This window comes from Euzebya sp., assembly GCF_964222135.1.
Taxonomy (GTDB): domain Bacteria; phylum Actinomycetota; class Nitriliruptoria; order Euzebyales; family Euzebyaceae; genus Euzebya.
Genome location: NZ_CAXQBR010000050.1, coordinates 1 through 42,957, shown reverse-complemented (window position 1 = coordinate 42,957; position 42,957 = coordinate 1). Strand labels below are relative to the sequence as shown.

The 42,957-nt window shown below is 69.8% G+C and carries 43 protein-coding genes and 1 pseudogene; 30 read left to right on the top strand and 14 right to left on the bottom strand.

What is annotated here, in order from left to right; translation table 11 throughout:
• Nucleotides 1–91: 91 nt before the first annotated feature.
• From ACEQ2X_RS11575 to ACEQ2X_RS11565, 3 genes are all read right to left on the bottom strand, one after another.
• Nucleotides 92–577, bottom strand: coding sequence for a cytochrome c biogenesis CcdA family protein (locus ACEQ2X_RS11575; protein ID WP_370325968.1), 486 nt, complete (start codon nucleotides 575–577; stop codon nucleotides 92–94).
• Nucleotides 578–799: 222 nt separating this feature from the next.
• Nucleotides 800–1,054 carry a copper chaperone PCu(A)C gene (locus ACEQ2X_RS11570; RefSeq protein ID WP_370325969.1) on the bottom strand — a complete coding sequence of 85 codons (255 nt, stop codon included), beginning with the start codon at nucleotides 1,052–1,054 and terminating at the stop codon, nucleotides 800–802.
• 6 nt (nucleotides 1,055–1,060) lie between these two features.
• The gene (locus ACEQ2X_RS11565) at nucleotides 1,061–1,261 is read right to left on the bottom strand and encodes a hypothetical protein (RefSeq protein WP_370325967.1); all 201 of its coding nucleotides are present in this window, start codon (nucleotides 1,259–1,261) and stop codon (nucleotides 1,061–1,063) included.
• A gap of 387 nt (nucleotides 1,262–1,648) precedes the next feature.
• Here ACEQ2X_RS11565 and ACEQ2X_RS11560 point away from each other — a divergent pair, with 387 nt between their 5' ends.
• From ACEQ2X_RS11560 to ACEQ2X_RS11505, 12 genes are all read left to right on the top strand, one after another.
• Nucleotides 1,649–2,281 carry a DUF3105 domain-containing protein gene (locus tag ACEQ2X_RS11560; protein WP_370325966.1) on the top strand — a complete coding sequence of 211 codons (633 nt, stop codon included), beginning with the start codon at nucleotides 1,649–1,651 and terminating at the stop codon, nucleotides 2,279–2,281.
• Nucleotides 2,282–2,343: 62 nt separating this feature from the next.
• Nucleotides 2,344–2,895, top strand: coding sequence for a DUF305 domain-containing protein (locus ACEQ2X_RS11555; RefSeq protein ID WP_370325965.1), 552 nt, complete (start codon nucleotides 2,344–2,346; stop codon nucleotides 2,893–2,895).
• Nucleotides 2,896–3,061: 166 nt separating this feature from the next.
• On the top strand, nucleotides 3,062–4,411 hold the full coding sequence (locus ACEQ2X_RS11550) for a murein hydrolase activator EnvC (protein WP_370325964.1): 1,350 nt from the start codon (nucleotides 3,062–3,064) through the stop codon (nucleotides 4,409–4,411).
• A gap of 47 nt (nucleotides 4,412–4,458) precedes the next feature.
• Nucleotides 4,459–5,550, top strand: a complete 1,092-nt coding sequence (locus tag ACEQ2X_RS11545; protein ID WP_372530562.1) for a hypothetical protein — start codon at nucleotides 4,459–4,461, stop codon at nucleotides 5,548–5,550.
• Nucleotides 5,551–5,642: 92 nt separating this feature from the next.
• A complete protein-coding gene (locus ACEQ2X_RS11540) occupies nucleotides 5,643–6,164 on the top strand; it encodes a hypothetical protein (protein WP_370325962.1) in 522 nt (173 codons plus the stop codon).
• 259 nt (nucleotides 6,165–6,423) lie between these two features.
• On the top strand, nucleotides 6,424–7,806 hold the full coding sequence (locus tag ACEQ2X_RS11535) for a cell wall-binding repeat-containing protein (protein ID WP_370325961.1): 1,383 nt from the start codon (nucleotides 6,424–6,426) through the stop codon (nucleotides 7,804–7,806).
• A 12-nt stretch (nucleotides 7,807–7,818) separates the two neighbouring features.
• The gene (locus ACEQ2X_RS11530) at nucleotides 7,819–9,663 is read left to right on the top strand and encodes a copper resistance CopC/CopD family protein (protein ID WP_370325960.1); all 1,845 of its coding nucleotides are present in this window, start codon (nucleotides 7,819–7,821) and stop codon (nucleotides 9,661–9,663) included.
• Between the two features lie 8 nt (nucleotides 9,664–9,671).
• Nucleotides 9,672–10,586, top strand: coding sequence for a cation diffusion facilitator family transporter (locus ACEQ2X_RS11525; protein WP_370325959.1), 915 nt, complete (start codon nucleotides 9,672–9,674; stop codon nucleotides 10,584–10,586).
• Nucleotides 10,583–11,533 carry a hypothetical protein gene (locus tag ACEQ2X_RS11520; RefSeq protein ID WP_370325958.1) on the top strand — a complete coding sequence of 317 codons (951 nt, stop codon included), beginning with the start codon at nucleotides 10,583–10,585 and terminating at the stop codon, nucleotides 11,531–11,533. Before ACEQ2X_RS11525 ends, ACEQ2X_RS11520 begins: the two co-directional genes overlap by 4 nt.
• Before the next feature lie 119 nt (nucleotides 11,534–11,652).
• Nucleotides 11,653–12,099, top strand: a complete 447-nt coding sequence (locus ACEQ2X_RS11515; protein ID WP_370325957.1) for a DUF3105 domain-containing protein — start codon at nucleotides 11,653–11,655, stop codon at nucleotides 12,097–12,099.
• A gap of 286 nt (nucleotides 12,100–12,385) precedes the next feature.
• Nucleotides 12,386–13,471, top strand: coding sequence for a murein hydrolase activator EnvC (locus tag ACEQ2X_RS11510; protein WP_372530561.1), 1,086 nt, complete (start codon nucleotides 12,386–12,388; stop codon nucleotides 13,469–13,471).
• Nucleotides 13,472–13,659: 188 nt separating this feature from the next.
• Nucleotides 13,660–14,232, top strand: coding sequence for a ZIP family metal transporter (locus ACEQ2X_RS11505; protein ID WP_370325955.1), 573 nt, complete (start codon nucleotides 13,660–13,662; stop codon nucleotides 14,230–14,232).
• Between the two features lie 48 nt (nucleotides 14,233–14,280).
• Here ACEQ2X_RS11505 and ACEQ2X_RS11500 read toward each other — a convergent pair whose 3' ends face one another.
• The 9 genes from ACEQ2X_RS11500 to ACEQ2X_RS11460 form a co-directional block, all read right to left on the bottom strand.
• On the bottom strand, nucleotides 14,281–15,063 hold the full coding sequence (locus tag ACEQ2X_RS11500) for a class I SAM-dependent methyltransferase (protein WP_370325954.1): 783 nt from the start codon (nucleotides 15,061–15,063) through the stop codon (nucleotides 14,281–14,283).
• Between the two features lie 488 nt (nucleotides 15,064–15,551).
• Nucleotides 15,552–16,082: a TlpA family protein disulfide reductase gene (locus ACEQ2X_RS11495; protein ID WP_370325953.1), complete on the bottom strand. Its 531-nt coding sequence runs from the start codon at nucleotides 16,080–16,082 to the stop codon at nucleotides 15,552–15,554.
• Nucleotides 16,083–16,140: 58 nt separating this feature from the next.
• On the bottom strand, nucleotides 16,141–16,944 hold the full coding sequence (locus ACEQ2X_RS11490) for a tetratricopeptide repeat protein (RefSeq protein ID WP_370325952.1): 804 nt from the start codon (nucleotides 16,942–16,944) through the stop codon (nucleotides 16,141–16,143).
• Nucleotides 16,941–17,405 carry a cytochrome c-type biogenesis protein CcmH gene (locus ACEQ2X_RS11485; protein ID WP_370325951.1) on the bottom strand — a complete coding sequence of 155 codons (465 nt, stop codon included), beginning with the start codon at nucleotides 17,403–17,405 and terminating at the stop codon, nucleotides 16,941–16,943. Before ACEQ2X_RS11485 ends, ACEQ2X_RS11490 begins: the two co-directional genes overlap by 4 nt.
• A complete protein-coding gene (locus ACEQ2X_RS11480; RefSeq protein WP_370325950.1) occupies nucleotides 17,398–19,266 on the bottom strand; it encodes a heme lyase CcmF/NrfE family subunit in 1,869 nt (622 codons plus the stop codon). Before ACEQ2X_RS11480 ends, ACEQ2X_RS11485 begins: the two co-directional genes overlap by 8 nt.
• A gap of 98 nt (nucleotides 19,267–19,364) precedes the next feature.
• Nucleotides 19,365–19,772, bottom strand: coding sequence for a cytochrome c maturation protein CcmE (locus ACEQ2X_RS11475; protein ID WP_370325949.1), 408 nt, complete (start codon nucleotides 19,770–19,772; stop codon nucleotides 19,365–19,367).
• Between the two features lie 111 nt (nucleotides 19,773–19,883).
• Nucleotides 19,884–20,666 carry a cytochrome c biogenesis protein CcsA gene (ccsA, locus tag ACEQ2X_RS11470; protein WP_370325948.1) on the bottom strand — a complete coding sequence of 261 codons (783 nt, stop codon included), beginning with the start codon at nucleotides 20,664–20,666 and terminating at the stop codon, nucleotides 19,884–19,886.
• A complete protein-coding gene (locus ACEQ2X_RS11465) occupies nucleotides 20,663–21,361 on the bottom strand; it encodes a heme exporter protein CcmB (RefSeq protein WP_370325947.1) in 699 nt (232 codons plus the stop codon). The genes ccsA and ACEQ2X_RS11465 overlap by 4 nt, the downstream gene beginning before the upstream one ends.
• A complete protein-coding gene (locus tag ACEQ2X_RS11460; RefSeq protein ID WP_370325946.1) occupies nucleotides 21,358–21,969 on the bottom strand; it encodes an ATP-binding cassette domain-containing protein in 612 nt (203 codons plus the stop codon). The genes ACEQ2X_RS11465 and ACEQ2X_RS11460 overlap by 4 nt, the downstream gene beginning before the upstream one ends.
• 152 nt (nucleotides 21,970–22,121) lie before the next feature.
• Here ACEQ2X_RS11460 and ACEQ2X_RS11455 point away from each other — a divergent pair, with 152 nt between their 5' ends.
• The 6 genes from ACEQ2X_RS11455 to ACEQ2X_RS11430 all read left to right on the top strand — a co-directional run bounded on the left by ACEQ2X_RS11455 (nucleotide 22,122) and on the right by ACEQ2X_RS11430 (nucleotide 26,226).
• Entirely contained in the window at nucleotides 22,122–22,934 is an 813-nt protein-coding gene (locus ACEQ2X_RS11455; protein ID WP_370325945.1) for a cytochrome c biogenesis CcdA family protein, read from the top strand.
• Nucleotides 22,935–22,989: 55 nt separating this feature from the next.
• Nucleotides 22,990–23,556, top strand: a complete 567-nt coding sequence (locus tag ACEQ2X_RS11450) for a DUF2269 family protein (RefSeq protein WP_370325944.1) — start codon at nucleotides 22,990–22,992, stop codon at nucleotides 23,554–23,556.
• Nucleotides 23,438–24,112: a cytochrome c-type biogenesis protein CcmH gene (locus ACEQ2X_RS11445; protein WP_370325943.1), complete on the top strand. Its 675-nt coding sequence runs from the start codon at nucleotides 23,438–23,440 to the stop codon at nucleotides 24,110–24,112. The genes ACEQ2X_RS11450 and ACEQ2X_RS11445 overlap by 119 nt, the downstream gene beginning before the upstream one ends.
• A gap of 179 nt (nucleotides 24,113–24,291) precedes the next feature.
• Nucleotides 24,292–24,462 (top strand): hypothetical protein, encoded by a 171-nt coding sequence (locus ACEQ2X_RS11440; protein ID WP_370325942.1) that lies wholly within the window; start codon nucleotides 24,292–24,294, stop codon nucleotides 24,460–24,462.
• A complete protein-coding gene (locus tag ACEQ2X_RS11435; protein ID WP_370325941.1) occupies nucleotides 24,459–24,857 on the top strand; it encodes a hypothetical protein in 399 nt (132 codons plus the stop codon). The genes ACEQ2X_RS11440 and ACEQ2X_RS11435 overlap by 4 nt, the downstream gene beginning before the upstream one ends.
• A gap of 856 nt (nucleotides 24,858–25,713) precedes the next feature.
• Complete coding sequence (locus tag ACEQ2X_RS11430) at nucleotides 25,714–26,226, top strand: hypothetical protein (RefSeq protein ID WP_372530560.1); 513 nt, start codon at nucleotides 25,714–25,716, stop codon at nucleotides 26,224–26,226.
• Between the two features lie 535 nt (nucleotides 26,227–26,761).
• Here ACEQ2X_RS11430 and ACEQ2X_RS11425 read toward each other — a convergent pair.
• Nucleotides 26,762–27,376: a cation diffusion facilitator family transporter gene (locus ACEQ2X_RS11425; RefSeq protein ID WP_370325939.1), complete on the bottom strand. Its 615-nt coding sequence runs from the start codon at nucleotides 27,374–27,376 to the stop codon at nucleotides 26,762–26,764.
• Nucleotides 27,377–27,548: 172 nt separating this feature from the next.
• On the opposite strand from ACEQ2X_RS11425, the gene ACEQ2X_RS11420 reads away from it, so the two are divergent.
• From ACEQ2X_RS11420 to ACEQ2X_RS11390, 7 genes and pseudogenes are all read left to right on the top strand, one after another.
• On the top strand, nucleotides 27,549–27,899 hold the full coding sequence (locus ACEQ2X_RS11420; protein WP_370325938.1) for an ArsR/SmtB family transcription factor: 351 nt from the start codon (nucleotides 27,549–27,551) through the stop codon (nucleotides 27,897–27,899).
• Entirely contained in the window at nucleotides 27,896–29,812 is a 1,917-nt protein-coding gene (locus ACEQ2X_RS11415; RefSeq protein ID WP_370325937.1) for a heavy metal translocating P-type ATPase, read from the top strand. The genes ACEQ2X_RS11420 and ACEQ2X_RS11415 overlap by 4 nt, the downstream gene beginning before the upstream one ends.
• Before the next feature lie 82 nt (nucleotides 29,813–29,894).
• Nucleotides 29,895–30,299, top strand: a complete 405-nt coding sequence (locus ACEQ2X_RS11410; protein ID WP_370325936.1) for a signal peptidase II — start codon at nucleotides 29,895–29,897, stop codon at nucleotides 30,297–30,299.
• Nucleotides 30,300–30,315: 16 nt separating this feature from the next.
• Complete coding sequence (locus ACEQ2X_RS11405) at nucleotides 30,316–31,572, top strand: cytochrome P450 (RefSeq protein ID WP_370325935.1); 1,257 nt, start codon at nucleotides 30,316–30,318, stop codon at nucleotides 31,570–31,572.
• The gene (locus tag ACEQ2X_RS11400) at nucleotides 31,572–32,183 is read left to right on the top strand and encodes a class I SAM-dependent methyltransferase (RefSeq protein ID WP_370325934.1); all 612 of its coding nucleotides are present in this window, start codon (nucleotides 31,572–31,574) and stop codon (nucleotides 32,181–32,183) included. The genes ACEQ2X_RS11405 and ACEQ2X_RS11400 overlap by 1 nt, the downstream gene beginning before the upstream one ends.
• A pseudogene (locus ACEQ2X_RS11395) lies at nucleotides 32,107–32,406 on the top strand (DUF2071 domain-containing protein); the annotation flags it as partial. The gene ACEQ2X_RS11400 and the pseudogene ACEQ2X_RS11395, both read left to right, overlap by 77 nt.
• Nucleotides 32,384–32,836, top strand: a complete 453-nt coding sequence (locus tag ACEQ2X_RS11390; RefSeq protein WP_370325933.1) for a DUF2071 domain-containing protein — start codon at nucleotides 32,384–32,386, stop codon at nucleotides 32,834–32,836. The pseudogene ACEQ2X_RS11395 and the gene ACEQ2X_RS11390, both read left to right, overlap by 23 nt.
• Before the next feature lie 1,075 nt (nucleotides 32,837–33,911).
• Here the strand turns inward: ACEQ2X_RS11390 and mobF are convergent.
• Nucleotides 33,912–37,436: a MobF family relaxase gene (gene mobF, locus ACEQ2X_RS11385; RefSeq protein ID WP_370325932.1), complete on the bottom strand. Its 3,525-nt coding sequence runs from the start codon at nucleotides 37,434–37,436 to the stop codon at nucleotides 33,912–33,914.
• A 207-nt stretch (nucleotides 37,437–37,643) separates the two neighbouring features.
• Between mobF and ACEQ2X_RS11380 the strand changes: the two genes are divergently transcribed.
• The 5 genes from ACEQ2X_RS11380 (at nucleotide 37,644) to ACEQ2X_RS11360 (ending at nucleotide 42,847) form a co-directional block, all read left to right on the top strand.
• Nucleotides 37,644–38,507 carry a bifunctional DNA primase/polymerase gene (locus tag ACEQ2X_RS11380; protein ID WP_370325931.1) on the top strand — a complete coding sequence of 288 codons (864 nt, stop codon included), beginning with the start codon at nucleotides 37,644–37,646 and terminating at the stop codon, nucleotides 38,505–38,507.
• Entirely contained in the window at nucleotides 38,504–39,145 is a 642-nt protein-coding gene (locus ACEQ2X_RS11375) for a DUF2637 domain-containing protein (RefSeq protein ID WP_370325930.1), read from the top strand. Before ACEQ2X_RS11380 ends, ACEQ2X_RS11375 begins: the two co-directional genes overlap by 4 nt.
• A gap of 319 nt (nucleotides 39,146–39,464) precedes the next feature.
• Nucleotides 39,465–40,376, top strand: a complete 912-nt coding sequence (locus ACEQ2X_RS11370) for an RNA polymerase sigma factor (RefSeq protein WP_370325929.1) — start codon at nucleotides 39,465–39,467, stop codon at nucleotides 40,374–40,376.
• Nucleotides 40,373–42,088, top strand: a complete 1,716-nt coding sequence (locus ACEQ2X_RS11365; RefSeq protein WP_370325928.1) for a serine/threonine-protein kinase — start codon at nucleotides 40,373–40,375, stop codon at nucleotides 42,086–42,088. Before ACEQ2X_RS11370 ends, ACEQ2X_RS11365 begins: the two co-directional genes overlap by 4 nt.
• 150 nt (nucleotides 42,089–42,238) lie before the next feature.
• Nucleotides 42,239–42,847 carry a M48 family metalloprotease gene (locus ACEQ2X_RS11360; protein ID WP_370325927.1) on the top strand — a complete coding sequence of 203 codons (609 nt, stop codon included), beginning with the start codon at nucleotides 42,239–42,241 and terminating at the stop codon, nucleotides 42,845–42,847.
• The last annotated feature ends 110 nt before the right edge of the window (nucleotides 42,848–42,957 follow it).

Genomic DNA, 42,957 nt, shown 5'->3' with positions numbered 1-42,957 from the left:
CTCGCGGTCGGTGACGGAAAGGCGTGTGTAGGCGAGGATGGTCGACTCCAGCAGTCGGTGTGGCGGTGGTAGGCCCGGCCATCATGGCCGGTCACCGCGCACTGGCTGCTGGAACTCGCCCACCCCGCACCCCGCGATCGACGGCTTCAGTCGCGAAGCGGGCTTCGCGTCGAAGGACGTCGAAGGGCAACAGGCCGGTGAACGCGATCCCCAGCGCCATGACCAGTAGCCCCATCACCTTCTGGGCCGATGGCCCATCAAAGAGCCTGGACAGACTCCCGGCGGTCAGCCCGAGAAGGGTGAAGGGAACGGTGAACCCGGCGATGAAGAGCATGCCTCCGCTGAGCATGCGGACGCGCGTCCCCGATGCGTCTGCGCCAGCCTTGAGCTCCTGACCCGATAGGCCGGTCATGTACCCCAGGTATCCCGGGACGAGCGGGATGACGCACGGGCTGGCGAAGGAGACCACACCGGCCATGAACGCGATCCCCGTGGCGACGACGACGTTGGCGTCCATGACCGCTGCCTGAGCTTGTTGCCCGATGTCCGACATGCCCTGTGCCACGACGGCATCCACGCCTATCTCCCTCCAGTGCTGTCGTCCGCGACGGCAGCGTGCGGTTCGGTGATCGACTCGTGCAGGTACGCCGCGTCGGCGATCACCTGACGGTCGTGGGGGTATGACATCGGCGCCGACCATCGCATCGGGGGCTTGTTGACGAAGATCGGCGCCCCGGCATCCTGCTGTGCGTGGGAGTGGGCAGCGCCGTCACGACAGGCGAGAGCAGACACCGGACGGTCACGATGACCCCGGCTGGTCGAGGGAGAGCACTGACGGTCGCTTGCGCGCATCGGTGGGATCGATGACCGACGCCGTCACAGTGCGGGTGTCCTCACCGAACTCCAGGGTCACGTCGATCGTCCCGCCGACCTCCACGGGTGTCACCTCGATCAGCATCAGGTGGACATCCCCCGGACCGAAGGAGATCGAGTCCCCGGCAGGGATGGTCAAGCTGGGCAACTCGTCCATCGCCACGCGACCGTCTGGATCGATTGTGGTCTAATGCACCTGGACCTGCCTCGCAGCCGTGGTGCTGGCACCGGTCAGGACCTGGTCGGCTGAGCTGTTGTTGAAGACGTCGAGGTACACCGCCGCAGCGGCGGCAGAGGCCGCCACCGGGCTGCGGACGTCCTCGAACACCAACTCCGACACATCACCGCGCGCCGAAGTGCAGCCGACCGCGATGAGGGCGAGGATCACGAGGTGAACGGATCGTCGCCGCCACGGCGTCCGCAGCGGGACCATCACTTCGCCACGGAGTCGGGACGTCCCCACGAGGCGTCTCTGCCACTACGTCTCCTCTCCCTGTCGCGCCGGATGACCCGGCAACCCATCGACCGCACAGCGCTGCCCGCACTACTACTATCGCGTCGTAGCACCGCGGTCCAAAGTTCACGTGATCGGCGTCGGCTGCGACTGCGACGTTGAACCGGCCCGGAGCTCCGCGGTGGGCTGACGTTCGACGACTGTCTGTCAGTCCTTGGACCGAACCTGTTCGCCGGGATGGCGCCGGGTGCCACTACTACGATGGTGTCGTAGCATCCGCGGATGCATGCCCCCCATCGACCGAAGTCGGAGGTGTCATACGTGGATGAGCCAGATGGTGTGATGCTGTCCAAGCGGCAGCGACAGAAGGCACGGCGCCAAGACCGGATCGCTCGGGAGCGGGATGTCCGACGGCGAGAGAACCGCGTTCGGTTGCTCCGCTGGGCGCTGTTGATCGTCTTCGGCGGCGGCGCACTCGCGGTCCTCCTGTTCAGCGCGGTTCGTGACGTCCTCCCGGTCGACCCGCCGCAGGGGATCACCGACATCACCGTCGACAGCCGCGGGCACGTGGAAGGAGACGTCGTCTATGACACCGTGCCGCCAGCGGGTGGGGACCATTCGCCGGTGTGGCAGAACTGCGGCTTCTACCCCGAACCCATCGGGGAGGAGAACGCCGTTCACTCCCTCGAGCACGGCGCGGTCTGGATCACCTACCGGTCGGATCTGGACGAAGCCGCGGTGCAGGCGCTGGCCGAGCGGGCCGGCGGCTACGTCCTGGTCAGCCCCAGGGACGACCTCCCGTCACCGATCGTGGCGTCAGCCTGGGGCAAGCAACTTCAGCTCGACGACGCTGACGACCCTGTGCTGGAGGACTTCATACGTGCGTTCCAGCAGGGTCCGCAAACCCCTGAGCCGGGTGCAGTCTGTACTCGCGGCGTGGGCGAACCCACATGACCGCTCCTCCCGTCACGGTTCCATGTACCGACTCCACCGGAGGCTCCTTCAGCGGATGGTGGATGGTCAGTGTGGTCGTGGTCGCATTGTTGGTCGGTGCGGCTGTGGCAACGGTGGTGGTCGGACGGACCACTCCCGGGGACCGTTCGCCTGAGGCCGGGTTCGCCCGAGACATGTCGGCCCACCACGCCCAAGCGGTCGAGATGGCGGGCATCATCCTCGGAGCGGCCCCGAGCCAGGAGATCGGCATCCTGGCGGAGGACATCATGCTGTCCCAGCAGGCGCAGATCGGGCAGATGCAGGCGTGGTTGGACCTGTGGATGCTGCCGGCTGCCGGCAGTGAGGCGCCGATGACATGGATGGGCATGGCTGGCATGCCCATGGCTGGCATGGGGAGCCAGTCGGAGCTCCGGGAGTTGGCACAAGCGTCCGGGGTGGAGGCGGAACGGCGCTTCCTCCAGCTCATGATCGCCCACCACCGTGGCGGGGTCGGCATGGCTGAGGCGGTGTTGTCGCGCAGCGATCATCAAGTGGTTCGTGAGCTCGCCTCGGCGATCATCACCAGCCAGGCCAGTGAGATCGCACAGATGGAACAACTGCTCGACCGCCGGTGAACCCTCCCTGCGCATGAGCTGTCGAGCAGCTCGGTGCGATCGCCGTGCCGGTCTCTCCGTGCCCGGCCTGTGGTGGACGCTGGTATCTCGCACGCCGTGAGCCGCATGCGACCCGTCCGGTCGGCCAGCGGTCCTACGACATGGCAATAGTAGCTTCTACGCCTCGATGGATGTGCTTCCCCACCTGCGCCGCGCCTCCCTGCGCGCTTTGTCGGCCCTCGCACTGGCTGCAGCCGTGCTCCTCACTGCGGCGGTGGCGCCGGTCGATGCCCAGTCTGAGGCGGACCTCGATGCGGTCCAGGACCGCATAGAGGAGGCTGAAGCAGAGGTGCAGCGCCTTGGTGGTGAGCTCGAGGTCTCCCTGGAGCAGCTCGATGCGATCCTCGCGGAGCAACAGGCCCGCCAGGCCGCGTTGACGGCCCTCAACGATGAGCTTGCCGCTGCCGAGGCCGAACTGGCCGATCGCGAGCGGACCCTGGCCGCAACCACCGCACAGCTGGAATCCACGGCCGAACGGCTGGAGCTGACCCGTGGAGAACTTGATGCCGCCCGAGGCGAGTACGAGGCCCGCGTGCGGCAGTCCTACATCAGCGCTCGGCCGGGTCAGTCGCTCCCCGTCCTCAGTGCAGGAGACGCCGCTGACTTCGCCCAGGCGACCACGTACATGGAAGCGATCGTCAGCCGCGACCGAGTCGTCTATGAGGAGATCGATGTCCTCCAGGCGCGGATCGCCGCAGCGGAGGAGGAGTTCGGGCGTCTCCGTGCACGGCAAGACGACCAGCGCGTGGCCGCGGCGGAGGAACGTGACCGGGTGGCACGACTCGTCGCCGATCAGCAAGAACTGCTGGCCGAGGTGACCGCGCAAGCCGAGGACAAGCGGAGGGTTCTCGCGGCTCTTGAGGCTGACCGTGAATCTGCTGAGGCGCTGGTCTCTGACCTCGAGGCCGAATCGGCGCAGATCGAGCGGGAGCTGGCGGCCGCCGCCGAGCAAGCCCGTCGGGCTGCAGCCGAGGAGGCCACGTCCGAAACCGTTGGTCGTGGTCAGTCCTCAGAGGCGAGCGCCTCCTCGCCAGACCCTTCGGGATCTGGGGACGCCACAGCAGCAGACCCGGACGCCGGTTCGACCGGTGGAGGGGGTGGGTTCATAATCCCAGTCGGCGGTCGGATCTCCTCGGAGTTCGGCTACCGCACCCATCCCATATCAGGGACCACGCGTCTGCACGCGGGAATGGACATCGCCGCGGCCGGGGGGACGCCCATCGGTGCGGCCGGTGCCGGAACGGTGATCTTCGCCGGCTGGCGAGGCGGCTACGGGAACGCGGTCATCATCGACCACGGGCGAGGCGTCGCCACCCTCTACGCCCACCAATCACGCCTGGGATCCACCGTCGGCCAGCAGGTGTCCCAAGGCCAGACCATCGGCTACGTGGGGACGACGGGGTACTCAACCGGCAACCACCTCCACTGGGAGGTTCGAGTGAACGGCAGCCCGGTCAACCCGCGCGGCCACATGTAGACGTGCGGGCCAGAGCACGGCCACACCCATCGATCGAGGGCGACACCATGCGTGCACTGCAACGAGGCGGTGTGGCCGTGATGCTCAGCATCATGGCGCTGATGGCCACGGCGTCCCCTGCGGCCGCCCACGGGCGGGGGTCTGACGCGACGAACTTCCTCTCGGTCATCACCTCGGCCCCCGAGGACGATGGTGTGACGTTCGAGATCGTCAACTCTGACGAGTACCTGTTGGTGCGGAACGACGGTGAGGAGGAGGTAGCAGTCGCCGGCTACACCGGCGAACCGTACCTCCGCATCGGACCCGACGGCGCGTGGCGCAATGAGAACTCGCCTGCCACGTACCTCAACGCTGACCGGTACGGGCAGACGGTCGTGCCGAGAGGGGTCGACGGTGACGCCGAGCCGCGGTGGGAGCAGGTGTCGAGCGAGGGCGCCTTTGCCTGGCACGACCACCGGATCCACTGGATGGCCACGACCAACCCCCCCGTCGTGCAGACCGATCCTGCGTCGCGCCATCTCGTCAACGAGTGGACGGTCCCCGTCGAGATCGGCGGGCGCCCCGCCGAGATCATCGGCGAGCTCTACTGGGTCCCCGGCAGCGGTCCACTGCCCTGGCTGATCACCGCCCTCGTCCTGCTCAGCGTCCCGATCGGATGGGCTCTGTGGCGTACGCGTCCGGATGTCGGGTCCGGCCGCTGGCGAGGGCTGTCCCTGGTGTCCGGGACGGTCTTGTTGCTCCTCGCCATCGCCAACGGGATCCACCTCGTCGATGATCTGGTGGCCACCCCGATACCGCTGACGCAGAGCATCACATCGGCCTTGCAGACCGCCTTCTTCATCAGCATCGCGATGTATGCAGCGTTCCGGACGATCATCGGAGGGGAGGGCGCCTTCGTGGCGCTGGGTGCCGGAACAGGCGCCATCTTCATCGGTCAGGGACTGCTCTACGCCAGCGTGCTCGCCGCAAGCCAGACCGCGACGGTGTTCCCGGAGTTCCTCACACGCGGCGTGATCGCCGCGAGCCTTGCACAGATCGTCCCCCTCGGCATCGCCTCGGTCCTCGGGACCCGTGCGCTCCTGCCCCAGTGGGATGACGAGCCCGACGACGTGCCGTCGGCGGTGGTGAGCGGGGAATGATCGCTACCGATGGATCAGTGAGGGCGATCGGTCGGAGGTTGCCGCGCTCGGAGCCTGCGGGTGAGGTCGTGCGCCCCTACGCTCGACGTGACATGGGCTCAGCGGCGTCCGCGATCGCTCGTGCCGTCACCGGCGCGATCACCGCGCATGCCGTGTTGGCCGTGGTGGCCCAGCTGGTCGGCCATCCAGCGTTGACGGACGGTCATCGGGTGCACATGGGTGCGGCGGGCGTCGGTGCTCTTGTGAGCTTGGCCGTGGCAGTCCGCTGCCGGCTGGGTTCCTCGGTCCATGCAGAGCCAGGTCGGGGGGTCATCGCCCCGACGTCGGTGTTGGGTGTGTACCTCGCGACCGAGACCGTCATGGCCGGCGGTGAGCTCAGCCATGTCGTGGTGGACCCGTGGTTGTGGCTGGCGCCGATTGCGGTGATCGCCGCGCGGCTGGTCCTCGACAGCGCGTCGGGGGTGATCGTGGCGGCGTTGGCGGTCGTCGTCCGGCTGGGTTGGGTCAGCGTGGCCAGTGGTGGTCCCTCGGGGTGTGTGTACGTCGGTGGAGCCCTTCGGTCCACGCTGTGGTCGGTGGCGGAGTCGCGGGCTCCCCCGGTGTGGCTGGGCTGACTGCGTCTCCAGCTGCACCGCTGCTGGTGCTCCACACCGAGGTTCTCCCATGCCAGCACACCGGCGTCATCGACGTCCCGTCCTGTCCGTCGTCGTCTTCTTGTCCGTCTCGCTCGTGTTGTCCGCCGTACCGGCCGGGGCGACGTCGGACGGGGTGTGGTTCCCCGTCCAGTTGCCGCTGGACAGCTATGCCGACACCTGGGGTGCCCCGCGTGGTGGTGGTCGCAGCCATGAGGGCACCGACATTCTGGCCCCCCAGATGCGCGAGGTCTACGCCGCCGTGGGCGGGGAGATCATCAAGGCCAAGGGGGAGGACTGCCCGGTCGGGGCACCGTGTGACTCCTACTACCTCGCCGTCGCGGGTGATGACGGCCGCGGCTACTTCTACGTCCACCTGAACAACGACACACCCGACCGGCCGAACGGCTGTGATGGGCTGGGGGGTGTCGAGCATGCGTTCAGCCCTCGACTGGTCCGCGAACTCGCGGATCGGGGGACCTTGGCCGGCGTTCGGGTGGACCGTGGGGAGCACATCGGCTGGATCGGCTCCTCGGGGAACGCGGCTTGCGGGATCGACCAACTGCACTTCGAGATCTGGAACGATCGTGACTGGGGTGTGACGGGGAAGACCAACCCCTACCCGGAGCTCAGCGCCGCGGAGGACGCCGGGAGGACCACCGGATCTGGCGGTGTCGATCAGGCCGTCATGCACCGCGACGCAGGTGACGACCGCATCGGCACGGCCGCGGCGCTGTCGGCGGATGGCTTCCCAACGGCCCGGACCGTGGTGGTGGCCAGGGCCGATCGGTACACCGACGCGCTGGTCGCCGCACCGCTCGCGGCTGCCCTGGACGGGCCGGTTCTCCTCAGCCCAGCTCGCGGTGGGCTCCCCGACGCGCTCGCCTCAGAGTTGGAGCGCTTGGACCCACGTGACGCGGTCGTCATCGGAGACGTCGCACCGGAGGTCGTCGCCGAGTTGTCCGCGACCGCGGACCTGGCGCCGGACCGGATCATCCGGATCACCGGTGACGATCAGTACGAGCTGTCCGCACGCGTGGCCGACGCGGTGGTCGCTGCCGGTGGTGACGCATCGGGTGTCCTGCTGGCGGCTGGTGAAGGGCGGACGGCCGGCGGGGGATGGCCCGATGCGCTGATGGCCAGCCTGCTCGGTGCCTACCGACGGACGCCGGTGTTGTTGACCAGGCCGGACGAACTGCCGACGGTGGTGGCGAACGCCATCGACCGTATCGGCCCTGCGCGTGTGGACGTCGTCGGGGGGATCATGGCCGTCGATCCGCAGGTCGAGGCCCGGCTTGCCGACACCGTGACGACGATGCGGCTGGCCGGGCCGAGTCGTCTGGAGACGGCGCTGGTCGTCGCCGACGCGCTGTTGGATGAGGGACAGGCCGACGACGGGGTCCTGCACCTGGCCACCGCCAGCGACTACCCCGATGCGCTGGCGGCAGGACCGGCGCTGGTCGCCTCTGGTTCGGTGATGGTGCTCATGGACGCGGTTGACCGCAGCCGGCCGGTGCTGGACTGGGTCGACGCCCGGGACGGCATCGAGGAGGTCCATGCGATCGGCGGCGTCGCGGCGCTGCCCGATGAGGCGGTCAGGGCGGTGATCGATCGTGCGAGGTGACGACGTGCCGCGGTGCGGGCCGTCACGGTCACGGGTGCGGTCAGCGTCGTGTTGGCGCTCGTGGCCGCGGGTGCGGGTGTACTCCTCAGCGCCGGTCCGGCGGCCGCACACGCCCAGCTGGAGGTGACTGATCCGCCGGCCGGTGCCACCCTCACCGAGTCGCCAGTGGAGATCTCGTTGACCTACAGCGAACCGATCGAGGAGACCTTCTCCGGTGTACAGGTGTTCGACCCCGTAGGCCAGCGGGTCGATGCCGGGTCGGCCGCCATCGACGGTGCGGTGGCAACGGTGCCGATGCAGCCGCTCACCACATCGGGCACCTACACGGTCGTGTTCCGGGTGATCGGTGCCGACGGCCACCCGGTGGAATCGCGCTACACCTTCGGCTACGAACCGGCAGTCTCTGGCAGCCCGACGCCGGCACCACCCGCGCCGGCCACCCCGACACCCTTCCCGACTGCAGCGGCGTCGGAGGCGCCGGGTCAACCGGCGGCGGACTCTGAACCGGCCAGCAGCGGCGCGAACAGCAGTCCAGCACCCACACCTGAGGACCCATCCCCTCCCCCCGAGGGTGACCCCGAGCCGCCGGTCGCCGAACCCGCGCCGGCCGGGGTGGACCCGGCGTCCTTCGAGCTGCAGGAGGCCGGTCCGGGCAGCTCAGCGGGCTTGTTCGTCGCCCGGGTGGTCGACTACGCGGCCCTCGCAGTGCTGGTCGGCACGCTGCTCGCGCTCATGTGGATGGTCGGTCCAGACGAGGGCGCCCCGTCGGCGCGTCGCCGGTTGCGACGCCTGGCCGTTGCCGCGGCGTCTGGCCTGGCCGTCGCGTCAGCGCTGCTGTTCATCTTCGGGCTCTCCACCGCTGCGGCCGAACCCCTGCCCCAAGCGGTGACGGGCGACCTGATCGGCCGGTTCTTGTCCACCCGCTTCGGGCTGTTGGTGGCGGTCCAGGGGCTGGTGGCCATCGGGGTGGCGGCCCTCCTCGCCGTCACCGCTGGACGCGCAGGGTTGGTCATGGCCGCCACGGCGACCACCGTCGCGGCGGCGCTCCCAGGGTTGTGGGGGCATGCGGGTGCCACCGATCCCATGTGGATCGCCGTCGGCCTTGACTGGCTCCACGTCGCGGCGGCCACCTCGTGGGTGGGGGGACTGGCCGTCGTGGTCGTCTGGGGGCTCATCGCCGGGCCCGAGGAGTTCGTCGGCCCCGCCCGGCGGTTCAGCAAGGTGGCAGGGACGGCCATCTGGCTGCTGCTCGCGTCCGGGGTCGGCTCGGCGTTGTTGCACGTCGGTGCGGTTGAACAGCTGACCGACACCAGATACGGGCTGCTCGTCCTCGGCAAGGTGGTCGCGTTCGTGGTCATCGCCGGGCTGGGCTGGCGCAACCGCGCGACGGTGCTCCCGCGACTGGCCCGGACCGCGGACAGCCATACCGTCGGACTGTTCCGCCGCTTCGCCGGCGTCGAGATCGCCGTCATGGTCCTCGCCCTCGGTCTGGCCGGTGGTCTGGCGTCGAGCATCCCCGCGGAGGCAGAGGTCGCCAGCCGCATCCAGTCGGTCACCATCGCCTTGACCGACACCGCGACGGTCAACCTGACCGTCGACCCGGCCCAGTCGGGTCCCAACGTGGTGCACCTCTACATCCTGGGCCCCGACGGACGGCCACGTCCGGTCGATGACACGACCATGCGCCTCATCGCCCCCTCCGGCGACGCGCTCACCGTCGAGCTGTTGGTGGCCGGCCCCGGCCACTTCACCACCCTCTCACAACGACTCCCCGAACCGGGCGACTACCAGGTCCAGATCGGCGTGGACCTGGACGGGACCAGTGAGGATGCGACGTCGACGCTGACCATCAGATGAGGACCGACATGGGTGATGACCACGCACACGTCAACGCCGCCCACGCGGGAGCCGCCCACCGCCGCCCCCTCTTGGCGGCGGCGTGCCTGACCGGCGGCTACTTCCTCGTGGAGCTCATCGGGGGGCTGATCACCAACTCCTTGGCGCTGCTGGGTGATGCGGCACACATGTTCACCGACGTCCTCGGGTTGGGCATGGCGTTGGCCGCCATCCAGGCGGCCATCCGGAGCGACGCGGCATCGCATCGGACGTTCGGGCTGTACCGCCTGGAGATCCTCGCCGCACTCGCCAACGCGGTGTTGCTCTTCGGCGTGGCCATCTGGATCCTCGTCGAGGCCGTCCGCCGCTTCGGTGATCCGCCTGAGGTCCTCAGCACCCCGCTGCTCGTCGTCGCCGTCGTCGGTCTGGTCGTGAACGTGATCGCCTACCTGTTGCTCAGACGGGGCGCAGGCGAGTCACTCAACGTCGAAGGCGCCTACCTCGAGGTCCTCGCCGACACCCTCGGCTCGGTCGGGGTGATCATCGCCGCGATCGTCATCCAGACCACCGGGTTCACGCTGATCGACCCGATCTTCGCCGTCGGCATCGGCCTGTTCGTGCTGCCGCGGACCTGGCGCCTGGGCAGCAAGGCGCTCAGGGTCCTGTTGCAACAGGCTCCGCCGCACGTCGACGTCGACACGATCCGTGCCGACCTGACCGGCCTGCCAGATGTCACCGACGTCCACGACCTCCACGTCTGGACGCTGACATCCGGGATGGATGTGGTCAGTGCCCACCTCCGGATCGCCGACGGCGGAGACGACCACGTGGTGCTCGACCGCGCCCGTGACCTCCTGCGCACCGAGCACGGCATCAGCCACTCCACGCTGCAAGTCGAAGTGCCCGACCACGCCCACTGCGCCGATTGTGAGGAGACCTGGTGATCCACACGGAACACACGACCCACCCTGCCCGCACGCCGACACGCCGGACGCTGCTGCGTGGCGCGACCGCCGCCATGGCTCTGCTGGTCGTCGGCTGTGAGTCCGATGACGACGGCACCGACATCGCCGCCACACCGGTCAGCGAAGCCGCTCAGGCCACCTTGTTGGAGCAGATCGCCCCGGACCGCACGGCCGACCTGTCGGTCATCAACGCGAGCTTCGAGACGCTCACCGGCGAGGATCGGCTCTTCGCCTTCGGACTGGTCGGACCGGACAACACCCCGGTCCGTGACCAGGAGGTGACGGTGTACGCCGGCGTCAGGATGAACGAGGCGCTGCAGGGACCGTTGACCACGACGTTCCACGACGTCCCCAACCAGCCCTTGGGCATGTACTCGGTCCGCCTGGACCTGCCGGAGGCCGGCACGGTGCCGTTGATCGCCGTGACCGCCGACGGCGGGGCCGGGCAGACGGCCCTGCGGGTCGCCGACCCGGAATCCTCGGTGGTGCTGGCCACCGGTGAAGAAGCTCCGGCGGTCGCCACCCCGACACTGGATGACCCATTGGGGTTCGAGTCCATCTGCACCCGTCAGCCTCCCTGTGACATGCACGCCGCCAGCCTGGACACCGCCCTCGCTGAGGGACGGCCGGTCATGTTGACCATCGCCACCCCGGCGTTCTGTGAGACGGCGATCTGCGGGCCGACGGTGGACGTGGTCGAGGACGTGCGGACCGGCGGTGAGGTGCCCGAGGGCATCGAGTGGATCCACCTCGAGGTGTTCAGCGACGCGGGCACCACCCTGGCCGACCAGGTCGAGGCCTTCCAGTTGCAATCCGAGCCGTGGATCTTCGGGATCGATGGCGCCGGCACGGTCGTCGGCCGGCTCGACGGCCCCCTCACCGTCCTGCCCGATGAGATCGCCGCCCTCGCGACCGCCACGGCATGAAGCCGCTGCACGTGCTCGGGCCGCTGGTCATGCTCTTCGGGCTGGTCGGGTGTGGTGACACGGGCACGGGAGACCAGCCGTCGGCCACCGCGTCCTGTGATGCACCGGAGTTCCCCCTGGTGCAGTTCGGCAGCCACCTCCTCGGCGATGCGAAGCCGCCGGTGCCCTACAGCTCTGTGCCTCCCTCGTCGGGATGGCACGCATCTGGTGCGCTGGACATCGCCATCTACCCGCCGTCCAACGCCCTCAGTGAACCACAGCAGGTCAGCATCCTTGAGTCAGGCGCGGTCGTGATCACCTACGACGAACTCGCCGAGGACGACGTGCAGTCGCTCACCGACCGCATCGAGTCCGCCCACGCCGGCCAGGCCGCCGTCACCCCGTACGAACGGCTTGATGACAGCGCCGTGGCGATGACCGCGTGGGGTGTGGTCCAGCGCTGTGACGACCTCGACCTGTCCGCCATCGAGACCTTCATCGAAGCCTACGCCGTCGAAGACCCCTTCGTGCCCGGAACCGACCGGACACCCCGTCCCCCAGACGCCCCGGAAGCGGACCAGACATGACGGTGCACGTCGTCGCATCGGGCATCCCACCGCTCCTCGCGACCACCCAGGACAGCGGCGGCGCGGGCCCCACCATCGCATTCCTGGTCACGGTCACCGTGGCCGTCACCGTCCTGGGGCTCATGGTCCGGCGTGTCATGACCAGGACGTCCACACCACAGCCGCCGTCGCCAGCCGGCCACGACGACGCGGTGGGGGGCGGTGACCCCCAGAAGCCCACCGAGCCTCATCCCCGGAGCTCACCCGACGCCGCAGCCGACGATGACGGCCCCCCACCCCGCGACCCATGAGAAGTCCACCGGTCCCTACACCCAGCCGGCTGGCCGTGACCGTGCTGCTGGTCGTGGTCGTCGCGGTCCCGAGCGGCGCGGCAGGGCTGGACGTCGAGGACGCCGAGGTGCAACTCGACGAGGCTCGTGACGCACTGACGTCCGTCGAGGCCGGGCTCGACCGGCTGAGCGGCGAGTACGAGGAGGCGATCAGCCATCTGGCCCGCCTGGAGGACGAACGGGGGGACGTAGGGCAACGCGTCGATGCAGCCCGCGGGCGCGTGGCATCGGCACGAGCTGGCGTCGAGGTGGCGATCCGACGCCTGTACATGCGTCCCGGAGGATTCGCGGAGTGGGCGATCGACGCGGTCCAGGCATCTCCCTCTGTCGGATCCGCCCTGCATCGCATCGCGCTGCTCCAACGGCTCCCCGTGGGCATGGCCGCCCGCGCCGACCGGCTGCGACGGACCACTGACCTCGTCGCCGACGAGGTCGCCCAGCACGCCATGACGCTCGTCGGAGTCGCCGCGGGCGCCGCCGACCTGGCCGATGCCCGCCGACGTCTGGAGGCCGAGCTGGCCGCTACGCGGGCGGTGGTCACCTCCGCACAAGACCGCCTGGAAGACGCTCGGCGCGCAGCCGCACGCCGAGCTGCTGCCGAAGAGGCGGCACGCGCGGCCACCCATCTCGACCAGCCACCACCCACTATGGCCTGCCCGCTGGGTCTGCCCAACGGTTTCACCGACTCCTGGGGCGCCCCCCGCTCAGGCGGTCGGGGCCACGAAGGGGTTGACATGTTCGCCGCCCGCGGCACCCCCGTCTACGCCGTCGCCGACGGCACCGTCAGGGTCGGCGACAACCGGCTTGGAGGCCTGACGGTGAACCTCGAGGACGTCGCCGGCAACGCCTACTACTACGCTCACCTCGACGCCACCACCGTCCGGACCGGCCAGCAGGTCTCAGCCGGCGACGTCATCGGCCTGGCCGGCACCTCCGGAAACGCCGCCGGCACCCCTCCGCACCTCCACTGGCAGGTCCGGCCCGGCGGCGGGCCGACGGTCAACCCGTTCCCTCTCGCCGACCTGCTCTGTCGCAGTTCATGACCCCCAAGCCTCCGGCGCCACACCGGGTAGTGCCCCACTGGGACTGATCGCCCATCCTCCTCGCGCTCCTGCTCGCCCTCCTGCCCGCCGCCGGCAACATCACCGGCGGCACGATCGCCGAGCTCAGCCCCCCATCGGACGCATGGCGCAACCGCGCGCTGCACGCAGCCGCCGGAGTGGTCGTCGCGGTGGTCGCCGTCGAGATCATGCCGCGAGCCCTCGACGTGCTCAACGGCTGGCACATCGCGGCGGCATTCACGACCGGGGGGGTGCTGTACCTCGTCGCCCAGGCGTTGATCGAACGGCGCAGCACCACCGGAGGACGGATGTGGCTGATCTACCTCGCCATCGCGACGGACCTCTTCGGTGACGGCCTCATGATCGGCGCCGGCACCTCGATCGGATCAGGCGTCGGCCTCGTGCTCGCCATCGGGCAGATCCTCGCCGACATCCCCGAGGGCGCCGCGGCCACGATGACCTTCCGAGCCAACGACGTGCCCCGCCGTCGACGGCTGTGGCTGTCCGCCGCCGCGGTCCTGCCCGTCCTCACCGGGGCAGCGCTGTCATTCCTGCTGTTGCGCGGACGACCCGAAGGCTACCAACTCGCGGCCCTCGTCGGCACCGCAGGTCTCTTCACCGTCGCGGCGTTCGAGGACATGATCCAGGAGGCCCACGAGAGCGACGACGACTCAAAGACCTCCTCCGTCGCCCTCCTGCTCGGGTTCGCCGTCTTCACCATCGCATCCACCGCGCTCGGATGACCGCCACCCGGCTCCGACCACCGGCGGCCGCGGAGAGCTCGTGATGGATCAGCGGGGACGCTCCGGCACGGTGCCGGCGGCCAAGTAGATGGCCCCGCCCAGCATCTCGACATACGCCGTGTCGGACGTCACCGCCTCCACCGCCTCCCACGGCCGATGGTCCCGATAGGCCTCGGACACCCCGAAGGGGCGGTTGATCGCCGACACCAGCCGCACAAGCCACCGCGGCCATCCCTCAGGATCACGGAGACCGGTGACGGCCACCCGCCCACCAGTGGGGAGCTGGGTGACAAGACGATCGATGACCTCGCGGTAATCCGGCAGCATCTCCATGGCGAAGGAGCCCATGACCGCCGACGTGCCCGGCGGAAGCTCGTAGGTGGCGATGTCAGCCTCAACCAGCTCCACCACGTCGACGCCGGCGCGCTCCACCCGGCGCCGGGCCCGCTCTAACATGCCCGGTGACACGTCCACCCCGACCACCCGGCCACTCGAACCCACAGCCTCAGCGAGCAACGGCAGGTTTCGTCCCGTCCCGGTACCCAGGTCCACCACCATGTCACCAGGCTGCAGACCCAACGTCGCGATGGCCTCGTCCGCCAACCGGTAGGCACCCACCGCCTGGTAGGCCAACGTCGCTACATCGTAGAGCGGCGCCATCCGGTCATACAGCCGTCGGACCCCTGCAGCATCCAGAACCGACGGACGGCTCGCTCGTCCACGGCGCCACCACCGGACGATCCCTGCAGTGGCGACCACCGCGACGAGAGGGGTCGCCCGCCGGTTCAGCACCGTCTCCAGCTCGTGATCGGCATCCGGCCCACCCGTCACCGGGGGATCCTCCGTGTCAGCGCGGCGCGGAGTTGCTCCAGGGCAGGAGAGCCAGCCGGCCCCTCTGGGGTCCGGTAGATCCGACAGGACAACTGACAGACAACCCCATCGGCTCACCGCCCTGCGCGAACAGGTCCCCGCCATCTACCAGCACGCTTGGGGACCCGATGAGCACGCTCGCCTCGGTGTCGTCCACGTCCACTCCTTCCGCCGCGGCCGTAGGGCAGCGTCACCCAACGATGGCCGGGTACGCTGCTCATCCTAATCCTCGTTGGAGTGTTGTGATGATGACAACGGATGGATTTGACTCCTGTGCCTCGACCTGCCGCATGCCGAGCAGGCCCGAGACGTGTTGCCGGTCCGCGGGCGGCCGGCGGCAGAGGCCGCCACAGCCAGAGCCCTCGGTGATCCCGCTCGAGGCCGGCCTGGGTGTGTGGGGGCACGTGCAGGTCGGTGCCATTGAGCATTCGTCAAAGCCGGCCACAGGGTCAGCGTTGGTTCTGGTACCCGGGCCGCGTTGCGCTCTCGGGAACGTCGCCCGCGAGGATCGTGTCCAGGGTGCGGGTGAGCAGCTCCAGGTCGCTGGCGCCTGTCACCTTTGCGACGACGGTGCCGTCGCGGTCGATGAAGTAGGTCTCGGGGATCCCGAACACCCCGTAGTCGATCGCCGTGCGGGAGCCGGGATCCACGAGGTGTGGGTAGCCGTGCCCGAGCTCGTCGAGGAAGGCTACGGCTTGTGACGGGTCGTCTTGGTAGACGATCCCCACGAAGGACACACCCGCCCGCTCGTACTGTGCCGCCGCTGCGACGAGGTCGTCGTGCTCCTCACGGCAGGGGACGCACCACGACGCCCAGAAGTTCACGACGACGATGTCGCCGGCCTGGTCTGCGAGGGACCACGACGCCTCTCCGTCCAACCGGATGAGATCGATCGGTGGCGCGGGTTGCCCGATCAGTGGCGAATCGACGAGTGTGGGATCACGGCCGAAGCGCGTGCCGAAGGCGGCGGCGAGGAGCAACGCCGCGATGGCGGCCAGGACGGCTCCACGCCGGATCCACCTGCCACGCGGACGGAGGTCAGCGCTCATCGGACAGCGCTTGTTCTGCCAGGACGAGGAGGTTCTCGACGAGCACACGGTCCTCACGTCGCAGGTCCGGGTCGTCACGCAGGCTCCGGAGCGTCTCGGCTGCAGCCTGCGGGTTCGCCAGACCGGCGAGTTGGATGTTGGCGAGGGTCCACCGCGCCTCGACGTGGTCGGGGGCCCGCCGCAGGCTTTGACGCACCATCTGCTCGGCGAGCTCGACTTCTCCGCTGTCGTGCAGGATCCAGGCGATGCGAGCCATGGCCGTGGGTTCGTCGCGGTGTTCCAGCACCGCCATGTAGTGATCGAGGGCGAGGTCGTACTCACCTTCGGCGAAGTACCGGTCCGCAAGCCGCATTCGCATGCCGGTGACCGACGGGTTCTCGGCGACCACCGCCTCCATCTCCTCGTTGGTGACCTCGGACCGATCCCGGCCCGCGCCCGCCGCCCCGTCGACGTTCCCCGTGATGAGCTCGCCTGGCTCGCGCTCATCGGCAGAGCGCACCAGGAGGACCGTCGCGACGACGATGACGACCACCACCGCGACGATGCCGGTCAGCGTCCGGACGGCACTGCGGCCGTGGCTCATCTCACCGGGATGGGCGTCCTCGTCATCGATTCGTGCCCGTGCACCGATCGCCTTGGCCGCATCGAGTTCGAAGCGGCGGGACAACTCCTCGGCGGTGCGGTGGTCGATCTCCCCCGCCTCGAGTTGTCGACGTGTCTCTGCGAGGTCCCGCAGGGCAGCCTCGAAGTGGGGGTCCAAGCCGGGATCTGCGGATCGGCCGGCGGCGCTCACGAGCGTTCCTCGCCGCCATGGTCTGCATCCGCCGTCGGGGCGGTCATCACCGAGGGCGCTCGCGAACCTCGACTGCGCCGCTGCCGCTGGACGACGACCAGCCCGGCACCCAGCAGGAGGAACACCATGGGGGCGAGCCACAGCACGAGGGTGTTTCCGGAGACCGGCGGGTCCAGCAGCACCCACTCTCCGTAGCGTTCCATGTAGTGGTCGAAGATCTCGGTGTCGCTGCGTCCCTCGGCTATGAACTGGTCGATCTGGTCGCGGATGGCGATGGCGGTGTCGGAGGAGGAGGCGGCGACCGACTCTGCCTGGCACACCGGGCACCGGAGTTGCCCAGCCAGGTCCCATGCCCGATCGCGGGACTCCGCAGAACCGCGAAGGAGACCGGTGACGATGATCCCGGTGAGCAACACGGCGGTCAGCGCGGTTGCGTACCTCCTCGACGTGGAGTTACGCATCCTGCATCACCGTCGCGGGATGTTGCCTGATCGGTGACCCTCGGCGCCTCGCGGCTCTGCCCTGGAGCGCCCACACACCTCCGAGGACGGTGATGCCCCCACCGAGCCACAGCACCCACATGAACGGATGCCGGTAGACGTCGAGGGCGACCTCGTCCGAGGTCATGCCCCGAAGAGCGAGGTACAGGTCGTCCCGCAGCGTCATCCGCACGGCAGGGCCCGCGACGCTCTGCCCCCGGGCGGGGTACGTGGCGATGCGGGGGCGCATCTCCGCGACGGTCCGGCGTCCGTCGAGGAGGGCGATCTCAGCCACCCGGACTGTCCGGTTGGCTTCATCATGTTCGACGATCCCGTCGAAGCGGAAGGTGGTGCCCAGCGCAGCGACCGGTTCTCCGCGGGGGAGGGTGACCGCAGTCTGCGTGCCCAGGTTGGCGCTGAGCACGACGCCGAGGACGAACAGCGCGAAGCCGATGTGGCTGATCTGGCCGCCCCAGTAGCTCCGGTTACGCATCGCGAGACCCCACAACGCCTGCGACCGTCGTCCCGACCGGGCGGCGGTCTGGCGGCGGGCCTCGGCCACGGTGATCGCGGGGACCAGCGTCGCGAGGACCACGGTGAGGACCACCCACGGGTTTCTGGGGCCGGCGATGACGACGACGACCCCGACCGTCAACGCGGTGACGCAGGGCCACTGCAGGCGATCCCACACCACGCCTGGTCGCACTGCGCGGTAGGGGAGGACCGAACCGACCGCCATCACGACAAGAAGCGCCAGCCCGATCGGCCCGGCGAACCGGTCGAAGAACGGCCGTCCGACCGACACCTGTGCGCCCGTCGCTGCCTCCAGGATCAGGGGATAGGTGGTGCCGAGCAGCACCACGACGGTCAGGACGGACAGGAGGAGGTTGTTGACCAGGAACGCCCCCTCACGGCTCATGATCCGTTCGATCCGTGGAGGGGAGGCGATGAGGTGGACCCGCGTGGCGAACACACCCAAGGCGCCGATCACCACGAACACGAAGAAGCCGAGGAGGACAGGGCCCACCGCGGACTGGGTGAAGCTGTGGACGGAGGCGACGACTCCGGAGCGGGTGAGGAAGGTGCCCAGGATGGTCAGGCTGAACGTGGCGATCACGAGCAGCAGGTTCCATGCGCTCAGCGCCCCTCGTCGCACCTGTGCGAGGCTGGAGTGCACGAACGCCGTGCCGACCAACCACGGCAGCAGCGAGGCGTTCTCGACCGGGTCCCACGCCCAGTAGCCGCCCCATCCGAGCACCTCGTAGGACCACAGCGCACCCACGGCGATGCCGGCGGTCAGGAAGGTCCATGCGACCAAGGACCACCGTCGAGTGCGGTGCAGCCACCCGGGTCCGGGGTCGCCGACCATGAGGGCCCCTACCCCGAGCCCGAACGGGATGGTGAAGCCGACGTAGCCCAGGTAGAGCAGCGGCGGGTGCACCGCCATGAGCAGGTGGTCGAGCAACAACGGGTTGGGGCCGGGACCATCCGCAGGCGGGTTCGCGAGGGTGCCGAAGGGGTTGGCTACCGTGAGCACCAGGCCGAAGAAGAAGAGGGCGACCACGCCGATCACCGCGGTCGCTGCCATCCCCAACCGGTCGGACTCGTCAAGCCGTCGGACGAACAGGAACGTGAACGCGGCCAACACCAGACACCACAGGACGATGCTGCCCTCCAGGGCGGCCCAGGCCGTGGCGATGCTGAACAGCAGCGGCGTGGACCGTGCGTGGTTCTCCGCGACGTAGGCCACGGAGAAGTCGTCGGTCACCAACGCCACCTCGAGGGCACCCATCGCACAGACGGCCGCCAACAACAGGACGCCGGCCACCACTCGAACGCGCACGCCGATGGCAGATCCCCGGGCAGCCATGGCGCCGAGAACCACGAGTGTTGCTGCTGCAACGGCGCCGACGCCGACTGCCGCCGTGCCCACGAGGCCGATCATGGGAGTCCCTCGGCCCCCGGCTGGGTCGGTGGGTAGTACTCCTCGTCGTGTTTGATCAGCATGGTGTCCGAGGTGAACGTCTCGCCGGTCCACGCACCTTCGACGACCACCTCGATCCCCTCCCGGAACAGCTGCGGCGGCGCCCCGCCGTGCACCACGGTGATCTCCGTCTCGGCATCAGCGACGGTGAAGCGGACCGAATCGCCCGCCGGCGAGACGGAACCGGGCGCCACGATGCCGGCCAACCGGAACCGACGGCCGTCATCGAACTCCGCACGCTGAGCGACCGCTTCCGAAGGCGTCAAGTAGTAGGTCAGGCTCTCCCCGAGCCCGCCGAACACGAGCGCGCCGAGGAGCACGATGACGATCCCGCTCAGCGGGAAGATGACCCATCGACCGCTCATCGGTCGGCTCCCGTGGTGTCCTTGGCACGGGAGATCCGTCGACGAAGACTCCACAGGTACCCGCCGATGCCTACGACGGTGACGCCGTAGCCCAGCGCGATCCAACCGAGGTCAGGCACCCGTGGCCCTCCCCATGCCCCCGGTCGTCCCCGCCACGGGCAGAACCGCATCTCCGGCGACTGGGGCGTCGTCGGCGACGAAGGGCCGATCGGCGTCGCCTTCGAGGACGGCGAGGTGTATCCGCGTGCGCACCAAGACGATGTAGAGCAAGGTGAAGGCGGCCAGGCTTGCGAAGAGTGCGGCCAACATCGTGGGGGCCATGCTGGCGGCGGACGGCCTCAGAACGGTGGCTGGCTGGTGGAGGGTCCGCCACCACACCACCGAGAGGTGGACGATGGGGACTTGCACGAACGCGACGATCCCGAGGATGGCTGATCGCTTGGCCCGGCTGGTCGGGTGTGGGGTGCCCCGCCGTAGCCCGAGGTAGCCGAGGTAGACCAAGAGCAGCAGCGCGGTCGTCACCAGCCGTGGGTCCCACGTCCACCACACCCCCCATACCGGTTTGCCCCAAATCGATCCCAGGACGAGCGCCAGCCCTGTGAAGAGGGTGCCCACCTCGGCTGAGGACGCCGCAAGGCGGTCCCACCGGTCATGTCTGGTGCGGAGCCACGCCACGCTGCCGACGAGGGTGACGGCGAACGCCAGGTAGGCCAACCAGGCGGCAGGGACGTGGACGTACAACAACCTCTGAAGATCGCCTTGGAGCCGGTCCGGTGGCGCGGTGAACGCCAGGACCAGGGCCGCGAGGACCGAGCCGGCGGCCAGGCAGCTCCAGATCGTCGTCCGCTGCGCGTAGCGCTCGAGGGTCGGTTCTGCGGTCGGTCGGGCGATCACTCAGAGCTCTCCTCGAGGAGGCCCGCGGCGACGGAGCCGCAGAGCAGGCTCAGGCTGGCCATCGCCGTGGCAAGGAAGAGCCAGGGGGCGGTCGAGCCGCCGTAGGTGGCGGCCTCTCGCATCTGGACAGCGGCAAGGACAAGTGGGACGGCCAGTGGGGTGGTGACGAGGGGCACGAAGGTCGATCCGACTCGGTGGTGGTCCGCCAGGTCGGATGCGAGCGTGCCGAGCGCGGCCAATCCCACCGCACCCACCGCCCCCACGAGCACCGTTTCGGGGACGGCGATGAGGTCGATGTCGTACAGGACGACGGCGATCGGTGCCATGATGACCTGCAGGACGGTGAGCATGAGCCCCGTGGTGGCAGTCCGAGCCAGGTATCCGGTCAGCGCATCGATCCCGAGGAGGCGCAGCAGGTCGCGGTGGGCGGGGTGTGCGGCGATCGATGTCCGTGCGGTCACCATGGCCCCGAGGATCATCACGACCGCCCAGTAGACACCGGGGCCGATCCGTCGCAGGAGGGGTGTGTCGGCTCCGACGGCCATCGCCACGACGATCATGCTCGCTGCTGCGAACGGCACGGTCATCCACACCGCCTGGCCTGCGCGGCGCTCCGCCTTGACCTCCGCGCGCACCAGCACGCCGACGCGTCCGAGTCGCGAACGGCCAGCGGTGACCGAGAACGCGTCGCTCATCCCAGCGCCTGCAACCGGCCATGGCTCAGATGTGCCCTGTGGATCACCGTCTCGAGTCGGTCGGTCTCATGACTGACCATCACCACCGTTCCACGGTCATCGATGACCTCTCTGATCACATCGTCGACCAGCCGTCGTGCGCTCTCGTCGAGGGAGGCGTGCGGCTCGTCGAGCAGGAGCAAGCTCGGACGTGTCAGGCGCACCCGGGCGAGCTCCGCCCGGCGGATCATCCCCGCGGAGCAGGTCACGGACCGGCGCGCTGCGGCGGCACCGAGACCGACTTCGTCGAGAACCTCGAGTGCGGTGCACTGCTCGACGCCGCGCAGCTGGGCGACCAGGGCCATGTTCTCGGCCAACGTCAAGTCGGGGTGCAAGGCGGCCTCGTGGCCCACGAGCGCAATCCTCGGCCGGACGGTCGCGATGCCACGACCGAGGCGATGCCCGAAGAGGGAAGCCTCGCCGCGTGTGGGGACGAGGAGCGTTGCGAGCAACCGGAGCAGGGTGGTCTTGCCACTGCCGGTGGGGCCGCTGATCCCGAGGCTCTCACCGGACCTCAGCTGGAGGTCGAGGCCACGCAAGACCGGCTGTCCACCGAGGTGGACGTCCACACCGCGGAGATCCACGACGGGAAGCTCCCGGCACGACACGGCGGGGGACGCCATCACACTCGGTCGAGACGTGGGCATCGGGTGGCGAGGATTGTCCTACTTCAAGGGCGTAGTACGTCGTGCGCATAGTAGCGTCGTGTCATGCCTCCGCCATGTCGCACTCCATGGGGCCGGCCCAGGACGTCGAACTCGTGCAGCGCACCTCCTGCACCGATCGGCCTGCACAGGAGCGGGCGCGGCCGATGACGGAACTCGTCACGACGGGTGCGCTGGCCTTCGTCGCCGGCGTGATCTCCTTCACCTCACCGTGTGCCCTGCCCCTGGTGCCCGGGTACGTCGCATTCGTGTCCGGCCTGGAGGAGTCGGCGACGCACAAGCGGCGAGGTGTGTGGCTCGGCGCGTCGCTCTTCGTGGTCGGCTTCGGGACGACGTTCACGGTGATGGGGGTGGCCGCGTTCTCGTTGGGACGCATTCTCGCGTTCAACGCCGACATCGTGGACCGGGTGGCCGGGGCGGTGATCATCGGGATGGGGTTCCTCATGCTCGGGGTCATCCGCATTCCTGTGTTGGACAGGGAGGTGCGGTGGCGCCTGGACACGATCCGGCGCGGGCCTTCCGGCGCATTGCCGCTCGGCGCGGCCTTCGCGCTGGGGTGGACACCATGTGTGGGACCGGTGCTGGCAGGCATCCTCGCCACTGCAGCGACGCAGGCGACCGTGAGCAGGGGTGCGCTGCTGCTCGCGCTCTACGCCGCGGGCCTGGGCCTCCCGTTCCTGCTCCTCGCCAGATCGGTGACACGCGGCCGCATGCGCCTGGGTTGGTTGCGACGCCACGGCAGGCACATCGAGGTCGCCGGCGGCGTGCTGCTCGTCGCGATGGGCATCGCCATCGCCACAGGCGGGTGGACGGTGCTGATGAGCCGAATGCTCGTCTGGTACGCACAATTGGGGTGGCCGCCGTTGTGACCGACAGGCGCCGGAGTTCGTCACGGCAGGCGAGTTCGCCGATCAGGAGGTACCAGTGGTTGACGCATCATCGTTGTTCCTGCACGTTCTGGCCGCCATCGGGATCGTCGGTGGTGGGATCGTCCAGGTCCTCGCCGGCGTGCGGGTACGCGCAGCGGACACCGGTCGGGACATCGCGATGTGGGCACGGTTCACGCGCAGCGCCGGGGTGCTGATCGTCGGGTCCGCCGTGGTCTCGCTGATGACGGGGGGGCATCTTGCCGGCGCCGTGTGGGGTGGCGACGCGGGTGGCTTCGCCAACCCGTTCATCACCCTGGGACTGGCGGGTCTCCTGGTGCTGGCACCCGTCGGTCCGATGGTCGGCGGGACGCGGTTGCGTCGGCTGGCCGACGAGGCCGACGCGGTCGGTGACGGGACCGCGCCGCCGGCGCTGCGTGCTCGGTCCTCCGCGGCCACGCTGTGGGGTCCGGTCCACTCCCTGGTAGGGGTCGGCATCGGGCTGGTTGCACTCATGGTCTACAAGCCGAGCTGGTTCACCGGCGTGCTGGTGCTCCTGGTCACCTTCGTGGCCGGGTGGATCGTCGGGGCCGCGCTGGCATCGCGCGCGTCGCCCCGCAGTTGATCACGACGGCCGTCTCTGTGTCCGCGGCTACTTCGTGCAGCGCTACGGCGACTGGATCCTGCTGTCGCCTGAAGCCAGTGGCCTCGGGTGGCTCGTCTGGGGTCTGCCGGTCCTGGCCGTCCTGGGCGGCGCTGGCGTCGCCATGGCGCACACGGGGCGGCGTCCCACCGCGGTGTCGGCGGCGGACGTCGACCACGCCGCCAACCTGGCGGCCTTGTACGTTGAGGGACGGGTCGCGCTGCCCCAGACCCGCCGGGGAGCGGCTCGAAGCGGCGCTCGCGCACGCCACCGCGATCGCCGACGAGGACGCGGCCGCCGAGACGCACCGAGCCGCCCTGACACGGGCCGCCGCCGCGGTGGCCGCACAGCGTCGCGAGGCGCCGACCACGACCCCCGCCCGGCGGCGTGCGACGCAGGCGGCGACCGCCGCGGGGCCGATCGTCGGTCGGTCGACCGCCCACCGCCAGGGGCTGGCGTGGGCCGGTGTGACCGCCACCTTCGTCCTCGTCCTGGCCGGCCTGCTGCTCCTGAACGTCGCACCCCGTGGGACCAGTGATCTCCCCACGGGAAACCTCCCCGCAGCCGACGCCGTAGGATCCGCCGCCACCGCCGAGCTCGACGCCCTGCGCGCCACCGTCCAACGGGACGCCCAGGACGTCCCCGCGCGAACTGGAGCTCGCCGGGCGCCTGCTGCGGGCCGGCGACTTCGACGGCGCCCGTGCCCCCGCCGAAGCCGTGTTGGCCCAGCAGCCGGACCAGCCCGACGGGCTGCTACTGCTCGGCCTGGCCCTCGCGACCGACGGCTCACCGGTTGCGCCGCAGACCCTGCAGCGCTTTCTCGACGCCGCCCCGGCAGGCCACCCCGGCATCCCGCTGGCCCGCTCGCTGCTGGACCCGCAACGGTGACCCGCCACCGCCGACAACTCGCGGTCTTGGCCCTGTCGGTCATCGCCGCCAGCGCCTGCGGCCCGACCGGCGACGTCACCGCCTGGGGCGGCGTGACCACCCAGCGAATCCCCGCCGACACCATCGATGTAGGCCTGACCGACTTCGCCATCGCCACGTCCGCTGTCCGGCTTGTCGAAGGTACCGTAACGCTCGACGTCACCAACGCAGGCGCGACCGCCCACGACTTGCGGATCGCCGGGGCCACCACCGACGTCCGCACGTCGGTCCTGCAGCCAGGGGACATCACCACCATAACCGTCGAGACCTCCGGCGAGGACACCCTCACGTTGTGGTGCACGCTGCCAGGTCACCGCCAGCAGGGCATGGAGACGACGATGTCGGTCGGAAGCTGACCTGCGTCCTCGGGCTGGCTCCTGTGGCCTCGTCGTCGCGTTGCGCACGAGCATCTCGACCTGCGCGTCAGCACGGCGACGTCCGGCACGGGCGGGGTGCGACGCCGACACGTCGGCGCCACCGGTATGAGCGAGAGGAGTCCACCGTAAGGGGACCCCGCCCCTCGTCCCCGCACTGGCGCGCCGCCGGCCTCCGATCGGTCAGCACCACCGCCGGCACCCAACGAGCTGCTCCAAGCAGTCCACCGGCAACGGCAACGTCGTGTCGGTCGTCAGGCCGAGGACACTGATCGCGTCGAAGGGCCATCGCACAGTCCTGGCGCCTCCAAGCGTGCCCCTCCTCGCTGCGGGTACGGGTCAGGCGCAGCACCCACCTTGGCCGTCCGCGCAGCGGCGTGCGGAATCCTCGGACCGGCGCGCCGTCCCGGCTGTACGACCGCCTTCAAACTTGCAGGTGGGCGGGCCGTGACCCGCGAGGACGGCGACGGGGGGTAGCGCGCGGCCGTCGAAGCCAAGCTGGAGGCGGCGGTCGTCTCGCACATCGGTGGGTGCACCGCGCGGCCGATGGCCATCTTGGGCGACTCGGCGGTGGCAGGGTCCTGGCGGACGGTGGATAGCGGTGCGTGGCGGCATCGACCAGCGCGCCCCCGTTGGCGATGACGAGGACCTCGGCGAGCTCGTGGGCCAGGACGACGGTCGCCAGGTCGGGGACGCCGGTGGCTGCCAGGTCAGGAGCGCGAGCAGGATCGCCGGACAGGGTGAGGTTCTGCAGTGGCGGTGCGCCGGCACGTCCGTCGCTGGTGGCGTCGTGGGTTGCGCAGCCGATCACAGCGGGAAGCGCACGGTCATGGCAGACGTGCTGCTCCTCGCGTTGCTGCCCGCCGCGGGCAACATAGCCGGTGGCCTGACCGCTGAACTGGCTCCGCCGTCGGACCGGTGGCGCAACCGTGCGCTGCACGCCGCGGCCGGCGTGGTGGTTGCGGTGGTGGCCATCGAGATCATGCCGCGCGCGGTCGACGTGCTGTCCGGCTGGGTGATCGCCGCCGCGTTCCTCGTCGGCGGCGGGCTATACCTGCTGGCCCAGCGGGCCATCGAGGTGCGCAGCGAAGGTGGCGGCCGGATGTGGATGATCTACCTGGCCGTCGCGACCGACCTGTTCGGCGACGGGCTGCTGATCGGCGCGGGCGCCTCGGTCGGCGGTGGACTCGGGTTCGTGCTAGCCGTCGGACTGGTCCTCGCCGACGGGCCCGAGGGGGGCAGCGGCCACGATGACCTTCCGAGGCAATGGCGTGCCGCGGTCACGACGGCTGCTGCTGTCACTCGCCACAGTCGTCCCGGTCCTGCTCGGTGCGGTGGTGTCCCTACCTGACCTTGAGAGGCCGGCCGGAGAGCTGGCAGTCTGACCGCGCTGGTGGGCACCGCCGGGCTGTTCGTCGTCGCCGCCTTAGAGGACATGATCGCCGAAGCCCACGAGACCGAGGACACCCAGGCCTCCACCGCGGCGCTGCTGCTCGGCTTCGCGACTTCACGGTCGTCTCCACGACGCTGGGCTGATCCTGGTTCGGTCCCGACAGCCAGGTACACTACGGCTCCGAGGATGTCGGTGTAGGTCTGCTCACCGACACCGCCGGTGCCCGCGGCGCCAGGTTCCGGTGTCTGCGGACCTTGCTGAACTGGCGCATGAACGCGTCCAGCGTCGGGTCGTGAAGGCCGTGGAGCCGCAGCTGGTACGTCCAGGCCGTGGCGACGACCGGCGCGCCCGGCTGTTCCTCGACGTCGGCGCCCGATCCGTGCGGGGTCGTAGGCGACCCACGCCGCGCCGTGCTCCATGGAGTGGACGACGTGTTCGGCGCGAGCATCGGCGCGCAGCTGCGCCGCAACGTCGTGGAGCGCACCGACGGGTCTCAGCCACCGTCGTCGGACGCGTCGCGCCACGCGTCGATCCCAGACCACAGGAGGTAGGGGACCATGGCCAGCGCGGCGACGGCGTCCGACCACGACCAGTCGAAGAGCTGGTACAGCCCGAGGCCGGCCAGCACCGTGACCGCCAGGTACGTCGAAGCGATGGTCTCGCGTGAGTCGGCGACGAGCGCGTCGCTGCCCAGTTCCTTGCCGGTGCGCCGCTTGGCGAGGGCCAGCGGCGGCATCACCACGACGGTGGCCGCCGCCATGCCCATGCCGAGGATGCTGAACTCCGGCGCCACTCCTTGGACGAGCTTGGAGATCGCCTCGTAGCTGACGTAGGCGGCCAGGACGAAGAAGGACGCGCCCACGACGCGCAGCGCCCGCTGCTCCACGCGTTCCGACGCGTCCTCATCGCGGCGTTCCCGCCGCAGCCGCCACAGCAGCGTCCCCGCTGCGGTGACCTCGATCACACTTTCGAAGCCGTAGCCCAGCAGCGTCGTGCTGCCAGAGGCGAGCCCGGCGATGGTCGCGACGATGCCTTCCACGACGTCCCAGGTGACGCTGAAGGTCTCCAACCGCTCCCCGCGCCGGAGCAGGCCGTCACGTGATGTCACACCCCGTCCGGATGTCGATGCGTGCTCGTCAGGCACGGGTGAGCCTCCAAGGCAACGTGTCCATCGCCGGGTGGTTGCGCTGGTAGGTGGTCGTCTCATCACTGATTTGCGATGACATCGCTGTAGACTATGCTCCAGATGGTGAGGGGCGAAACCGCGTGGGAGGTAAGGGATGGCAGAGGTGGTGTCGGCGGTGGACGTGGCCACGGCGGCGAAGCTGTTCCGCGGGTTCGCGGATCCGACGCGCTTGGGGATCCTGCTGGCCCTGCTCGACGAGGGGGAGCTGCGGGTGAAGGACCTCGTGGAGCGGCTCGGGTGCTCCCAGGCCAACGTGTCGGCGCACCTGTCGTGCTTGAAAGAGTGCGCGTTGGTGGTCGACAGACCCGAGGGGCGGGCCGTGCACTACCGGATCGCCCAGGAGGAGGTCGTGGAGCTGCTACTCGCCGCTGAGGTGCTCCTGGCGGCGACCGGTTCGCAGATCGCCCTGTGCGACAACTACATCCGGCCGGACGGGTCGCGGTGACCGACGCGGCGCAGGTGACGCGGCAGGACCAGCCGTCGGTGGAGCGGCTGTGGCACTCCCGTCCGGTCCGGTGGTCGGCCAGTGCTGGCGTGCTGCTTGCGGTGGGCTTCGTCGCCGGGTTGGCCGGGGTGCCGATGCCCCTGGTGACCGGGGTCTACGTCGTCGCAACCGTGGTCGGCGCCCGCTTCTTCGCCGCCGAGGCGGTGGAGGAGCTGTGGGAGGACCGCGAGATCGGCATCGAGTTGCTGATGACGGTCGCCACGGTGGTCGCGGGGCTGCTGGGCGAGTGGGGCGAGGCGGCGTCGCTTGCGTTCCTGTACTCGATCTCCGAGGCGCTGGAGGAGTTCACCGAGGACCGCACGCGGGCGGCCATCAACAAGTTGCTGGACCTCGCGCCGAGGCGTGTGACGCGTCTGCGCGACGACGGCACCGAGGAGGAGGTCGACGTCGACGCGATCGCCGCCGGCGACCGGTTCGTCGTGCGCCCGGGGCAGAACGTGGCGACCGACGGTGCGATCGAGCAGGGCCGGACCGCGATCGACGAGTCAGCGGTGACCGGTGAGTCGGTACCGGTGGAGAAGCAGCCCGGTGACCGCGTGTTCGCGGGCACCTCCAACGCCCAGGGGGCACTGGTGGTCCAGGCCACCGCCACCGCGTCGGACAACACGCTGGCGAAGGTCGTCGAGCTGGTCAGCGACGCGCAGGAACGCAAGGGCCGCGGCGAACAATTCATGCAGCGATTCGCCAGGATCTACTCGCCGGCGGTCCTGGCCGCCGGTGCCCTCGTGGCGCTCGTCGGTGGCATCGTGTCGGGCGACTGGGGCGTGTGGGTGCTGCGGTCGGCCACGGTGCTGGTCGCGGCCGCACCGTGCGCGCTGGTGATCTCCATCCCCGTCACCTACGTCGCGGCGATCGGCAGCGCCAGCCGCAAGGGCGTGCTGATCAAGGGCGGCATCTACCTCGAAGAGCTGGGCCGGCTGCGCGCGGTGGCGATGGACAAGACCGGCACGCTCACCCGCGGCGCACCGGAGGTCGTCGACGTCCGACCCACCGGCGAGCACAACCGCGATGACGTCCTCGTGCGTGCTGCGGCGGTGGAGCGGCGCTCCGAACACCCGCTGGCGCGTGCGGTCCTGGCCACCGCCGACGACCACCAACTCGCGGTCCCGGAGGCCACGGCGTTCGAGGCGGTCACCGGTGGCGGCGCGCGGGCGACGCTGGACGGCACGGTCCATCGCATCGGCTCACCTGCGTTCATAGAGGGTGAGGGACATGACGTCAGCGCTATACGGGCCGACATCGAGGATCTGGAAGCGCAGGGGCGGACCGTCGTGGTGCTGGCCGACGACCACGGCGTCCTCGGGGTCCTCGCGATCGCGGACACGGTGCGCCAGCAGTCCGCCCGCACCGTCGAGGACCTGCACCGCCTGGGGATCGAGCACGTCGTGATGCTTACCGGTGACAACCCGCGCACCGCCCGGTTCATCGCTGAGCAGGTCGGCATCGACGAGGTCGGAGCGGCCCTCTCCCCCGACGACAAGGCAGAGTACGTCCAGCAGCTCGGCGGTCGCTTCGGCCACGTCGCCATGGTCGGTGACGGCATCAACGACGCCCCGCCGCTGGCCACCGCATCGGTGGGCATCGCGATGGGCACCGCCGGCAGCGACATCGCGATCGAGACCGCCGACGTCGCCCTGATGGCCGACGACCTCGGCAAGCTCACCGACGCGATCCGGATCGGGCGGCGGACCCGCCGCGTCGTCCGCCAGAACCTCGTGCTGTCCTTCGTCATCCTCGGCGTGCTGGTCCCAGGTGCGCTGCTCGGGTTGATCGGGTTGCCGCTGGCCGTGCTCGCTCACGAGCTGTCCGAGCTGGTCGTGATCGTCAACGGCACCCGGTTGGCCCGAACGTGAAGACGTCGCAGCACCGCGGGCTCCTCGCCGTCGCGGTCACCGCGGTGGCCATCGACGCCGCCACCAAGCTGGCCGCCGTGGGATGGCTCAGCGGACCGGTCGATCTCGGGCTCCTCCGTCTGCGAGTCGCCTCCAGCACCGGGATGGCGTTCAGCCTGGGCGCGGACAGCCACGGGTTCTCATCCTTTCCCTCACCGGCATGGCGGTCCTCGCCCTGGCCGTCACTGCCTGGCCTGGCCACCTCGGCGGCCGCCTTCCAGCCAGGCTCATCGTCGGCGGTGGCCTGGCCAACCTGCTCGACCGTGCGAGCGGCGGCGGCGTCGTGGACCTCTTCGACCTGGGCTGGTTCCCGGTGTTCAACGTCGCCGACGTCTTCATCACCGCAGGCGTCGCCCTGCTACTGCTCACCGCGGCCGCAGACGACCGGACCGACGTATATGCCACTCCGCGGACGGTGACGGACGACTCCGTCAACCCGCAGCGCTGAGCCAGGAGACAATCAGATGCCCGAGTTGCCACATAACCGTGGACCTGACAGCACGCTGGCGTTCCTCCACGACGGGTACGCGTTCATATCCAACCGCTGTCGCCACTACCGCTCGGACGTGTTCCAGACCCGGCTGCTCCTCCAGCCGGTGATCTGCATGCGCGGCGCGGCGGCGGCCGAGATGTTCTACAGCGACCGGTTCGAGCGTCGCGGTGCATCACCGGCGATCGCCCTGAGGACCCTCTTCGGACAGGGCGGGGTCCAGGGTCTCGACGACGCGGCACACCACCACCGCAAGCACATGCTGATGTCGCTGATGACACCGGCGGCGATCGACGACTTGGCCGACCGGTTCGCGGCACGCTGGCGAACGGCGATCGGCCGCTGGTCGGCGCGTGAGGAGGTCGTGCTGTACGACGAGGTGGCACGGCTGCTGTGCGAGACGGTGTGCGCATGGACGGGCGTATCCCTAGCTGATGACGAGGTGGCGCAGCGGACCGACGACCTCGTCGCGCTGTTCCACCCTCTCGGGTTCCCGCACGTCCCCTACCTGTCCGCCCGCCGCGCCCGTCGCCGCACAGACGCGTGGATCGGTGAGCTCGTCGAGCAGACCCGCCGGGGGACGCTGCAACCACCGGACGGCAGCGCACTGCAGGTCGTGGCCACGCACCGCGACCCCTCAGGACGTCTGCTGCCCGCCCAGGTCGCGGCGGTGGAGGTCATCAACGTCTTGCGTCCGACCGTGGCGATCACCCACTTCATCGCCTTCGCCGCCCTGGCGCTGCACGAGCACCCCGAGTGGCGCGACCGGTTCGCAGACGGATCGGACGAGGAGGTGGAGTGGTTCGTGCACGAGGTCCGCCGCACCTCCCCGTTCCTTCCGGCCGCCGCCGCACGGGTCCGCCACGACTTCGACTGGCACGGCGCCCGGTTCCCTCGTGGTCGCCGGGTCCTACTCGACCTGTACGGCACCAACCGGCATCCCGACCTGTGGGAGCAGGCCGACCGGTTCCGCCCGGAACGGTTCGCCACGTGGGATGGTAACCCCTTCACCCTCATCCCGCAGGGCGGCGGTGACCATCACACCGGTCACCGTTGTGCCGGAGAGTGGATCACCATCCGGCTCATGCAGACCGCCGTCGCCGTGCTTACCCGCGAGATGACGTACACGGTCCCCCACCAGAACCTCCACGTCAGCCTGTCACACATGCCCGCGCGTCCGCACAGCGGCGTTGTCATCCGTGACGTGCGAAGCCCGGCGGTGCGGCGCTGATGCGGATGAACAAGGCCGAGACCGTGCTCATCAACAGTGCCCCCCGCTGGTGGCTGCAGCGCGCCGTGGAGACTCCGTTGCTGCTGCGGCTCGGCGGTCGGCTGGCCGGCGGCACGGCACTGGAGATCGGCTGCGGACGAGGCGCGGGCATCGAGCTCATCCTTGACCGGTTCGGTGCCGACCGCGTCATCGGCATCGACCTCGACGACGCCATGGTCACGCGCGCTCGCCGCCGCCACGCCCACCGACCCGAGGTGGAGGTCCACGTCGGGGACGCCGCGTCCATCGATGTGGCCGACGCCAGCGTCGATGCGGTGTTCGACTTCGCCATCGTCCACCACGTCCCCGACTGGCGGGCCGCCGTCGCAGAGATCCGCAGGGTCCTGCGGCCAGGCGGCCGCTTCTACTACAGCGAGGTCACCAAGCACGCGCTGGACCGGCCGACCTACCGGCTGCTGTTCGACCACCCCGACCACGACCGCTTCACCGCCGACGACTTCGTCGGCGTTCTCCAGGACCACGACCTGCACGTCGGTGATCGACACCGGACGATGCTCGCGGGAGACTACGCCCTCGGCGTCGCCGAGCGGATGCCACGGGGCTCTGCCTGAACCGCTGTCTACACCAAGAACCACGCCCCCGGTGCTCGGCACGTTTCTCGAGACTGACGTCCGCACGTACGTGCGCGGGCCACGCGGGCCGGCGCTGTGGTTCTGCTCCCTTGACATCCCCCACCTGGTCGGCATCGCCCTGCCGCGGCTGATCGGCCAGCCCTACACCTGGTCGCGGATGCGCATCACCAAACGCGACGATGCGGTGGCCTACCGGTGTCGACGCCGGTTCCCGGGGCCGCGGGGACCAGCGATGTGGTGTCCGCATCGGGGAGCGGAGGGGTCTGGATGCGGTCGACCGGTGGCTGGTGAACCGTTGGGGGGCCCACTCCCTCGTCGCCGGGCGGCTGGTCTACACCCCGGTGGTGCACCAGCGGTGGCGCCTGTGCGAGGTCGAGGTCATCCGTGCCCAGGACGGCCTGTCAGCTGCCGCAGGCCTCCTACCCGGCCCGACCCGATCGGCGCACACGTCATCCGCCGGCTGGCCCGAGAGCTGCGCGAACGTGGGCAGGTGCTGGGACCTGACCGGCAATCCTCGACCCCGGTGCACCACCCCGACGCCTGAGCGGACGGGCGGGCTGGCCCTGCGTGCAGCTGTTCACCGACGCCGATCCGTGGACGGGATCAGGCGGGTCGCGGCACGCCGAAGCTGACCTCCCCGACGGCACGGGTGTGCTGGCCCGTTCGACGGCGTCCATGGCGACGTCGACGGCCAGGAACGGATCGTCCACGACGACCCTAGCGTCGCCGGCGACTTCGCTGAGACGGGGGGCATGACGCGGCGCGATGTTGAGGTTGTCCACGACCACCGACACTCCGCCGGGTCACCGCAGCACCGATGGTGGCGTTGCGCATGGTCCGCATGATCGTCATGAAGGCGCGGGGGACCGCGTCCCAGCGGGCATCCGACGGGAGGGGATGGCCGAACATGGACCTGACGTCGTCGTTGGAGAACCGCAACCGCCTCGACGGGTCAGCAACCACCCACGCCCGCGCCGCGGTCGTCTTGCCCGAGGCTGGCAGGCCGACGAGGACCAGCACGACCGGACGAGGGTCAGCCTCGCAGGGGTGCGGTGCAGCAGGAACGCCGGTGGACACGTCGTGGGACATGACGAGAGCGCAGACCGGGTCGGTCGACAGGTGGACGCGATCACGCGTCCAAGGGTCCTTGCCCCAGGGTCCGTGGACAGACGCGATGAACCCTTCTTCGCGATGCCGCGGCTGCGTGTACCCCGGGAGCGGCCAACATGCAGCTGACTGATCCCTACCCGGACCGGGACGGGGTCTGGTGGACGGCCGTACAGGATGCATCACCGAAGAGCTGCATCGTGTACGGCCGTGACGGTCCCGTACCCGCTCTCCGCCGGGCGCAATCCACGCTCCTACTCGTCGCCATCGTGGATGGGCTGGCGCCCACGAGGCTCGTTCGAAGCGGACGTGACCAATCGAATCCCCTGTCGGGTCGGGCGTGTGACGCCACCTTGGTGTACGGGCGTCATGGCGTGGGCACGGTGGCCGAGAGGAGCGCCCCGTTCATGCCGGCAGGGACAAGGCCCGTCGAACAGGGCGCTCCTTGCACGTCGTCCTTCCTCGACGGGAGGGCAGGCAACCGGGATCATCGACCGTTTGTTGGCGTCCTCGTCAGAGCTCCGAAGTCTGTTCTGTGAACGAGGACGCGCCGTCGGGGAAAGGTCCAGGGGCGACATCCCATGTGATTGCAGGGCACGGTCAGGGTCGGGTGAGCCCGCGTGGCTGCATCTTGCGTCTCTGCCCGTGGAGCGCCTCGCGCTCGGTGAAGGGCGAGCGGAGGCGGTGACGTTCGAGTGCCGCGGCGGCGGTGGCGGCGTCAGCGCGTTGTGCGTCTGACGTTGGTGTCGCCCCGAGCGGGGTGTCGGCTGTGATGGCGTACCTGTCGCGGTAGGCGGCGATGGTGATGAGCTCGCTGGTCCATGGGGCTCGCTGCGCGGCCCAGGGCGGCAACGCGCCGAGGTGACGGAGCCATGACGCGCCGCTCGAGGCGGCCTCCTGGAGAACGGCTTTCGCGCGCTGGAGGATGAGTTGTTCGCGCTCGTCCAGGGCGACGCGCGTCGCGTCGGACATGGGCCCGTCGGCTTTCGGGATGAGTCCGGCGACCATGTGCGAGGGCCGCTGCCGGGTCCTGGACGCTCTCGTCGTGGCGGCGGTCACGCGGTGGTGGAGGACGGCAGCGATGTCGTCAGCGTCGTCGAGGTCGCGGTCGGCGACGAGGCCGGGCATGAGTCTTTCGGGTGTGAGGTGGTGGGCGTCGGCGCGCCGTAGGGCGGCGGTGAGCGCGCTGAACGCGTCGGAGGTGAGGACCTGCTCGGCCTGCTCGGTGGTGAGGCCGCAGGTGTGGATCAGGGTGGTCCAGCGGGGTCGTTGTGCGGCTGCGGCAATGGTCTCGTACTCCGCGGCGAGCTGAGCGACGCTGCCCAAGCGGTCCTGCTCGGTCCGTGTGGTGGCGTGAGCGGACTGTTCGGCACCGGAGCGGCTGATGGCGGCGACGAGTACGTCCCGTGCCGAGAGCGGCTCGTTCTCGACCTGGTGGAGCTCCGCATCGGGGGTGTCGGTGCAGGTGTAGGCGTGGTTGACCTGTCGACCGCGGGTTAGAGCCACATAGACGGTGTTGCGGGTCATGCCGGGCGTGATGAGGGCGTGGGCGGTGTCGACGGTGGCTCCTTGGGCGCGGTGGGCGGTGACGGCGTAGCCCAGCTCGACGTGGTCGGCGACGTATCCGGCGGGCAGCTGCACCGTCCCCGCCCCCGGCGCTCGGACGGTCAGGCTCCCGTCGGGGTGGACGGCGTCCACGGTCCACCGGTCACCGTTGCGGACCCAGCGGCCGGACGTCGTCGTGAGTTGCCGGCGGTTCCGCCGCGTGACGATGAGGTCGCCGATGCCGGCGGCGGTGCCGTCCCGCAACGGTGCGCTGGTGGTGAGGTCGACGGCGCCGGCGGCGGCACGATCGGTTTGGGCGCGGGTGTTGAGGGCGGTGACCTGGTCGCGGGTGGGGGCGATCAGCAGGCTGGTCCTGCCTGCGGTGAGGTCGGTCTGCCATGCGGTGTAGGCGGCGTCCAGCATCGTGTCGGTGTCGCCGCCATGGAGCCGGCCGTGCTGGCTGTAGTCGTCGAGGACGGCGGGGTCGCCGTTGCGGAGACGCAGGGATGCATCCTTCTCCCAGTCGTGGTGGAAACGCCGGACGCTGGTGAGCTCGGCGACGTCGTCGCGGTCGCCGACCAGCATGGCGAACGCCCCGCCGGCATCGACGGCGGCGAGCTGAGCGGAATCCCCCACAAGGAGAACCTTGGCGCCGGCGTCGGCGGCCGCGGTGGCGATCCGGTGCAAGGTGTGGGTGCCCGCGAGCGAAGCCTCATCGACAACGACCAGCTGCCCGGCCCGAAACTGGGCGCGTCCGGCGTGGTGGTCATGCAGCCACTTGGCGGTGGTGTCGGCGGTGATGTCGAGTTCTGTGCCGAGGACCTCCGCGGCGGCGGCTGACGGGGCGAGTCCGAGGACGGATCCGGTGCCGTAGAGGTGCTCCCACGCGGCACGGAGGGCGCGCATGGTGGTGGTCTTGCCCGCCCCCGCCGGGCCGACGAGCACATCCACCACGCGGCCAGAGGTGGCCACGTTGCTGATGGCGGCGACCTGGTCCTCGCCGAGCCCGTCGGCGTGATGAATCACCGTATCCGCGGGGATCTGCGGGGCGTGGGTTGTGCGGGACAGCGCAATGAGTCGGTCTTCGGCGGCGAGCAGCTCGGCGGAGGTGAACACGGTGGTGTGGCGGGGTCGTAGCACGCTGGTGCCGTCGGTGCGTTGCAGCTCGGCGGGGACGGGGGCGAGGTCGGGTGGGGTGAGCGGCACCGACGACGCTTCGGCGGCGTCGATGACCTGTGTGAGGATGGTGTTGCGGTCGGCGGTGCTGTGGAAGCGGACGCCCATGAGTTGGCGGGTTGCTTCGGCGTGCAGGTTCCAGCGTCGCCAGGTCGAGCGGCGTTCTCCGATTGCATCGACCACGGTTGCCGCGATCGCGCTGAGCGTTGCAGCCGACAGATCGTCTGCACGCAACCGCTGCTGCACACGACCGGCCAGCACACCCTGCAACCACCGGGTAGCGGGCATGCCGACCGCATCAGCGGTTGCACGCCACCGCTCGGTGAGGTCGGCCAGGGACGCAAACTGCTTGTCGGGACGCGTTGCGAGGGTGGCCTGTTGGCGGAGACGGATCACCGTCCGCGGGGATGGCTGGTGGCCGTGGGTGGCGACGTAGTCATCGATCAGGTCCACCACCGCCGTCTCGATCCCCGTCGTACGCGTCGAGAACGCGTCGAGTAGCTCCTCGGGGACGCCGGCGATCTCCCATCCCAGATTGCGGTCCGGTCCGCGGTCACGTTGACGCCACACGCTGCCGAGGGTGTCGGTGAGGCGGTCGGCGAGGATGGCGTTGTAGTGCTCGGACAAGGCGACCATGGCGGCGTGGATCGGTTGGCCGTCCAGGCTGCGCCATCGGCCGTCGAGGACCGCCTGAGCCTTGTTGGCGATCACCACATGCGTATGAACTTGTGGATCGCCGGCGCGGGAGTCGTAGTGGTCGAACGCCGCGGCGATGATGCCGGTGACGGGCACTTGGGCGACCGCGCCGTCCGGTCCGGATGCGCCCATGCGAGTGGCGGCAACCTCCCGCTCGACCAGCTGGATGACGTCACCGATCGCCGCATGATGCGCCTCCAGAATGGTGGTGCGGGTGTCGGGGTCGGAGAGGGCCCAGAGGACCGAGACGGACTTGGGGACGCTGAAGGTCAGGTCGAACCCGGCCACCGCCCGCCGCTGCCGCCGCTCACCTTCCTCCCGCTCGATCCGTTCGACGGCGGCCGCCCGTGCCTCCCCGGACAGGTCAGGGTCGAGGGTGGCGACGCGGTCGGCGATCCGCTCCGACCGGGTGCGGTACTGGGGGTAGGCGCGTCCCAACGGCTCCCCGCTGAGCGGGTCGCGGCCTTGGCCGAGCAGGCGCGCCACCTGCTCCTCCTCAACCACGTCCCCTGCCCGCAGGTGCCCGCTGCCGAGGGCCGGCAGTCCTGAACCGAGCCACCGGCCTGGCGGGCAGCCCTCAACGGTGTAGTAGTCCGCCAGCCCGCGTCCGGGCTCGCGGACGGCGTCGCCGACGGCGACGGAGTTCAGCAGGTAGCGGTAGCCGGCGCCGGCGGACATCACCCGCATCGACACCGTCACCCAGACCACCCCGAGATGTGCTCCACATCTCACAGGTGTGCGGCGGCCGCCTGACCTCCTCGATCTGCAAGAAGTGTGTCCGGGAGTGGTGGGTGCGGGCGTCGAGGAGCCGCGCAGGGGTACGGGGGACGAGGCCGCGGCGGGGGTGGCTGGGAGGGGCGGTGCACCTGGTTGGTGACGACGCAAGTGGTCGACCCAGCTGGAGGTGGCAGAAGGATGAAGATCGGTCAGGTCATGGCCCGGGCCAGCGACGAGGAGGGTCGGCTTGGTGCGGCGCTGGTGTACGCCGCAGCGGGCTATGCGGTGTTCCCGTGCGCGCCGGGTGCGAAGCGGCCCCTCACGCCCCGCGGGTTCCGGGGCGCCACGACCGACCCCGCCCAGCTACGGGCCTGGTGGGCACGCTGGCCGGATGGGAACATCGGCCTGGCCACCGGGGGAGGCGGCGTGGACGTGGTCGACATCGACCGCCGCCCCACCGGGTCGGGGTTCGCCGCGATGACCGGTGCGGAGGAAGCCGGCATGACGGCCGGGTGGGTCTGTCGGGTCGCGACGCCGTCGGGTGGGGAGCACCGCTACTACCCAGCCGAGCCTGATCGGCCCCAGCCCTCCTGGTCGCTGACCAGCGTGCACGTGGACTTCCGTGGGGTCGGCGGGTACGTCCTCGTCCCCCCATCGGTGATCACCGGCGCCGGCACCTACCGGCCCATCGCGGTGGGGGAGGAGGGCCGGCCACTCGATGCGGCAGCGCTTCGTCGACACCTCACCCCCGACCGGCCGCCACCGCGGAGGGTGTCAGCGCAGGGCAGGATCGCGGGGGTGTCGTCGCGGTTGGCCGGCTGGGTGGCGACGAGGCCGGAGGGGACCCGCAATGCGAGCCTGTTCTGGGCGGCCTGCCGGTACGCCGAGGCTGACGTCTCCCACCTCGATGCCCACGACGAGCTCGGCACCGCCGCCGCCCAGGCCGGCCTCGGCCCCGCCGAGGCGGCCGCCACGATCCGCTCGGCCTACCGCACCGCCCACCCGCTGCCACCGCCACGGACCCAGCGCCAAGGGCGCCCCGATCGGAGCCTCAGCCGATGACCACCACGCGATCGCCAGTCCCGTCTACCAGTGAGGCGGCGGGGTCGGTGTCGCGGTGGGTCGTCGGCTCCGCGGTTGGGGGCACGGTGGCCATCGCGCTCGGGGCGTTTTGGCTGTCCTTCACCGCCCTGGCCGATCTCGCCCGACGCGCCGGCATCCCCGCTGGCCAGGCGTGGGTGTGGCCGCTCATCGTGGACGGCATCACCGTCGTCGCGACGATCTCGGTGGTCGCCCTCGCCCCCCACGGCAGGCGGGCCACCTGGTACCCCTGGACCCTGCTGGTCGCCGGCGCCACGATCTCCGTCGCGGGCAACGCCACCCACGCCATGGTCGCCACCGAAGGCGACGTTCCCGAGCTGCTCGCCGCGGTGATCGCCTCGGTACCGCCGCTGGTCCTACTCGCCATCACCCACCTCACCGTCGAACTCACCCGACGCACCACCGCCGCGGGCCCCGACGGCGCAACTCACCGGCACACGAGCCAAGCCCCGACGCCCGCCTCGAAACCCAGCCTGCGACGTGCTGATCGGCGTGCGCAGGCGCAGGCCTACCGGCGTGACGGTTGGACGAACACGCGCATCGCCAAGGAACTCGGCGTCCACCCCTCCACCATCGGGCGCTGGCTCGCCTCCCAGTAGGCAGGGGCTGTGGACCGTCGGCGGGACGCACCCCAGCGCTGCGGTGAACAACTTCCTCCGCGGCAAACTGATGGACTAGTCTCTTGGCGACCAGCCGGTCACCGGGAGATCCCCGTCTCCCCGCGGCTGGAGGCGCCCGCCCAGCCCCACCCGCCTGGCGCGGGCGCCGACCCACTCCTCGGCCGCACCGTGCCACACATGACCGAAGCCGATCGGCTGACGTGGTGGATCGGGTGACACAACGCGGGTGGCTGCTGCGTCCCACCAGGTGACGCCACCACATGGCGTCGTCCGGATCGACTGTGACAGGACGGCTGGGATGACCCCGATCAACGCACACGACGGCTGCACACCGGATGACAAGACACGTCACGTCGTTGGCGTCCTGCTGTCTCCGCATTCGGGCGTGGCCGGGCTCGCAGTCGCCGGCCCGGACTCGAACCGCATCAGGGACGATGGCGCCGACCCCGCGCACAGGCCATCACGATGCGCATCTCCGCCTGGGGGAGCGGAGATGGCGAGAACGGTCATCGACCCGTTCGTCGAGCACGTCTTGGCAGTCCCGGCAGAGCGCTGTGGCACGGATGCTGGGGAAACGATGGTTGTCGGGACTAGTTTTTCTGGGGCATGCTCAGAACCGGACACCAGGCATCGGGGGACGGCGGAGGAACCAGCGGTGGGTCGGTCAACGACACAACCGGACGTCGGAGCACATGAGACCCTTGCCGTCCGGGCACGGGCGGGAGACCGCGCGGCGCTGGTGGAACTGCTCGAACTCATCGACGGGGACGGGTCGATCCGGGTGCCGGTCCGACGGCTGGTCACGAACCCCCAGGCGGTGGAGGACATCAGCCAGGACGTGTTGATCCTGGTGGCCGAGCGGATCGGCTCATGGGATGGCCGCAGCCGCTTCACGACCTGGCTGTACACCGTCGCCCGCAACAAGGCCATCGACCACCTCCGCACGCTCCGCCCCACCGAGGGCCTACCCGAGGACGTGGTATCGGATCAACGGCGCATCAGCTCCCTGATCGCCACCCGGGAGGCGGTCACCGGGTTGTTGGCGGACCTGCCTGAGGCCTACCGCGAGCCGGTGACGTTGCGGGATGTCGAGCAGCTGGAGTATGCGGAGATCGCACGGCTGCTCGACCTGCATCAGGCGACGGTGCGGACCCGCGTGAAACGCGGACGGGCAATGATCGCCGCCGCCTGGGTGAGGACAGCAGCGTGACAACCCGCCTGCTCGGCCGCTACCGCCTGGAGGAGCTCCTTGGCACCGGCGCGTTCGCGACCGTGCATCGGGCACACGACGAGCAGCTGGACGATTGGGTCGCGGTCAAGGTCTTGGCGGCCAACCATGCGGCGAACCCCGACATCCGGCGGCGGTTCATCGCCGAGGGGCAGATCCTGCGTCGGCTGTCCTCGCCGCACGTCATGACCGTCCATGACCTCGCAGAGACTGAGGACGGCAGTCCGTTCCTCGTCCTCGAGCTGTGTGATCGGGGAACGTTGCGTGACCGGGCTGTTGAGGCACGGGGACGGGGGTGGCGGCCGACTGAGGCTGACGTGGTCACGATCGCCATTGCGCTCGCTGCCGCGGTCGCCACGATGGCCTCCGAAGGTGTGGTGCACCGCGATCTCACCCCCGCCAATGTGTTGGTGACGACCCGCCCGCCGCGGGTCGATACGACGGTGCCGCCGTCGTCGCTGATCGGTGAGGGTGAACGTCTCGTGGTCACCGACCTCGGGTTCTGCAAGGACCTGAAGGTGAACAGCGGCATCTCAGCGACCGGCGGTACCGAGGGGTTCCGGGCGCCTGAGCAGCGGATCCCCGGCCAGCCCGTGGACGTCCGCACCGACATCTGGGCGGCCAGTGCGGTGCTCACGTGGGTGCTCACCGACGGCACGTTCGAGGACGTCGCTCAGGCCACGTCCGCGTTGGAGGCGGCAGGTCTTACGGCCGGGTTGTCCGCAGCCGTCGCCGCGGGCCTCGCGCGTGGCGTGGCTGAGCGTCCGGCGACCCCTGAGGCGTGGCTCGGTGGCATCGTCGACGCGGCCCCATCGGTGGACGTGTCCAAGGCCGCCCTCGCTGTGGCCCACACGGCGACACCGGCCAGCAGGTGGTCACCAGGCCGGGTGATCGCGGTGACGGCTGCACTCACGGTGATCGCAATCGCTGCAGCCGTCGCCGCGGCCTTCGGGAACGATCGCGACGACGCCATGGCTCAGTTCGGCGATCAGGATGTCAGCGGGCTGTCGCTTGCAGATCTGGATGACCTCGCCGCAGGTGACGACCCCACCGCAGAGTTGCAGGTTGATCCGGAAGGCGTCGTCACCGACCAGGTTGGTCCCCGCGAACAGCACCGCTGGCAGTTCCACGTCGTCGACCATCTGGGATGGGAGTACGACATCGACGTCGCAGTCGATGCCGCCTTCTACTTCGCCAAGGACATCTCCGATTCTCCGCCGGGAATAGCCCGCCTCGTCTCAGCGGTGTCGGGAGGCATCGATCTGGGCTACACGTCGACCTTGGAGGGACGAGAAGCCCCCCGCCTGCGCTGGCCGTTGGTCGAGGCGGTCTTTCCAGGGCGTCCTGTTGATGTGTTCTGGACCCGTCGTGGGCCCTGTGACGCGTTACCTCGACGTTGGGATGCGATCCCCGATCAAGGAATCGTGTGCCGCCTGACGGAGGGATACGACGGGCAGGCCATCACCTCCGAGAGTCCCCAGCTTGATGAGGCAGACCTCGACGGTCTCCTTGCGGGCGCAGAAGAGCTGGTCCCCAGCCAGTACGTCTTCGACATCCCCGTCGGGGGCTTCTGCGAGGTGATCCTCAGACGGGATGGCACAGTCGCCCTGCACCCGATCAGGAACGACTACGTCCTCCAAGAGGCCTGCGAGTTGTCCGGCGACCAGGTCGTGGAGATGTCCCGACCGAGTTGACGCCGACATCATCACAGACGCAGTCGGAACGCCGCCACCAGCCCGAGAAGCCGCCTCGGCATTGAGGGCGGGACACCGGCCTCGGACCGGTCCCACGAAGAATCTCAAATTGGTTGACACAGACGCGGGGGTGCGCCCGTCTCACCGGGCATGAACGTCAACGACGCCAACATCGGCCCCCTCGACTGGCCGGCACCGGCCCCGATCCCCCGGGCGACTCCGGTCCCAGACGACGCGTTGCCCCTCGGTCATCCGACGGTGAGGGATCTCCGGCATCGCGCCGAGGTGCCGATGCTCATCGCCTGCGGCTTCACCACCGCCGCGGGGATCATCGTCGGTACCACGGCCCTTCTGAAGGGCCAAGGCGTGCCGTATTGGGCGGCCCTGGCGATGGCGGGCGCCGCCGTCCCGATGCTCGCGGCCGCGGTGGTGATCCGGTGGACCTACTGGCGTCAGGTCGCCAACAGCGTCGAGGTCACCGACCACCAGCTCGGCGACCTCCACACCGTCTATCTCCAGCTCGTCACCGCCATCGGGCTCGACTATGTGCCGCGGCTGTACGTCACCAACGGCAACGGGGCGTTGAACGCGTGGGCATCGAAGTGTCAGGTGCGGCGTGGCTATGTCGTGGTGGCCAGCGACCTGGTCGATGTCGCCTATGAGCACGGCGACTGGGCGACCCTCCGCTTCGTCCTGGCCCACGAGCTCGGCCACATCCGCTGTGGGCACGTCGCGTTGTGGCGTGTCAAGGGCCAGTAGAACTTCCCCAGGGGCGGTCACGGGTTGTCCCCGCTGGTGGCCACCAGATCTCCCCGCTGGTGGCCACCAGAACCTCCCCGGTCAGGGTGTGGTGAGCGGGGTCACCCCCT

Bases quoted from the DNA above. Each gene is read 5' to 3' on its own strand.
- ACEQ2X_RS11555 (WP_370325965.1), top strand. From the start codon at position 2,344: ATGGTCAGTGTGGTCGTGGTCGCATTGTTGGTCGGTGCGGCTGTGGCA.
- ACEQ2X_RS11550 (WP_370325964.1), top strand. From the start codon at position 3,062: ATGGATGTGCTTCCCCACCTGCGCCGCGCCTCCCTGCGCGCTTTGTCG.
- ACEQ2X_RS11545 (WP_372530562.1), top strand. From the start codon at position 4,459: ATGCGTGCACTGCAACGAGGCGGTGTGGCCGTGATGCTCAGCATCATG.
- ACEQ2X_RS11540 (WP_370325962.1), top strand. From the start codon at position 5,643: ATGGGCTCAGCGGCGTCCGCGATCGCTCGTGCCGTCACCGGCGCGATC.
- ACEQ2X_RS11535 (WP_370325961.1), top strand. From the start codon at position 6,424: ATGCGCGAGGTCTACGCCGCCGTGGGCGGGGAGATCATCAAGGCCAAG.
- ACEQ2X_RS11525 (WP_370325959.1), top strand. From the start codon at position 9,672: ATGGGTGATGACCACGCACACGTCAACGCCGCCCACGCGGGAGCCGCC.
- ACEQ2X_RS11510 (WP_372530561.1), top strand. From the start codon at position 12,386: ATGAGAAGTCCACCGGTCCCTACACCCAGCCGGCTGGCCGTGACCGTG.
- ACEQ2X_RS11485 (WP_370325951.1), bottom strand. From the start codon at position 17,405: ATGCGTAACTCCACGTCGAGGAGGTACGCAACCGCGCTGACCGCCGTG.
- ACEQ2X_RS11475 (WP_370325949.1), bottom strand. From the start codon at position 19,772: ATGAGCGGTCGATGGGTCATCTTCCCGCTGAGCGGGATCGTCATCGTG.
- ACEQ2X_RS11465 (WP_370325947.1), bottom strand. From the start codon at position 21,361: ATGAGCGACGCGTTCTCGGTCACCGCTGGCCGTTCGCGACTCGGACGC.
- ACEQ2X_RS11455 (WP_370325945.1), top strand. From the start codon at position 22,122: ATGTCGCACTCCATGGGGCCGGCCCAGGACGTCGAACTCGTGCAGCGC.
- ACEQ2X_RS11420 (WP_370325938.1), top strand. From the start codon at position 27,549: ATGGCAGAGGTGGTGTCGGCGGTGGACGTGGCCACGGCGGCGAAGCTG.
- ACEQ2X_RS11410 (WP_370325936.1), top strand. From the start codon at position 29,895: ATGGCTCAGCGGACCGGTCGATCTCGGGCTCCTCCGTCTGCGAGTCGC.
- ACEQ2X_RS11405 (WP_370325935.1), top strand. From the start codon at position 30,316: ATGCCCGAGTTGCCACATAACCGTGGACCTGACAGCACGCTGGCGTTC.
- ACEQ2X_RS11400 (WP_370325934.1), top strand. From the start codon at position 31,572: ATGCGGATGAACAAGGCCGAGACCGTGCTCATCAACAGTGCCCCCCGC.
- ACEQ2X_RS11390 (WP_370325933.1), top strand. From the start codon at position 32,384: ATGCGGTGGCCTACCGGTGTCGACGCCGGTTCCCGGGGCCGCGGGGAC.
- ACEQ2X_RS11380 (WP_370325931.1), top strand. From the start codon at position 37,644: ATGAAGATCGGTCAGGTCATGGCCCGGGCCAGCGACGAGGAGGGTCGG.
- ACEQ2X_RS11375 (WP_370325930.1), top strand. From the start codon at position 38,504: ATGACCACCACGCGATCGCCAGTCCCGTCTACCAGTGAGGCGGCGGGG.
- ACEQ2X_RS11370 (WP_370325929.1), top strand. From the start codon at position 39,465: ATGACCCCGATCAACGCACACGACGGCTGCACACCGGATGACAAGACA.
- ACEQ2X_RS11360 (WP_370325927.1), top strand. From the start codon at position 42,239: ATGAACGTCAACGACGCCAACATCGGCCCCCTCGACTGGCCGGCACCG.